Source organism: Bordetella sp., from assembly GCF_057362025.1.
Map to the genome: position 1 here is coordinate 1 of NZ_JBMQQZ010000084.1, position 40,464 is coordinate 40,464.

The window sequence follows — 40,464 nt, forward strand, 5'->3', positions numbered from 1 at the left end:
GCCGCCGCCGGCGGCCTGGCGCTGCTTGCCGGGTTGCCGGCGAGCGAACGCCAGGCCATCCTGGCCGATAACCGTAGCCAGATGGACGCTTACGAAAAACTGTACGGACGCTCGATGGAGGCCGCGGTGGCGGACACGCTGCGGCGCGGGTACGCGTTGATGCCTACCAACGTGCTGCCCTATGTCAGCGGTGTGGCGGTCACGGTGCCGACGCGCACCGGCACCCCGCATACCGCATTGGCCGTATCCGCGCTGGCCAACCGCATCATGGACGATGAGCGCTACGCGCGTATCGCCGCGATCCTCCAGGACGAGGCGGCGGCGGTCGCCGCGATGCTTTGATTCCGCCCGTCGGCCCGGCACGACGCGGGACGGGCGAACGATTTCGCTGCCCTGATTCGATGCCGCGGCGGACGCGTCCGGCGGCGCGGGCGCGCGGCTGCGGTTTTACCGCGCCGCGGCATCGTCGGATAGGTCTCGCGCAAGGCGCATCACCGTGACGCCGGGCTTGAGCTGGCGCAGCGATGGCATGACCAGCGTGCATCGGTCGTAGGGCGTAACGATGGCCTTGCCGTCCGCCCATCCCAGGACCGTGCCGGCGTGCGCCAGGGTTTCCAGTCCTTGCCAGGGTTGGGCGAAACGCACGTCCATGGAAGGGGCGACCACGGCGTCGGTGACCTGGATCACTTTCCGGGTGGCGGGATCCGGCAACAGCCATCCCGGCGGGATGTCCTCGCGGTCGACGATGCCGGAAGCCGCCAGCATGCGCGCGGCCATGTCGCGCGCTACGCGAAGGGAAGACGGATCGCCGTGGAAGCCGCACTCGATCAGCAGAGCGCATGCGTCCTCGCTCGCCGCGTCGCCGAACTGGGCGAAGTCGCGCATGCGCACGCCGTCCTTGTGGCCCGCGTCGACGATGATGTGCGCGGGACTCTGCAGGCTGCGGGCCAGGGCGATGTTGCGTGGCAGAACGCCGGTCAACAGCAGGGGGTCTCCGGGTTCATGCATCGAGTGCAGGTCCAGCAGCCAGTCCGCGCGCTCCACCCAGGGACGCAATTGCGCCGCGCGGCGGGCGTCGGCCGTTGCCGGCTCGTCCAGGCGGGAAGCACTCCATACGCGGTTCATGTCTTCCTGCACGAAGCGCGACGCGTCGCAGCGGGAGGGGTCGAACCTGGCGTAGGCATCCAGGTTGCAGAAGGCCAGGATCAATTGCCCTCGGCGAGGACGCAGCCCCGTGGCGAGCAAATCCTTCAGCGCCCAGCCGCCGCATAGCTCGTTGCCGTGCAGCAGTGCGGAGACCATCAGTGTGCGGCCAGGCAGTCCCGAGTCGAAGTGCCATATGCCGGGCGTACCGGTATTGCCGATGCGTTCGGCTTCGAGGTCGGGCGTGGCAAGCTTGAACTCCATGACGCTATCCATAAGGCTATAGGACTGTGGGTGCGGGGCGGCGCGGGCAAGGACGCGGTTGTTACTGGGCCTCGATACGGGCAGCCTTGACGAGCGCGCCATATTTTCCGGTTTCCGCAACCTGGAAGGCCGCGAGATCCACGCCGGGCTGTGCGACTTCGGCACCGGCGTCCCGCATCTTGGCGCGGAAGTGCTCGGAAGCCAGCGCGTCGTTCAAGGCCGCGCGCAGTTTCTCGACCACCGGCTGGGGCAGCCGGGCGGGGCCGTACAAGGCAAACCAGAGGTTGATGTCCACGGATTCGAATCCGGGCGTGGCAGCCAGCGGTGCCAGTTCGGGCGCGGCGGCGGAAGGGCGGTTTTCGGTAAGGCCCACGCCGACGATCTTCCCCGCGCGTACTTGCGGCAAGGCCGAGGACAACACGAAGATGCCGAAATCCAGCTGTCCGCTTATCAGGTCGGTCACCAGCGGCGCCACGCCGCGGTATGGGACATGGCCGACCTGCGTGTGGGTGGCCTGGTTGATCATTTCACCGGCCAGGTGCAGCGCCGTGCCCACGCCGGAAGACCCGTAGTTGTAGGTCCCGGGGGCGGCGTCGCGCACTTTCTTCAGATAGTCCGCGGCGGTTTTTACACCGGATTGGGGGCTGGCGGCCAGTACCATCGGCTGCGAGGCCACCAGGCCCACGGGGGTGAAGTCCTTCGCGCCGTCGTATTGGACGGCGGTATTGATCATGCGCGCGATCACCATTTCGTTGGTCGAGCCCAGGAGCAGCGTGTAGCCGTCGGGGTCGGCGCGTGCCACGCGCTGCGCGCCGATGGTGCCGCCGGCGCCGCCCAGGTTTTCGATGATGACCGTTTGGCCCAGGCGTTTGCTCAGCTCTTCGCCCAGCAGCCGTGCGGTCAGGTCTACGCTCCCGCCGGCGGGGTAGCCGACGATCAGCGAAATGGTGCGCGCGGGATATTCAGCCGCGGATGCGGCTGTGGGCAGTGCGAGTGCGGAGCTCGCGCATAGGATGGCCAAGGCCTTGTGCAGGCGGTGCGTGACGGATTTCATGAAGGTCTCTCCCTGGGGACTGGATGGACGGCTGGGCCGTCTCTTTGGACTCACGGCTATTGTCCGGCGCCACGCGGCGCGCATCGTGCCGAAACGGCACGCCTGCGTGCTTTTTCAGTTTGCGCGCCGGCGCGGTCAGGGAGTGCGTCGCGTGGTCGCCGCCCAGGCGGCTTCGGCCAGCTCCGTCATGCGGGCACGCGGCCGATACAGGCGGACTTCGAACGCGACTTCGTCGCCGCGTCCACCCAGCGCGGCCAGGACGCCGCGTCGGCAGTCGGCAAACACCATGGACCACGGCAGCCAGGCCACCCCAAGCCCGTTTGCCACCGCGCCATGCGCCACGTCCAGGGAATCGGTACGCAGGAACGGCGTCAGCGCGTGCGGCGTGGTTTCCAGGCGGTCGCCCAGGATGCGCGCCATGGCCAGGCCGCCGGCGTAGGCGATCAAGGGCGTGGGACGGCCGCCTTCCCCCAAGGCGTAGCGCGGATTGCCCCGGGAATCCACCTGGGTGACCGGCACCAGTTTGTCTGTGGCCAGGGTGATGTATCGGAAGCGTTGCGGGCTTAGCGAGACCGACATGGCGGGATGCTCATAGCAGCACAACATGTCGACCTTGTTCTGCTCCAGCCTGACGGACAGTTCCTGCATCACCGCCGTGGATATCTCGACCTGCGCATTGCCCGTCAGGACCTTGGGGGTGCGATGCCGCAAGCGCGCCACCCAGTCGGCGACGAGCGTCCGGGCCAGGCTGCGGCCCGTGGCGATGCGCAGCACCGCATCGCCGCCGGCATGGGAGCCGCGCATGCGGTGGCGGGCCAGCTCCATCTGCTCCACCACTTGTATCGCGGTCTGCAACAAGGCCTCGCCTTTCGGTGTCAGTGTCGCCGGCTGTTGGCCTCGGTGTACCAGCGGCGCGCCCGCCCATGCCTCCAGGGCGCGGATGCGGCGGGCGAAGGCGGGATGCGTCACGTGGCGCAGTTCCGCGGCGCGGACGAAGCTGCCGGTCCTCGCCAGCGCGATCAGGTCTTCGAGGAGCTTCAGGTCGGCCATGGGCTTCGTCCGGCGTGCAAAGCCCAGATTCAACCACAGGTGGCCCGAAATGCGCTGCTCCCGGATACGTACCCGGGGGCAGCTCTGCAAGCCGGCTCAGCGGCCGGACGCCACGGCGGTTGCGGCGATGGGCGCACCGCCTTCGTTGCGTGCCCCCGTGGCCCGCAGGCGCAGGATCAGCGCGGCGGCGGCCGCGATCGTCGCGATGGCGATGACGCCGATCCAGCCGAAGTTGGCCAGGGCGAGGCTGCCCAGGGCGCCGCCCATCGCCATGCCGACGAACACGCCCACCATCAACACCGCGTTGAGCCGGCTGCGCGCTGCCGGGTCCAGGGCATACACGATGGTCTGATGCGAGATCAGCGCGATCTGGATGCCCAGGTCGAAACCCACGGTGCTGACACCCAGCAGCCACAGCGCGCCGTGGGGCGACAACGTCGGCATCAGCGCCATCGCGGCGAAAGAGGCGGTTACCAGGGCCGCACCGATACGGCTGACCATGGCGGGACCGCGACGGTCCGCCATGCGGCCCGCCAGCGGGGCGGCCAGAGCGCCGGCCGCCCCGGCGATACCGAAGGCGCCCGCCGCGCCGGCACCCAGGTTGAACGGGGCGGCATGCAGCATGACCGCCAGCGTGGACCAGAAGGCGCTGAAGGCGAGCGACAGCAGACCCTGGGAAAGGGCCGCCAGCCGCAGCCCGGGATGGGCCCGCCACAATTGCGTGATGGAACCCAGCAGCGCCGCGTAGGGCAGGCGCGTGGTCGGCGCGAACGCCGGCAGGCCGCGCCACAGCATCAGGCCCAGGATAACGACGGCCACGGCCGCGGCATGAAACATCGCGCGCCATCCGAAATGGTCCGCGACGAAACCGCTGACGACGCGCGACATCAGGATACCCAGCAGCAGGCCGGTCATGACGGTGCCCACGGTTTTGCCGCGCCGGTCGGGGGACGCCAGGGTGGCGGCCGCCGGCACGATGTCCTGGGCCAGGGTGGCCGACAGTCCGATCGCGAAGCTGGCGGCCAGCAGCGCGCCTATCGATGGCGCGATGCCGCTCAGCACCAGCGCGACCGCCAGCAGGGCGGTCTTGACCAGGATGATGCGTTTTCTGTCATAGCGATCGCCCAGCGGCGCCAGGAACAGGATGCCGGCGGCATACCCGAGCTGGGTCAGGGTCGGCAGCCAGCCGACCGTCCGGGCTCCGGCATGGATATCGGGGCCCAGGATGCCGAGCATGGGCTGGCTGTAGTAGAGGGAGGCAACGCTCAGGCCGGCGGCAACCGCCAGCAGCAGAAGGAGGGCGGTGGACAACGGGGCCGGGGCGGCCGGGCCGTCATGCGTGGGACGAATATTTGACATGATGAAATCCGGGTAAGTGGGCAGTGTCGCTATTCTGGGCACCGCAGCGTCGTAACGGTAGACGACGCACACGCACATCGGTTATACGTATCGCGTATGAACGAGCTGATTTCCGGGCAGGGCGGAGCGGACCGCCTGACGCTGATCGATACCTTCGTCCGCATCGTCAACGCCGGCAGCCTCAGCGCCGCGGCCGAGCAATTGGGGGCCACGCAGCCCACGGTAAGCCGCCGGCTGCAGGCCCTGGAACGCGCCGTCGGCGTGCGGCTGATCCAGCGATCCACGCACGGCATGCAGTTGACGGAGGACGGCCGGCGCTGCTACGACCGCGCGGAGGAATTGATTGCGTCCTGGCAGGCTTTCGACAGCGAAGTGCGCGGTGCCGGCCAGCAACCGGTCGGCACCCTGCGCGTCGTCGTGCCGCACGCCTTCGGGCAGCAGCAGTTCGTCGGTCCCCTGGCGGTCTACCTGGAGCGCTATCCCGGAATGCGGGTGGAATGGCTGCTCAACGATCGCATGCCGGACTTCGTGGCCGACGGCGTGGATTGCGCGATCCGTGTCGGCGAAGTGCGCGATGAGTCCGTGGTGGCGCTGAAGCTGGGCGATGTGCCCCGCATCATCGTGGGCGCTCCCGCGTTGCTGGAACGCGGACGCGTGCCGGCGCATCCCGCCGATCTGGGACGATTGCCCTGGCTGGCGCTGCGTACCTTCTATCGCGACGAGATTGCCCTTAGCCATATCGGCACCGGCGAATCGGTCCGGCTGTCCATCCAGCCGCGCATGTCCACCGATAGTTTGTACGCCCTGCGTACGGCCGCCATGCTGGGGCTGGGCGTCTGCGTTGCGTCCGGATGGGTGTTCGAGGACGACCTGCGGGCGGGCCGCCTGCGGCAACTGGCGCCGCAATGGCAGGCGCCCGCGCTGCCGCTGTACCTCGTCTATCCCGCCAGCAGGCTGCAACCGCGGCGGCTGCGCTGTTTCATCGATACGATGCGGGCGGAACTCGCACCCGGGCTTTACGCCCCCGGTGACGCGGGTTGATCCCGCAGGATCGGTGCGCGGTCTCCGGAGCGGATCGCCGGCGGCCGCGGCCCCGCGTCGGCCCGCGGTCGCCTACCAGTCCCGCACCGAACCATCCGGCCCGATGGGCGCATACGGCGTCAGGTCCTTTTTGGGCTGCGCGGCCAGCACTGCATCGTTCAATTCGATGCCCAGGCCTGGCGCCTCCGGCACGATCAGATAACCCCGCTCCAGCCGCAGCGGCTGGTTGACCATGTCGCGCTTTGGGGGCTGGTCTTCGCCCACGTATTCCTGCAAGGCGAAGTTCGGAATGCAGGCATCCAGTTGCACGCATGCGGCCGTCGACACCGGCGAGAGCGGATTGTGCGGAATGACTTTCACGTGGTGCGCCTCGGCCAGTGCGGCGGCCTTCTTGCTGCCGGTCAGTCCCAGGCATACGCAAATGTCGGGGCGGATATAGTCGCAGCCGTTGTGCGCCAGCAGATCCTGGAACTGGTAAATGGACGTGAAGCGTTCGCCGGTGGCGATAGGCAGCCCGCACCGGGCCTGGACCACGCCCATGCGGGCGGGGCTGTCCGAACGCATGGGATCTTCGTAGAAGAACGGCTTGAAGGCTTGCAGCCGCTGGGCCAGCGCGATCGATTCGGCCGGGTCCATCTGCCGGTGCAGTTCGATGCACAGGTCCGCATCCTTGCCCACGGCCTCGTGCAGCGCGCCGACGCGCTCCACGGCGTCGCTTGCCCAGGATTCGAAGGACGGATGCAGGTGAAAATCGTCGCGGAATGGCGAAAAGCGCAGGGCGGTAAACCCTTGGGACTGCTTGGCGCGGGCGTCCGCGATCAGGTCTTCCACGCTGCTGCCATGTACGTGTACATAGCAGCGCACGCGGTCGCGCGTCTTGCCGCCCATCAAGTCGTAGATCGGCACGCCATGTCGCTTGCCCTTGATGTCCCATAAGGCGATGTCGATCGCCGAGATCGCCGCCGACAGGACCGCGCCGGTGAAGTGCATGCTGCGTTGCAGGTATTGGGCGTGATGCTCGATCAGGTTGGCATCCTTGCCGATCAGATAGCTGCCCATGTGCTCGATCATGGACGCCGTCGGACCGGGCCAGGCGTGCACGCCCGCTTCGCCGATTCCCGTGGTCCCGTCTTCGCAGGTAATCCGCAGCAGGCACCAGCGATCGACAAGGAAGGTTTCCAGGGCGGCTATCGGGTTGCGCTTCACGGTACTCAATTTGCTTCGACTCCACTGGCCTTGATCACGTCGCTCCACCGGGCCATTTCCGATTTCTGGAATGACGCCAGTTCGGCCGGCGTCTTGAACGCGACGTCGTCCATCGCCACGGATGCGATCTGGTTCGACACCGCGGGGGTGGCGCGGGCCGCCTGCCATTGATCATTGAGCGAGGCGACGATATCGGCGGGCGTTCCCTTGGGGGCATAGATGGCGACCCAGGCCAGCGATTCGACGCCCTTGACGCCCGCTTCGGCCACCGTCGGAATGTCCGGCGCGGAGGCCATGCGTTTGCCGCTGGCGACGCCCAGGGCGCGCACGCGCCCGGCCTTGATCTGCGGGCCCAGCACATTCATGGTCGAGAACATCATGGCGACCTGGCCGCTCATGACGTCGATGGCGCCTTGTCCGTCGCCCTTGTACGGGACATGCACCAGCTTGATACCGGCTGCCTTCGCGAACAGCTCTCCGGTCAGGTGGGCGGCAGTGCCCGTGCCGCCGGACGCATAGGCGATCTGGTTGGGTTTGGCGCGCGCCAGGGCGACGAGGTCGGCGACGCTGTGCACCGGCAGGCTGGCGTTGACGACGAGCACCATCGGTCCCGCGCCCAGCAGGCAGACCGGGATGAAGTCCTTGGCCGGATTGAAACTGAGCGAGTGATACATGTGCGGCGCCACGATCATGACCGTGGGCGTGGTGGCCAGCAGCGTATAGCCATCGCCGGGCGAACGCGCTACCTCGGCCGCCGCCAATGTGCCGCTGGCACCGCCGTGATTCTGCACGACAAAGCTTTGCGATGTGCGCTGCGACAGGCACTGCGCGAACAGGCGGCCCATATAGTCGGTGATGCCGCCCGGCGCCGTGCCGACATATACCTGGACGGCGTGGGTGGGATATTGGGCGGCCTGGGCCAGGCCGGTGCGCATGGCGCAGGCCGCGGCTCCCCAGGCGCCCAGGTTTTTGAGGGCAGTGCGTCGGTTCATCGGCTGTCTCCGTTTATTTGTCGAGTGCCGCGTATTCTGCGCAAGGGGGCGATAAATAACTAATAGAATATGGGCGCTACCTATAGAGAATTTCGATATCATGACCATCGCCACCTCGGTCCTTGCGTCCCGCCTGATGGTGCATGCCCGTTTGCGCCACATCGAAGCCCTCGTCAAGGTCCGGGAGTTGGGCAGCGTCAAGCGCGCCGCGCAGGCGCTGGGGCTGACCCAGCCTTCCACGACGCACATCCTGCACGACCTGGAGCGGCTGCTCGATTGCCAGTTGTTCACCCGGCACGCGCGCGGCATGACGCCCACGCCAATCGCGCTGGCCTTGCTGCCGTACGCGCGGCGCATCTTGGAGTCCGTGCATGCCTGCGCGGAAGTCACATCCGCCATGACCACCACGGCGGATTCGGTGGTGCGTATCGCGGCGATCACCAGCGCGGTCTCCGGCTTGTTGACGCATGCGCTGCAGCCTTTCAGCCAGCGTCATCCATCCATCTGGCTGAACGTGCTGGAAACGGATGTGCGCGAGATCGGCGAGCTGATCGCGCAGGATGGGATCGACCTGGCGCTGTGCCGCGAACCGGCCATCGTGCCGGAAGGCTGGACCTTCGTTCCGCTGATCGAAGACGCCTATGTCATCGCCGCCGGGCCTTTGCACCCCTTGGCCGGGCGGCGCAATCTGGCGCTGAAGACCTTGTTCAAGGAAACGTGGATCCTTGTGCCTTCGCCGGCGTCGCCGCGCTATGCCTTCGATCAATTGATCGAAGGCGCGGATGCCAACCCCGCGATCAAGACGGTGGCCACGCGTTCCCAGACGATCCTGCAGGCTTTCCTGCAGCAGGAACGCCTGATTACTGTCCTGCCCAAAAGCATGATCCAGCATGCGCTGGATCGCGGGCAACTGGTGCAGCTGGACATCGCGCTGCCGCTCTACTGCGAGCCCCTGGGCATGCTCACGCCTGTCGAGGGCGCCGGCGCCGCCGCGATCGCCTTTTCGCGTTTTCTTGTCGAACGCCTGCCTGGGCTGCTGGGGCGCGGGACGGGCTGAAACCCGCCGCCGCGCCAGGTCCGACCGCCCCGGTACTGGGCCGGGAGCTTCGTGCGCGATGGGAAATCAGTGTGCGCCGTCCTGCAAGCGTTCAAGGTCGGCGAGCAAGCCTGGGCCGTTGGGCTGCCATCCCAATGCCGCGCGCGTCAGCGCGCTGGAGGCCGGGACGTCGTGCTGCGCGAACATCGCCAGCCAGCCGAAATACGCGGCGGCCTCGGTGGGATCGAGGGATTGGACCGGCAGTCCCAGCCGCCGTCCCAGGGTATGGGCAATGTCGCGCAACGGGACGCCCTCTTCCGCGACCGCGTGGTATTTCGCGCCGGGGGCCGCGCGTTCCACCGCCAGCCGGTAAAGCCGGGCGACATCGGTGACGTGCGCCGCCGGCCAGCGGTTGCCGCCTTCCCCGATGTAGGCCAGGACGCCTTTTTCCCGCGCCAGTGCGACCAGGTACGTAATAAGCCCCTGGCGGGCCGTGTCGTGCACCTGTGGAAGCCGGACCACCGACACGTTCGTTCCATTCGCGAGGGCATCCGCGGCGGCTTCTTCCGAAGCGGCGCGTGGAATCGTGGCGGAGGTAATCACCGGACCGTCCTCCGTGGCGAGCTGGCCCGGCCCCGGACTGGCCAGTCCGGTCCCCGACGTGACGATCAAGGGCTTGTCCGTCCCGGCAAGCGCCGAAGCGAGAACCTGGATGATGCGCCTGTCGTCTTCGCAGTTCTGCTTGAACCTGGAAAAGTCGTGATTGAACGCCAGGTGGATGACGCCATCGGCGCGGGCCGTGCCTTGCGCGAGGCTATCCGGATCTTCCAGCGACCCGCGATGGACGGTCGCGCCGGCGGCGGCGAGCAAGCCGGCTTTTTCCTCCGAGCGGCACAGGCCCGCTACCTGGTGGCCGCAAGCGATCAGTTCGCGCACAACCGCCGTCCCGATGAAGCCTGTAGCGCCGGTGATGAAGATACGCATGAAAAGAGTCTCCGAAATGGGGAGGAGACAATCTGCGCCTATCCTTTATCCTGGTAAATTAGTTTCCTTATCAGGGTATAAGTTTTAACAGCATGGCTGTCATCGACACGGACGTCAACCGACTCGGCAACTATCTGCGGCACCGGCGCGAAAAGCTGGATCCGGCGGCGTTCGGCTTTTCCGGCGGCCGGCGCCGCACGCCGGGCCTGCGTCGCGAAGAGGTCGCCCATCGGGCCCATATCAGCCCCACGTGGTACACGTGGCTGGAACAAGGGCGGGGCGGCGCGCCATCCGCGGAGGTGCTCGACCGCATTGCCGGCGCCTTGATGCTGACGGACGTCGAGCGCGAGCATCTTTTCCTGCTGGGGCTGGGGCATCCGCCTGACGTGCGCTATCGCAAGGAAGCGGGCGTCAGCCCGCGGCTGCAACGCGTGCTCGATGCCCTGGACCCGGTCCCCGCGCTGGTCAGGACGGCCACCTGGGATGTCGTCGCGTGGAATCGCGCGGCGACCGTCATGCTGACCGATTACGGCGCGCTACCGCCGCGCCAGCGCAACATCCTGAGAATCGTCTTCCTGGACCCGCGCGCACGCGCGTTGCAGTACGACTGGGAAAGCGTGGCACGCTTCGTGGTGGGGGCTTTCAGGGTGGATGCCGCCCGGGCGGGCGCGGCGGCGGAAGTGGAGCCCCTGGTCAATGAACTCTGCCTGCTCAGCCCGGAGTTCAAGGCAATGTGGGACGCCAACGACGTTCAAGGCGCGCATGGCGAGGCGGTCAAGCATATCCGTCATCCCGTGCTGGGGCCGTTGAGTTTCGAGTATTCGGCCTTTGCCGTGGATGGCAGGCCCGACCTTGGCATGGTCGTCTACAACCCCGCGACGCCGGAGGACGCCCGGCGTATCGAATCGCTGATAACCCCGGGGCCGAAAGGCGTATAGAGGGGCCGGGGCCATCGGCAAACCGACCGGTGCCGATCGCGCGAAGACCCGTCAGGTTCGCTTGCCGGCGAGGCCTTTGCCGTCGCCGTTCTCCCCGTCCCGATCTTCCATCTCCGAGGCCACCGCGGCGTGATTGATCATCGCCACCAGCGATACCCCGCCGATGATGTTGCCCAGCAGCGTAGGGGCGAAGAAGCGGATAAGGAAGTCGCCTGCCGTCGCCTGGTGCGTGAATACCGCATAGGCCGCCTCTACCGATCCGGCGATGATGTGCGACAGATGGCTGACCCCCACGATGTAGCTGATGAACAGGATGGTGAGCAGGCGTGCCGCGCGGGCGCTCGGCAGTAGCCATACCATCAATGCGATCAGCCAGCCGGCGAATACGGCCCGCAGCACGGTGGGCCAGAATGCATCCGGCATGGCCTGCATGGCCAGCGTTCCCAGGCTGTGCACCACTTCCGCTTGAAACACGCCCGGCACGAGCAGCAGCGCGGCAAACGCGATCGTCCCCGCGACGTTCACCGCCAGCACGACCGCCCATAGACGCAGGGCGGCGAGCAGGGTGCGCGCATCGCGGTGCATCAGTACCGGCAGGACCACCGTCAGGGTGCTTTCGGTGAAGAGCTGCTGCCGCCCCAGGATGACGATCACGAAGCCGGTGCAGTAGCCCAGGCCGGCGACCAGATGCCGCCACGATGTGTCCGGCATGCCGGCCGCGAGAACGGCCTGGACCAGGAATGAGAAGCCCATGGACAGGCCGGCGGCCAGGGCCGACCAGGCCAGTGCGCCGACCGGGCGCTGCAGCGCGGCTTCGCCTTCCTCGCGGACGACCTCATGGATGACCAGGGCCGGCGGCGTGGAATGCCGGACCGCCTGCCCTTGTTCGTCCGTCGACAGGTGGGGCGAGTGGCCCCCGGCATCTCGGTGATCGGGCATAGTGATCCTTCGCGGACGCCTGCACCGCGTGGGAGGTAGGGGGGCGCATGCACGGCGGCATGCGGGTGACTGCGGGTCGGGAAAACCCTATGCCGACGGGCGCGTGTTGCGCCGCATGGCGTCCTCGGGATCCGCCGGGTTGCTATCGCCGAAGCCGGCAGTTTCGCCGCTTTCTCCAGGCGCGTACAGCGTCCCCTGGTGCGGATGAGAGGGCGCGTTGCGCTGCTGCCGTCCCATCTGCTTTTTCGCCATCCTGTCCGCCAGGCCGGGCAACAGCTTGAACATGGTGGTATTGATCACCGATAGCGCGCCGACCTTCACTTCGCGATCGGGATCGGCCGCGGCTTCGAGGATGGCCGCGGCCACTTTTTCCGCGGGGATCATCGGCGACGGCAGCTTGGCGGCCTGGTCCATATAGTTGGCCGCATGTTCGGGAAACGGCGTATCGACCGCCGTGGGCTGGATCAGCGTGACGGATACCGGCGCCTTGTCGGCTTCCAGCTCGATACGCAATGCATCAGTAAAACCTTTCACGGCGTGCTTGCTCGCGGAATACATGCCCTGCAGCGGCACGGAGGCATCCGAGACCTCGCTTCCCACATTGATGAGCGCGCCGCCATGGGCCTTGAGCAGGGGCAGGGCGGCGAGCGATCCATGCACCACACCCCAGAAATTGACCTGGAAAAGCCGCTGGGCATCTTCTTCCGGGGTCTCGTCGAGGCGTCCGAAGATGGAGAGCCCCGCATTATTGACCCAGGTATCCACGTGGCCGTACCGCTCCATGGCCACGCGGGCCACCCGGTCCATATCGTCCCGTACCGATACGTCCGCCTCTACGGCGACGGCATCGAAACCATCGCGGACGAGTTCGGCGGCGACGTGTTCCAGCGTACTGCGGCTGCGCGCGGCCATCACGACGCGAGCGCCTTGATGGGCGGCCAGCATGGCGGTCGCCAGCCCGATGCCGCTGGAGGCCCCCGTTATGACGATGACTTGTTCGGCGACGGGCTTGAGTTTAAGGGCCATGGCGGTTCTCCGGTGGGGGACGCGGAGCGCACTGCAATCGCCATGCCGGATGGTCGTCGAAGCGTCGCCAGGTGCGTGTCACGCACCCGTCAGCCCGCCGAAGAAACGCGTCGCGTTCGATTCCAGCCCTTCGATGTAATACCCGCCTTCCTGCACGACCAGCGTCGGCAGCTTCAGCGCCCCGACTTCCTGCCCCAGGCGCTCGAAGCCGCGCTGGCTGACGGCGACCTTCGCTTGCGGGTCTTTTTCGAAGATGTCGAAGCCCAGCGCCAGTACCAGCGCGTCGGGTTGGAAGAGGGTAATCGCGCGCAGGGCCTGCGCGAGGCGGTCGAAGAATACCCCTTCGGGCGATCCGTGCGGCATGGGCAGGTTGATGTTGTAGCCGTAGCCTTCGCCTTCGCCGCGTTCGTCCTCGAAGCCCGCGACGGCGGGATAGAAGTTGTGCGGATCGCCGTGGATGGATACATAGAGCACGTCGCTGCGGGTGTAGAAGATTTCCTGGATGCCCTGTCCGTGGTGCATGTCGGTATCCAGGATCGCCACCTTGGGGTACTTCGCGGTCAGCTGTTGGGCGGCGATGGCGGCATTGTTCAGGTAGCAGAAGCCGCCCGCGCCGTCGCGCCGCGCATGGTGGCCGGGCGGCCGGCAAATGGCGTAGGCGTGCCGATCCCCCGCGATCAAGGCCTGCGCCCCGGCAATGGCGCCTTGCGCGGACCAATAGGCGGAATGCCAGGTGTGTTCGCCCACCGGGCAGCTACCGTCGGCCAGGTAGCGACCGGCCTGGGCGAGCACGCCGCGCAGCGGATTGCGCTCGCGCACGAAAATGGTCGACATGACTTCCTCGCCCCAGTCCTCCGGCATGCGCTTCCATTGCTCGTGCGCGGATTGCAGGAAGCGCAGGTAGTCCAGCGAGTGGACGGCGGCAATGGCGCCGGCCCCATGGTCGGCCGGCGCCAGCACATCGAAGCCCAGCTTGCGGGAGGCCTGCACCAAGCCGTCCAGACGCGAAGGAATTTCCTGCGGATCGCGCATCTTGCCGCGCGAAAAATACGTGCGTGGGTGATGGAGTTTCTGGTCTTCGTGGAAAAAGGCTTTCATGTCCGTGCGTCCTTATGCCGCGGCGCTACGCCGCTGTCCTCGTGACGGCGGCGGAGCAGGCTGGCGGCTGCCCTCCGACGCCATGCTTTTCCTGGTAAAGCGCGCGCACGTGCAGCCGCGCGTCCTCCAGATGCAGGCGCATCCCCGCCGATGCCGCGGCCACATCGCGCCTGCGCAGGCAGTCAACGATGGGCTGGTGCGTTTCGGCGACGCGCTGCGGGTCCTGGTAGGCCAGCTCGATCAGCGCCATGATCATGCGCAGCTCCGTGCGCATATTCATGAACAGGCGCAGCAGGTAGCCGTTGCCCGAGAGCTCGCAGATCAAGGTATGGAACTCCAGGTCGCGCATCACGCGCTGTGTCTGGGGTGTCGTGGCGGCTCCGGCCACCATGCGCGCCAGTGCCGCCTGCAAGCGCTGCATGCCCGCATCGTCGGCGTTCCTGCAGGCGAGCTCGACCGCTTGCAGTTCCATGTGCAGGCGTACCTGGTACAGGTCGTCGATCTCGCCGGCAGTGATGGTCCGCACCGTGAAGCCGTGGCGCGGGCGGGCGACCACGATACCCTGGCGCTCCAGGCGGCGCGCGGCTTCCCGCACGGGTGCGCGGCTGATGCCCATGCGGCGCGCCAGGTCGGCCTCGACGATGCGGCCGCCCGGAGGAAGACGGCCTTCGGCGATCGCATGTATCAACTGGGCCTCGACCTCTGCCACCAGATCGGTGCTCGAAATGGAGGCGAAGCCCCCAACGTCGTCCTGCGTCGTGGTCGTGTTCATCATGGGGCCGTGGACTTGCCGCCGTGGGGTACGCCGGGGGGCGGATCGTGACGGGCGGCTGCTTGTTCGCATATTGCCATGCCGCGGACCTCGCCGTTGGCTTCACCGTCGGCCGAAGGCCGCGTCCGGGGCAGCGCGAGCCATGCGCCGCTGCCTATGATGAGCGCGATGCCGGCCATTGCGACGGCGTCGGGCGGCCTGTCGAACCAGAAGGCGCTGATCAGGACGGCCAGCATCAGCTGGATATAGTTCAAGGGCGCCAGGACGGACGCCTGCACGCGGCGGAAGGCGGCCAGCAGTAGCAGCTGGGCCAGGCCGCTGCACGCGCCGCCGGCGAGCAGCAGCAGAAGCTGCGGCCATTCGGGCCATGGAGAGGGCAGGACAAAGAAGGCGGGCGTGCCGGTGATGACCAGGCAGGCCAGGGCCATGTAGGCGTATTGCACCGGCGCGGCGACCAGGCCCGAGAGCCGGCGCGTCAACAGCTGGAAGAACGCGTAGCACACCGCGGCGATGGCCATCAGCACGGTCCCCGCCCACGGCAGGTCGCCGCCAGGCCGGACGATCAGCAGCATGCCCGCGAAGCCGGCGATGACGGCGCTCCATTGCATGGGGCCGACCCGCTCGCCCAGCAGCCAGGGCGAGAGCGCCACCATGATCAGGGGCGAGGTGAAATAGATCGCCGTCGCCTCGGCCAGTGGCATGATGGTCAGGGCCGTCATGAAGGCAGTCGCCACGCAGGCCAGCGCCACGCTGCGCGCCAGCAGCAATCGGCGATGCGGCGCGCGCCACACGCGCCATGGCAGGCCACGGCGCGTGTCCCGCGCCAGCCAGAGCAGGGCGATTGTGCTGACCGCGATGTAGCGCGTCAGATTCATGAAGGGCGACGAATACGTCGCCAGCATCTGCTTGCAAAACGCATCGTAGGTGGCGAAGGCGCACAAGGCGGCGAGAAACAGCGCGATCCCGTTGCGCACGGATGCGGTGGGTCCATCGGCAGCGGTAGCGGCGGCCGCGGGGGCTTTCATTTCAGTAACCCCGGGCCGGATCGACGGCCACCATGGCGGCATTGCCCTGCAGGACCCGCGCCAGGTTGATTCTGGTCTGGCGGGCGATCGCACGCGCGGGCGTGCGCGAGGCGATGTGCGGCGTGACCAATACCCGGGGATGCGTCCAGTAGGGATGGTTCGCCGGCAGCGGTTCCTCCGTGAAGGTGTCCAGCGTGGCGTAGCCCAGTTGACCGTCGTCCAGGGCGCGCAGCAGGTCGCCTTCCACCACATGGGCGCCGCGGCCCACGTTGATCAGGTGGGCGCCCCGGGGCAAGCGCGCGAAGCATTCCGCGCCCAGGATGCCGTGGGTTTCCGGCGTGTAAGGCAACAGGCAGACCAGGGTGTCGCAGCCGGCCAGGAAGGCCGTGCGCTGTGACTCGCCGTGAAATCGCGCGATGTCGCCAGGCAGCCCGGACTTGGCGGTGCGGCTCCAGCCGCTGACGCGGTAGCCGATGGCATGCAAGGCAAGCGCGCAGCGTGTCCCCAGGGCGCCCAGGCCGGCGATGCCCACGCGGTGGGCGCCGGGCGGTTCCACGGGCTGCTCCTGCCATACGTGCGCCGCGGCCGAGGCCACATAGTCCTGCATGTGGCGTTGCCGGTGCGTCACCGCCCAGCACACATAGGCGGCCATGCTCGCCGCCAGGTCGGTATCGACCATGCGGCACAAGGGCACCGCGGGCAGTGCGGGGTCGCCGGTGATGTGATCGATGCCGGCGGCGATGGACTGTATCAGCTTCAGCCCGGGCATGCGGGCCAGCAAGCCGCGCGGCGGCATCCAGCACACCGCCGCGTCGATCGTCCGCAGGTCGCCCAGCGCAGCCTGCACGCATACCTCGGCCTCGGGAAACAGTTCGGCGAAGGCCGGCAGCAGGTATGCCATATCGAGCTGTGTGCTGAGCAAGGCAACGCGCGGGCGCCGGCCCTGGAATGCGGCGGAGGGCGCCGCGTCGCCCAAGGCTGCCCTGTCCGCGGCGTTCATCGGGATATCGGTCATCGTCGTTCCGTCTTTTCTTACGCCATCCGGGCCTGCGCATCTTCGATGCGCGCCAGCCTGGGCACGGCATCGATCAACGTGCGCGTATACGCGTGTTGCGGGGCGCGCAGCACTTCGGCGGTGGCGCCGTATTCGACGATACGCCCGCGCTGCATGACGGCGATGTGATCGCACATTTCCCCGGCCACGCGCAGATCGTGGGTGATGAACACCATGGCCAGCTTGAACTGCTCGCGCACGCGGGCGAACAGTTCCAGGACCTGCGCCTGGACCGAAACGTCCAGTGCGGAAACCGGTTCGTCGGCGACCAGCAGTTCCGGCTCCATCGCCAGGGCGCGCGCGATGCCGATGCGCTGGCGCTGCCCGCCGGAGAATTCATGCGGATAGCGGCCGGCGGCCTCCGGCCCCAGGCCGACCAGGCGCAGCAATTCGATCGCCTTTGCCATGGCCTGCTTTTTCGGGGTGCCTTGGGCGATGGGCCCGGCTGCGATGGCCGCGCCGATGCGATGGCGAGGGTTCAAGGACGCATAGGGATCCTGGAAGACCATCTGGATGCGGCCCTGGGATTGTTCCTGGAAACGCGGACCGGAAAGCAGGTTCTGGCCTTTGAACAGGATGCGCCCGCCATCGAACGGCTGCAGGCCGACGATGCAGCGTCCTACCGTGGATTTGCCTGAGCCGGACTCTCCCACCAGTCCCAGGGTCTGCCCACGGCGCAGGGTGAAGCTGACGTCGCTGGCGGCCTGTACCTCCCGGCCGCGGCGAAACAGGCTGCCCGCCGTCGCATAGGTTTTGCATAGCCCTTGTACCTGAAGGACATGCAGCGAATCCGGCGCCTCGGCGGGGCGCGGCCTGCCGTGCGGGATGGCGGCGATCAGCTGCCGCGTGTACGGCTGGCGGGGCTGCGATAGCACTTGGGCCGCGGGGCCGGATTCCACCACGTTGCCGGTCTGCATGACCACGACGTGGTCGGCGATCTCCGCGACCACCCCGAAATCGTGGGTGATGAAAAGCAGGGCGGTGCCCCGGCGCCGCTGCAACTCCCGCATCAACGCCAGGATCTGCGCCTGCGTGGTCACGTCCAGCGCCGTGGTCGGCTCGTCGGCGATCAGCAGCCGTGGCTCCAGCGCCAGGGCGCAGGCGATCATGACGCGTTGCCGTTGTCCGCCGGACAGCCGGAAGGGATAGGCGTCCATCAACAGTTCCGGATCGGGCAGCCCCACATCGGCCAGGGCGGCAACGATGCGGCGGCGCTTTTCCGCGGTGGGCAGCCTGACGTGCGCGTCGAAGACTTCGGCGATCTGCTCGCCGATGCGCATGACGGGATTCAGCGCGGACATCGGTTCCTGGAAGACCATACCCATGCGGCAGCCCCGCAGCGCGCGCAGCCGGCCTTCATCCAGGGCCAGCAGATCCTGCCCTTCGAACAGGATGCGGCCGGCAACGGGTTGCACGGCGGGCCGCGGCAGCAGGCCCATGACGGCATTGGCGATCATCGATTTGCCCGAGCCGGATTCGCCGACGACACACAGCGTCTGGCCGGGCAGGATGGAAAACGAAGCCTCGCGTACCGCCAGCTCGCGATCGCCGCCCTTGGGCAGCCGAATGCTCAGGCCCTGTACCTCCAGCACCGGCGCCGTATCGCCGCCCGCGCCAGGCGCGTTGGCCACGCTCATCGGTTTCTCCCGTCCAGCCGGGCGTTCAGGCCGTCGTTCAGCCCCTCGCCCACCAGGTTCAGCGCCAGGACGGTCAGGAGGATGGCCAGGCCGGGGAATACCGCCATCCACCACGCCTGCTGCAGCACGCTGCGCGCGGAGCCGACCATGTAGCCCCAGCTCATCTCGTTGGGGTCGCCCAGGCCCAGGAAGCTCAGGCTGGATTCCAGCAGGATGCTGGTGGCCACCATCAGCGAGGCCATCACCACGATGGGCGACGCCGCGTTGGGCAGGATTTGCGTCAGGATGATGCGTGGGGTCGATTGCCCCGCCAGACGCGCAGCGGCGACGAAATCGCGCTGCCTCAGGGTAAGGAATTCCCCGCGCACCAGGCGGGCTACCGGAGGCCAGGACACCACGCCTATCGCCGCCACGATGGATCGCACGGAGGGCTGGAAGATGGCAACCAGCACGATGGCCAGCGCGAAACTGGGTACGCACTGGAAAAGTTCGGTGAAGCGCATCAGCGCCGCGTCGATCCAACGGCCGAAGTAGCCGGCCACGGCGCCGATGCTCACGCCGATCAGTACCGACACCGCGGTGGACACCACGCCGATCAACAGCGAGACCCGGGCGCCATAAATGACGCCGGACAGGATGTCGCGGCCCAGGGTGTCCGTGCCCATCAGGACGCCCGGCTCGGCACCCGGCGCCAGGAAGGGCATCTGCGTCATGTCCCAGGGGTTGCCGGGGGCGAACATGGGGCCGAAGATGGCCGCCCCCGCGGCCGCGATCAGCACCAGCAGGCCGATCACCGCGCCCTTGTTGCGGCAGAAGCGCCGCCAGAATGCACTGCTCATGGGTTTTCCCCTTTGTTCCGCCCAGGCATGGTGGGCAGCCTCTAGTTCAACTCGATGCGCGGATCGACCAAGGTGTAGACGAAGTCGGTGATCAGGTTGAAGACCACCGCCATGGCTGCGGCCACCAGGAAGCACCCCAGCAGCAGGTTGTAGTCGCGCTGCATCAACGCATCGAACATCAGCCGGCCGATACCCGGCCAGGCGAATACGGTTTCCGTCAGGACCGCGCCGCCTATCAGGCTGCCGGCCTGGATGCCCGCCAGCGTCACCACGGGCAGCAAGGCATTGCGCAGGATGTGGGCGCGCTGTATCCGGCCGGGCCGCAGGCCCTTGGCGCGTGCGGTCTTGACGAAATCCATCTGCGCCACTTCCAGCATCGAGGCGCGCGTCATGCGTGCATAGACGGCCATATAGAACAGCGCCAGCGTCAGCGCCGGCAGGACCAGATGCTTGGCGATATCCCATGCCAGGGCCATGCCGTGCAGGTCCGCGCCCACGGTGAAGTAGCCGAAGCCGGGCAGGACGCCGAGTTTGACGGTGAACAGCAGCACCGCCATCATCGCCAGCCAATAGAGCGGAGTCGCATAGAACACCAGCGAGACCACGGTGACCAGGCTGTCCACCCAACTGCCGGCGCGGCGGCTGGCCAGCGCGCCCGCCATCACCCCAAGGACCAGCGATAGCACGAAAGCGCTGCCGGTCAGCAGCAGCGTCGCCGGCAGGCGGTCCGCGATCAGATCGATCACGGGCTGCTGCTGGCGGTACGAATATCCCAGGTCCAGGTGGACGACGTGCTTCAGGTATGTGAACAGCTGGGTGCCCAGGGGTTGGTCCAGGCCGAACTGCCGGCGCAACTGCGACACGAACTGCGCGTCGGAAGCGCCGGCCTCGCCCGCCATGACCGCCACCGGATCGCCCGGGGCGGCGCGTATCAGCAGGAAATTGACGGTGGCGATCAGCATCAGGGCCGCGAGGCCCTGTGCCAGCCGGGTCAGCATGAATTGCAGGCGTCTCATTGCTCGCGGGTCAACCGAGCCAGGCGCGGCTGAGGCTGTCGTTCAATCCGATGGCGGAACTGACCGGGTCATGCACCTTGGTGCGGTACAGGGTGGGAAACTCGATCTCGTGCAGCCAGGCCACCGGCACTTCCTGCAGCAGGATCTTCTGCACCTGCAGATAGAGTTCGGCCCGTTGCTTCGGATCGACCGCCCGCGCCGCGCTGGCGAACAGTTCGTCCACCTTGGGGTTGCGATAGCCCTCGACGTTGTTGAACGGCGAACCCTTGGCAATGGTGCTGCTGGTGTAGTTGCGCGCGACCCCCAGCGCCGGGTCGCCGTACTGGTACACATAGGTGAACGCGATGTCGTAATCCCATTCGTTCAGCCGCTGGTTCCAGCCCGCGACATCCGTGGGCGTGATGTCGATCTTGACCCCCGCCTGCATCAGGTTCTGCCGCACGATCTCTGCCTGGCGCTGCCACGTCTCGCCATAGGGCAGGGGCAGCAGGCGCAGCGGTTCGCCCTTGTAGCCGGATTCCGCCAGCAACTGTTTGGCCTTGTTCAAGTCGTGTGGATACTTGGCTACATCGTCGCTGTAGTACTTGATGTGGCTGTTGAAGGGGCCGGTGGCGACCTTGGCATAACCCTGGTAGGCGATCTTGACCATGGCGTCGCGGTTGATCGCGTACATGACGGCCTGCCGGAACTTGATGTTGTCCATCGGCGCCTTGCGGTTGTTGAGCCACAGCCAGGATTGCGGGGCGAAGAACTCCCAGCCCTTGGTCGTGACGGCCGCGCCGGGCAGCTTGGCCAGCCGCGCGACGTCGAAGAACTCCACCGCCCCGCCCGGCACGATGTCGACCTTGCCCGATTCGAAGGCCGCCGCGCGCGAGGCAGCATCGGGGATCACATGGAAGTAGACATTGTCGACCAGGGGCAGGTCCTTGATGTGGTACTTGTCGTTGGCCACCAGGTGGATGTACGAACCTTTCACCCACTCCTTGAACTTGAAGGGCCCCGTCCCGATGGGCGTGTTGTTGGCCGGGTTGGCGAGGAAGTCCGTGCCTTCGTAGATATGCTTCGGCACCATGGGCATGGAGCCGTTTTCGAACAGGCCCATGAACGGCCCGAAGGGATACTTCAGCTTGAACTCGACAGTGAGCGGATCCAGGGCCTTGATGGTGTCCACGGCGTCCAGATTGCCGCGCAGCCGCGCGTGCGTCTTGCGCAGGAAAACGTCGACGGAGAACACGACGTCGTCGGCGGTGAAGGGCTTGCCGTCGTGCCAGCTGACGTCCGGCTTGAGCTTGAAGGTATAGGTCAGGCCGTCGCCGCTCATGGTCCACGATGTGGCCAGTTGCGGGTGCGGTTGCAGTTTCTCGTCGTAGCGCAGCAGGCCTTCGTAGATATTGCCGGCCACCATCTGGGCGGGGCCGTTCTGGATGATGCCCAGCATCAGTCCGGGCGGTTCCGGTTGCACGATCACGTTCAGGGTGCCGCCCTTCCTGGCTTGCGCCAGCGCTGACAAGGGGACCCCTGCGATGGAAATGCCCAGGCCGGCGGCGCCCAGCTTCATTAGCTCACGACGATTCATGACTGGCGGATCCTTCTGGATAAGCGAAATGGATGTGGGGCGCCGCGCGTCCGGGCGCCGGCGGGGGGACGTCAGTCCCGGTAGGAGGCGCTGGTGGGCGGCTCCAGGCGCTGGAGCATCGCGCGCCATTCGCGCGCATGCGGGTCGCCGTGTCCCGGCAGGCGGTTGGTGTCGCCGCTTTCGTACTGGCGCGCAGTGCGCTCGGCGACTTCACCGGTCACGGGCTGGATGGGCTGGCCGCTGGCCTGGATCGCCATCTGCACACGGCAGGCGCGCTCCAGGTTCACATGCAGGATGAAAGCCTCGGCCACGGTGCGCCCCAACGTAAGCAGGCCATGGTTGCGCAGGATCATGGCGCGCGCGTGGGGGCCAAGGTCCTCGATCAGGCGCCGTCGCTCCTCGTGATCCAGGGCGATGCCTTCGTACTCGTGGTAGACGACGCGGTTGTAGAACTGCAGTGCCCATTGGTTGCACGGCTGAAGGCCGCACGCCAGCGAAGATACCGCCACGCCCGCGACGGTATGGGTGTGCAGGACGCAGGCAGCGTCATGTCGCGCCATATGCACGGCGCTATGGATGGTGAAGCCGGCGGGATTCACGTCATGGCCGTTGGGTTCGACGATGCGGCCTTCCAGGTCGATCTTGACCAGGGAGGATGCGGTGATGTCGCGAAACAGCATGCCGAAGGGGTTGATCAGGAACTGGTCTTCCGTGCCCGGCACGCGCGCGGAGATGTGGGTATAGATGCTGTCGTCCATACCGTAATGGGCGACCAGCCGATAGGCGGCCGCGAGGTCGACGCGCATCTGGCGCTCTTCCTCGGACATGACGCTGGGGCGTTGCTGCAGGGTTTGCACTGCCATGGACTCACCTTCGTCGCGTTGATGGCCCGGCCTCGTCGGCGGCCGGGGTGGGGGCGCTGCACAACTGTCGTCTGTCGACAGCTTGCGGCGCTTCCACCTCGCACGGAAGAGGGATTACCCGCAGGGCTAGGGTTATTGCTGAGCTTGCCGGTATGCGCGGCGCGGCCGTGCCGACGGGCGGGGTACATGGCGCCGCGGCGCCCGGCGCGATGTCAGGGCCGTTCGGCTTTTTCGCGATGACGGGACTTCGCGCGCGACCGCCTTTCCCGTTCGCTGCGCGCCTTTTCCAGGCCGGCCTGGTACGACTTGGCGGCCGCCTCGCATCGGGCGTGCAGCACCTCCAGCTCTTTGTCAGTGAGCTTTTCTATCCCCATGAACTCGTCTTCGGCGTTCGATGTCCGGATGAGTTCATCCAGCTTCGTCTGCAAGGCGTGCCCGTCGCGATTCTGGGTGTTCTGAATCAGGAAGACCATCAGAAAGGTGATGATGGTCGTGCCCGTGTTGATGATCAGTTGCCAGGTTTCGGAGTAGTGGAAGATGGGGCCGGTGGCGGCCCAGACCAGGACCAGCAGGACGCAGAAAATGAATGCGTATGGACTGCCGGCCGCGCGTGCCGTTGCGTTGGCGAATTTGGCGAATAGGCGATCCATCGTTGTCTCCCAGTCCCACACGGGCCTGATGGTAGAGCAAACGATGTGCCTTGCGGCGCACCGGCATGGCGCGGGCGTGCCGCCTTGCCGTGCCCGCTTATTTCCTTTTTCGCGGCGCTGTCAGTTCGGCCTTGATCTGCCCCAACTCCTGGACGCAGGGCTCCGCCGCCAGGTCGCTCTGGAATTTTTCCCAGACGTGATCCAGGCAATTGGCGGGTTTCGGGAACCTGTCGCGCAGTTGCTCCGCGCGCAGCAGCATCGCGCGCAGGCGCTTGATTTCATGAAGGAGGGCGATGATGTCGCGCCAGACGATATCGTCCTGGTAAGCACAGGGAGCGCGATCCGGCGTCACCTCGTAGCGGGCGCGGATACGCGCGAGATCGTGATGGGTGAGGGGTGGCCGCAGCGGCATGGTAGAGGAACATATACTATATGGATAAACAGTATATCGCCGGGCGCACGCATGAGCATATGCCGCCGGGCAACCGCAGCGATCCGTGCCGACGTCCGCCGCCCCGGCAAGGCCGGGGCGAGGCGTCTTTCCGCGTCAACGGGGCGCGGGCATTACTTCTTCGGGCGGGTCGCTTTGCCCGCTCCGAGTTCCGCTCCGGTTTCCGGATTGGAATTCGGATCGGACGCGGTGCGCGCGACCAGGCCTTGCAGCGCCTGGGTTTCTTCCGTCGTCAACTTCTTCACACTGGCCGTGCCGTCGCCATCCTGAGGGCCGGCTTCGGCGGCGCTCGCGACGAACTGGAAGTTCTCGTCGCTGTTCCACGGCCCGCGCGTGTCGCCTTCCCCCTCCGACAGGTTGAAGTACGTATTGGCGAAACGCGGATCCGGCGGCAGCTTGCCCGGCGGGAAATTCGGCTGCATGGAGTACAGCGCTTTTTCGAACGACTTCTGGTGCGACACTTCGCGTGTCATCAGGAACGTCAATGCATCCTTGACTCCGGGATCGTCGGTGACATTGATCAGCCGTTCGTAGATGATCTTCGCCCGCGATTCCGCGGCGATGTTGGAACGTAGATCACAGGCAGGATCGCCGATCGAGTCGATGTAGCCCGCGTTCCACAGCTGGCCGCCCGAATTGGTCAGTGCGGGACCGCCGCCGTACAGCACCTGCGTGACGTGCGAATCGTTGCCCGCTCCGTGGATCGCGCGGTAGAGCTCCGCTTCGGAATCCACGGCTTCGGCCAGCTTGCCCTTCGCGCCCTTGTTCAGCATGGCCACCAGCGTCCCGATCACTTCGAGGTGACTCAACTCCTCGGTCGCGATATCGATCAGCATGTCCTTGCGGCCCGCGTCTTCCTCGGCGACGTACTGGGTGAAATAGCGCATCGCAGCCGCGAGTTCGCCCTGCGGCCCGCCGAACTGCTCCAGAAGCAGGTTGGCCAATCCAGGATTCGTTTCCTGGACGCGCACCGTGTACTGCAATCGCTTGTTGTGAGCGAACATAAGTCCTCCGTTGGGGATATGTGCCGCGAGCCCGCTGCTCGCGATCGACCTACCCCCTACGCAACCGGTATTCCCGGTCGGCGAGAGCGCGGACCTGCGCGGCAATGGCGACCCGTGCCGCGCCGTCGGCGGTGCGCTTTCCGCGTCGTCGGCCGCCGCTTCGCCATGGGCGATGACGGGCATGTCGCTTGCATCGATGGGCCGCGAACCAGGCATAACGCACTGCGTTCGCCACACAAATCATCCGCTGCATACCATCCAGTACAGGAGCACATACATGGCTGCGAAAACCCTTCAGGATCTCTTTCTGCATGAGCTGTCCGATATCTATAGCGCGGAAAAGCAACTTACCAAAGCCTTGCCCAAGATGGCCCGCGCGGCCACCAATCCCGACTTGAAAGCGGCCTTCGAATCGCATTTGCAGGAGACGCAAGGACAGATCGAGCGCATCGACCAGATCGTGGAGAAGTCCGAGCTGCGACTCAAGCGCGTGAAGTGCATGGCCATGGAAGGCCTGGTCGAGGAAGGCAAGGAAATCATCGATGAAATCGAGAAGGGCGCGGTGCTCGACGTGGCCCTGATCGGGGCCGCGCAAAAGGTGGAGCACTACGAGATCGCCAGCTATGGCACGCTGGCCGCGCTTGCCAAGCAACTGGATCAGCAGGACGCGCTGAAGCTCTTGCTGGAGACGCTGCAGGAAGAGAAATCGACCGACGAGAAGCTGACCGGCCTGGCCGGCAAAGTCAATCAGAGCGCCAAGGGCTGACGCCGGGTTGGCGTGCGGTGCCGCCGGCCCCCTCGCCGGCGCCCGCGCCGGGCGGCCATTCCCCGATGGGAGGCACCGCGCGGCGCGGGCATTTCGATGTCTACCAGCGCAGTAGCCGCGGGCCGAGCAAAGCGCCCACCGACGCAGGCAGCAGCATGCCGGCGACATACCATATCGCCCAGAACGCCACGCCCATTTCCGGACAGTGCAGGCAATAGGCGATGGTCGCTATGGCGCCTGCCAGCAGCCCCGAGACAGCGCCGGCCACGCGCAGGCGCGTGGGCGCGAGCCCCTTCATCGCCCAGAACGTGCCGATGAAACCCGGCACCGACAGCAGCGCGATATTGAAAGGGCAGGTGCGCCAGGTGGCCCCGAGCAACATGGGAAGGCGGTCCGGCGCGGCGGCGGCAGCCAGGGTGGCGGCTGCGGCGATCCAAAGGACCGCCGGCGGGATGGCCAGCCATTGCCAGGCCCGGCCGATCGGCATGCCCGGCCGCGACAAGCGCACGGCGAGCAGCAGCGCGGCCGCCGCCACGGCAGTCGGGAAGGCGATCTTGGCCCAGAACAAGGGCGTAACCAGCATGAGGCGGATGTCGGGCCGTATGCCGAATTTTTCTGCCATCAGCAGGACGGCCCCAAGCGCGCCCAGCAGGATGCCCCAGCGATAGCGCCGCGCCACGACGCCGCGGTCCACCGGGGCGACGTTGGATGCCAGCAATGAAATCATGTCGTCGGTTTTCATAGCGTGCCTCGTATTTTTGCCGCCAGCGCCTTGAGCCCGCGGTGCACGCCCACTTTCACCGCGGATTCCGAAAGGCCCGTGATCTGGGCGGTCTCCGCGACCGAAAGCCCCTGAAGCTTGACGTGCAGGATGGGCAGGCGGTGCCTGTCCGGCAGTTGCGCCAGCAGTTTGTCGACATCGCGCCGGGCCTGCGCCGCTTCCTCGTCGGATTCCGCGAAGATTTCCTGCTGGTCGTCCAGGGGCTCGTGCAGCGCATCCTGGCGCGAGCGATGACGCAGATAGTCGGCCACCTTGTAGCGGGCGATGGCGTGGGTCCAGGCGGTCAAGGGCTGTTCGGGCAGATAGGTGTGGCGTCCGTTATGTACGGCGATCAGGATTTCCTGGACGAGATCCTCGATATCGTCGGGCATGCGGTACAGCCGTCTGCGCAAAAATGCACGCAGATGCGCACCCAACGCTTGCAGGAAGGCGTGATAGGCGCACGCGTCGCCATCCAGTCCGGCCATCAGTAGCGTACGCAGCCTGTGCTCGGCGGACGCTGGCGATCCATTTTGCGGTGCTCGGTTCATGACGGCTTCGGTGGCTGGGGGTCCCGAGAATTTTTTCGTGATTCTACGCCCAGGCCGGGATGGCGTACGGGCGCAACGGAAAGGGCTACCACCGCAGGCAGGTGGGGGCGAGCGCGGCGCCGATTCCGGCGGTAACCACGATCGCCAGCACGTGTCCCACGCTCCAGAATGCCAGCGGCATTTCCGGGCAATAGAGGGAATAGACGAGTAGCCCTTGCGCGCCGGCCAGCAGGCCGGCACCCGCGCCGGCCGGTATCAGGCGCGTGGGGGCCAGCCGTCTCATCGCCTGCATGGCCGTGACCAGCGACGGCAGCGATAGCAAGACCACCCCCGCCGTCGTGGCGCGCCAGGTGTCCCCGGCTACCAATTGAAGCCGATAATCGGATGGCGTCGCGAGCTGGAAGCCGGCGGCGACCAGCAGTGTGGTCGCGATGGGGACCGTGGCGGTGAACCAGGCCCATGCCAGCGGCGCGCCGGGACGGGCCAGGCGTTCGGTCAGCTTCAAGGCCGCCGCGATGATCGCCAGGGGAAACGCGAGCCGGATCCAGAACATGGCCGTCAGCAGTTGCTCCGGCATGTCGTCCGCCACGCCGTGCAGGGCCACCAGCAGGGCGGTACTGCCCGCCAATCCGCTCATCAGTGCGCGGTTCAGCGTGCGCGGCACCACACCGCGGTCGATGGGCGCCAGATCGCCGGCCAGCCTGGAAACCAGATCCTGGGTTCTCATTCCGGCAATCCACTCAGGATCGGGGGGAACGGTCGCCGAGCAGCCAGTCGATCGACACGCGTCCGGGGCCCCACGCCGCGATGCCCATCGCCATCGCCGCCCAGGTCAGGTGCACGGGCCAGCCGTCCGGCACCGTCAGTTCGATGACGCAAGTCATCAGCAACACGCCGATGGCGGCGAAGCGTGTTCCCAGGCCCAGCACCAGCAACACCGGGAATGTGACTTCACCGCAGCCGGACAGGAAGGCAAAGACGGCGGGCGCGGGGAACGGATACGGTCCGCCGGGCAGATGTAGTTGGAACTCATCCGTGAACAGCGTGATTGCCGTGTCGTTCAGTTGCAGGAAGCCTTGCCATTTCAGAATGCCGGATTTCCAGAACGGTACGGCCAGCGCAATGCGCAGCAGCAGCTGCACGAACCACGGCTGGCTTATCCGTTCGACCGCGCGCCGGGCCGCCGCGGCTAGCCTGGCGGGACCGCGCGAAGCGGGTTGTCGTCTGTCTGGTACGGCTGACATGATGGTCGGTCTCCGTGAAGAATGCGGGTGAATACGCCGGCTTCGATCATCCCGGCCAGGTTGGCGTGCAGGTCGAAGCCGGCGGCCTGGTTGAATGCGTCCGCGGCCGCCACGGCCAGCGGAGCGCCTTCCAGCAGGCGGATCAGGAAGATCGCCCCGCCCGGCGGCAGGCGCGACACGATGACGTCATGCGCGGGGCGTGTCAGCAGCGCGTCCTCCGCCTCGCTCGAGCACAGCGGCGTCACCGGGCCTTCTGTCCGGTTCATGCTGAATATCGAAACGGCGGGGTAGATGGATCGCACCACCGCGGTGGCGGGGTGCGGCACGAAGCGCACATCCGGCAGGTTTTCCGGGGGGACGGCCGCGAGCGCTTCGGCGGCGAGCGCATCGGCATCGGCGGCATGATAGGCATCCAGCCAGGCGCGTTCGATGCGCGCGGTGTCGGCGAGCCAGGGCATATCCCGCGCGTACTCGTAGGTCTCGATAAAAGCCGGGAAGTCCCTTCCGTACTCGAACAGCAGCGGCGATGCGGGCGGCGTGGCACGGATATGGAAGCGGGCCATCGCGCGAAAGAACTCCACGCCCGTGATGCGCTGGACGGCCGGATAGACGGCGGCCAGGGCGTCGATCAGGCTGACGATGACGTTGTTGCGATAGACGTTGTAGCGCTTGACCACGCCCTTGCCATGCGTGGCGATGACATCCCCCGGCGCCGCGCGGCCGGGGTCCATCAGGCCCGGCGCGAAACAGGCCGCATGGTCGCGCGCCTCGTCGTGTGCGGGATCGGACTCAGGCCGCATGACCGGTCTCCCCGGCCGGCGTGCCCTGGTACGCGGACATGATCCGGTAGGCCGTCCGCGCCTGGGCCCGCAGCACGGGCCAGTCGGGCAGGTTGCTGTCCCATTCGACCAGCGTCGGCCTGGCGCCGATGTGCTCGAGGACACGCTCGTACAGATTCCAGACGGCATCGGCAACGGCACGATCGTGGCTGTCTATCAGCAGCGGCTCGTCTTCATCGTCGCGCTGTTCGTCATGACCGGCCAAGTGGATCTCGCCGACGTGTTCGAGCGGAAATTCGTCCAGATACGCGGTGGCCGGATAGCCGTGATTGGTCGCCGATACGAAGACGTTGTTGACGTCGAGCAGCAGTCCGCAGCCGGTGCGGCGAGCCACCGCGCGGATGAACTCCGTTTCGCTCATCGTCGACGAGGCGAAGGCGATGTAGGTCGATGGATTCTCCAGCAGCAACGGGCGCCGGATGGCCTCCTGGACCTGATCGATGTGCGCGCACACGCGTGCCAGCGTATCCGCGGTGTAGGGCAAGGGCAGGAGGTCGTTGTAGAACGTTCCGCCATGGGTAGACCAGGCGAGGTGTTCCGATACCAGAACCGGTTCGTATCGCAGCACCAGATCGCGGAAACGCGCCAGGTGTTGCGCGTTCAGTGCTTCCGGTCCGCCGATCGACATGCAAACGCCATGCAGGGATAGCGGATAGTCCCGCCGAATGGCGGCCAGGACCCGATGCGGCGGGCCGCCCGCGCCCATATAGTTTTCGGCATGGATCTCGAAGAACGAACCTTCCGGGTCGTCCGCCAGGATGGCGGGGAGGTGTTCATGCTTGAGACTGGTGCCAGCGAGCAGCGGCTCGGCTGGCATGGCGCGATGGGGACAGCCAGGCGCGCGCGGTGCCGCGGATCCGGTCCAGGCGTTCATGACCATCCCCTTCCCGTCGTTCGCCGATCAGGACTTGATCGGGGTGAGCGAGCCGTGGCCGCCGCCCGGAACCTGAATGCTGGTGCAAGTGCCGCCTTGCACGAACTTCCAGGAGTTGCCCTGGAAGTCCTTGGTGGACGTGCCTTGGCAGGTGGTGCCGGGGCCGGCGGCGCAATCGTTTTGGCCTTTCAGGGCAACCCCGTAGCACTTTTCCTTGTGCGCGGCCAGGGCGGCGTTGGCTTCCGCCTTGGTCAGGGGGGCGGCATGGGCGACGGACGCGAAAATGCTGGCGACGGCACTGGCCAGCAGGGCGGAAGTCACGGTGGTTTTTGCGGACATGGGTCTCTCCTGTAAGTGGCTTGGAAGGTATCCGTGACGGATACACAAGCTAATTCGGAGGAGCCGCGCCGCGGGTTACAGGGGACGAGAAATTTATTTTTCGATCCGGATCAGGCGCACCGTGCAAAACAGGTATCCAACCCGATGCCGTACGTCCTGGAGAACTCCTGTGCCGGGACGGGCGGGCTGAACAGATACCCCTGGCCTTCGGCGCAATCGGTGGCCAGCGCATCGCGCTGCGCATGGGTTTCCACCCCTTCGGCGATGGCCTCGACCTTGAAGGCCCGTGCCATGTCCAGTACCGCGCGTACCACGGACGCGTCGCGCTCGGATTCGAGCATGCCCTGGACGAAGGTGCGGTCGATCTTCAGACGGTTCAAGGGATAACGCTTGAGCACGGCTAGCGATGCGTAGCCGGTGCCGAAATCGTCGAAGGCAATGGACACCCCCAACTCGTGCAGCCGGCGCAGCATGCGCAGGACGACTTCATCGTGATCGAGTGCGATGTTCTCGGTGATCTCAAGTTCCAGCGCAGTCGGCGGCAATCCATGCCGCTCCAGGGCTTGCATGACGTCCGCGGCGAGGTCGCCGACATGGAACTGCGCCCTGAACAGGTTGATACCCATGCGGAATTCGCGCGCGCCGGTGTGGCGCCACATCGCGGCCTGCGCGCAGGCTTCGTCCAGCACCCACGCCCCCACGGACGCCGCCAGCGGGCCGTCTTCCAGCGCGGGCAGGAAAGCCGCCGGAGACAGCAGGCCGCGCCGTGGGTGACGCCAGCGGATCAGCGCTTCCGCGCCGACCAGCGCGCCGTCGGACAGCCGCACCTGCGGCTGGTAGAAGAGCACGAATTCCCCATCCGCCACGGCCCGGTGCAGTTCCATGCAGTGCAACCGCCGCGACGTGGCTTCCATCCGCAGCGCCGGCATGAAGGCAAAGGCGTGACCTCTGCCGACCGATTTCGCGCGCGCCAGCGCCAGGTCCGCATCGGCGATCAGCTGCAGCGCTTCCTGTCCCAGAACCGGCGCGACCGCCACGCCGCAGCTTGCCGCGATGTGTACGTCCTGCCCGTCGGTAACGAACGGCGTGGACAAGGCGGCGACGGCCCGCCGCGCGACGTCCATTGCGGGACCGAGCGCGTCGATGCCTGGCAGCAGCGCAGCGAACTCGTCGCCGCCTATGCGGGCCACCGTGGCTTCCGGCCCCGCCAGGGGCAGCAGGCGGCGGCCTACTTCATGCAGCAGACGGTCGCCGACCGAATGGCCGAGCGTGTCGTTGACGTCCTTGAAGTTGTCCAGATCCAGCATCAGGACCGCGGCTGGCTGCGGTTGGGCGAGCGTGGCTTCCACCTGCCGGTAGAAATGATTGCGATTGGCCAGGCCGGTCAGGGGATCGGTACGTGCGAGATGCCGCGCCGCCGCTTCCTCATGGTACCGGGCCGTTACGTCCTGCAGATGGGCATGGAAAGTCATGCATCCGCTTTCGCGCCAGCTGAACAGCGACAGGCCCAGCATGAATCCGCTGCCGTCGCGGCGCCGTCCGTGCAGCGCGGCCGGCATCGCCACGTCCTCTACCGTACCGGCCGCGACGGCGCGCCGCACCAGGTCCTGGAAGTCGACAACGCTATCCCCGGCCAGCAGGGTGTCGAAACTGCGGCCGGCACCCGTGTCTATGTCATAGCCGAGAAGCGCGGCCGCGGCGCTGTTCCATGCGACGACGTCGCGCCGTTGATCGAACCAGACGACCGCGGTGGGCGAATCCTTCGCATAGTCGTCGAAGGGGCGGCGGGCGGATTCGGTGGACACCTCGATGCGGCGAAGCTCCAGCCTGTCCGCGGCGACCTGCGCCAGTTCGCGCAGGCGCTGGCGGTCCTCCGGAGAGAAGTCATGGTGCGGCTTGTCGTCGATGATGCAAAGCGCGCCCAGAGCCAGCCCGTCCGGCGAGCGCAAGGGTACGCCGGCATAAAAGCGCAGTCCTGTCTTGCCGGTCACCAGCGGGTTGTCGTGAAAGCGTTCGTCCAGCGTGGCGTCCGCGACGACCATGACGCCGGCTTCGTTGATGGCATGGGCGCAAAAGGAGGCGTCGCGTGTCTTGTCGACGTCGTCGGGAATGCCGGTCTGAGCGGCCAGGAATACGTGATCGCTGCCGATGATATTGACCGCCGCCACGGGCATGTCGAACATGCGGGCGGCGATTCGCACGACGGGGTCAAGGCTGGGCAGCGGACGGTCGCTACCCAGGCCGTATTGGGATAATGCCTTGAGTCTCGCGGTCTCTGTCGCAGGTATCTCGGGGCACTTCATCGAACCCTCCATTGGCGCTTTGCCAAGCTTCGATGGAAACGGTACCGCCAGGCGGGTTGCCGCCCAGCACAGTATGGTCGACTTATAACATCAAGTAACAGTATTGTGTAGCACATGGTAATAGTTCCGGGCCGGTTTATCGTGCCCGGCCCCCCGTGGTGCAATGGGGCGCCGCTCCGCGGCGCGCCTGCCTTCGGTCATGGACATGCCCCGCTCGCCCCGGGCGCCCGCGCCAGCTCAGCGTGCGTTCAGCTCGACATGAGACCCTATGGGGGGTATCAACGGCAGCTCTCTCATGGCCACTCAGCAAACTCCTGCTTCTTCCCCCTTGCCGCCCCTGCAGGGTGGCCAACTCGTCCTGGCTACCGTCGCGGTCGCGCTCGCGACGTTCATGAACGTGCTCGATACGTCGATCGCCAATGTGGCCATTCCCACGATATCCGGCAATCTGGGCGTGTCCGTTGACGAGGGCACCTGGGTCATTACGGTATTCGCCGCGTCGAATGCGGTTTCCATTCCGTTGACGGGCTGGCTGACGCAACGGGTGGGGCAGATCCGGCTGTTCGTCGGTGCGATCGCGCTGTTCACCCTGGCCTCTTGGTTGTGCGGTATCGCCCCCAGCCTGCCGGTGCTGTTGTTCGCGCGGGTGGTGCAGGGCGCCGTCGCCGGGCCGCTGATCCCGATGTCGCAGTCCATCCTGCTGGGCTCCTATCCCAAGGAGAAAAGCTCCATGGCCCTTGCCTTATGGGCCATGACCGCGACCGTGGGGCCGATTGCGGGACCCTCGCTGGGCGGTTGGATCACCGACAGCTACAGCTGGTCCTGGATTTTCTATATCAATATCCCTGTCGGGATATTCGCCGCCTTGGTGACCTGGGCCATATACCGTCGCCGCGAAACACCGACGCGCAAGCTGCCCATCGACCTGGTCGGCCTGGTGCTGCTGGTGACCTGGGTGGCCGCGCTGCAGATCATGCTGGACAAGGGCCGCGACCTGGACTGGTTCAATTCGTCGGTGATCGTCGGACTGGCGGTCATCGCGTTTGTCAGTTTCACGTTTTTCATGATCTGGGAGCTGACCGAGGAACATCCCATCGTCGACCTGCGCCTGTTCGCGCAACGCAATTTCAGCGGCGGCACGATTGCGATTTCCATTTCCTACGGCGTGTTCTTCGGCAACCTGGTGCTGCTGCCCCAGTGGATGCAGGAATACCTGAACTACCGGTCCATCGATGCCGGCCTGGCCATCGCCCCGCTGGGCATCTTCGCGCTGCTGCTGTCACCGCTGGTGGGAAAGCTGTTGCCGAAATCGGATGCCCGCATCATCGCCACGATCGCATTCATCTGCTTTGCCGTGGTGTTCTATATGCGTTCGAACTATGTCACGCAAATCGATACGTGGCATCTGGTATGGCCGACGCTGTTGCAAGGCATCCCGATGGCGCTGTTCTTCGTGCCGCTGACGGCGATCATCCTGTCGGGCCAGCCCCCGCAGCGGATACCGGCCGCGGCGGGCCTGTCGAACTTCGTGCGGGTATTCTGCGGCGCGGTGGGCACGTCCATCGCCGGAACGGTATGGAACAACCGCACCATCCTGCATCATGAGCGGCTGACCGAAGTCGCCACCGCCACCAATCCGCTGTTCAGCCAGCAGATCGAATCGATGCGGTCCCTGCTGCATCTGAATACCGGCGCGGCGGATGCCCTGTTCGATACTGTCCTGAATGCACAGGCGGCGATGATGGGGCTGAACGACATTTTTTACGTCTCGGCCGCCATCTTCCTGCTGATCATCCCCCTGATCTGGATCACCCGTCCTGCCAAGGGGGGAGGTGGCGCCGACGCGTCGGCCGCCCATTGAGCATCACGCCGCCCGGTTGTCCGGTCAGATCCAGGCAACCGCCTTGCCGATCTGCTCGCGCGCTTCGATGCGCGCATGGCCATGGGGAATTTGGTCGAACGCATAGCGGTCGGCGATTTCGATGACCAGGCTGCGGTCCAGGATGGCGCCGAAGATGTCATCGGCGCGCCGCTGCACGGTGGCCGCGTCGGCCATATGGTCAGCCAGCCTGGGGCGCGTCAGGAACAGCGATCCCGCTTCACCCAGCTCGTAGGGATCCAGGTCGGTGATCGACCCGGATACGTTGCCGTAGTTGACGATCAGGCCGCGTGGGCGGGTGGCTCGCATGCTGTCGCGCAGCGTGGCCTTGCCCAGCGAATCGAATACCACGTCCACGCCCCGCCCGCCGCGCAGCGCGCGCACCCGGTCGGCGAAACCGCCGTCCGCGTAGGGAAGGGCGGCGTCGGCCCCGCGTCGCAGGGCGACGGAACGCTTGTCGTCGGTGCTGGCGGTGGCGTAGACGGATGCGCCGATACGCTTGGCCATCTGGATCAGGATCTGGCCGATGCTGCCCGACGCCGCATGGACCAGGCAGCTGTCGCCCGGCCGGAGGCGCGCGACGTCGTGGACCAGGTAATGCGCGGTGCACCCCTGGAACATCGCCGCTGCCGCGGTATCGAAGCCGATCGCGTCCGGAATGGCGGCGGCCAGCCGGGCGGGAATGGCGGCGTATTCCGCGAAGCTTCCCCAGGCGATGCACCAGGCCACCCGCTGGCCGACCGCGGGCCGCGTCACGCCGGGACCGGTCGCCACGACGATGCCTGCGCCTTCCATTCCCAGGGTGCAGGGAATGCGGACGGGATAGGTGCGCGATTCGGCGTACTTGCCCTGGCGCGTATGAATGTCCATGAAGTTGACGCCGGCGCACACGACCTTGACCAGGACTTCGCCCGGCCCGGCGACCGGGACAGGCGCGTCGTCGCGCAGGCGGACCACTTCCGGTCCGCCGTAGGCGTCGATGGTGATGGCGCGCATGGAAGTCGCGGAGGGTGATGTCATCGCGTGGCTCGGTTCGGGTTCATAGCAGCGCGGCCAGCGCGTCGGCGGACGCGAGGGTGTCCAGCCGGTGGACCAGGTGGGCGATGCGTCGCGCGGTATCGTCGGCGACGCGCCCTGCCACGCTGGAGAAAAACTTGGCTTCCACTTCGTGGCGGGCGACCGGGTTTTCCGGGCTGCCGCGGCGGTTCCAGACGTCGTGGGACAGGCGGGCTCCCGAACGCGTCACGATGCGCATCGTCGCGGCATGGCGGAAGGCGGCGCCTCGGCTTTCGATGCGTTCGTCTTCGAAGGGGTGGATGCGCCGCATGAAGTCCAATACCGTGGGGTCGCCGATATGATCGTCGTCATAGTCGTCGACCGTCAAGCGCCCGTGCAGAGCGAGAACGGAAAGCCCATAGAACAGATTCATTTGCGCGGCGGTGACGCTGACAGGGCGATAGGGCCATGCGACATGCACATAGGTCATGTGGCCGCAACCGACCTCGATGCGCTCGATGTCGTCCGGACCCAGGCCATGGGTCGACCTGAGGTGGTCGAATGCGTCGAGCGCGGCATGCATGCTGGTGACGTTGGGGTACATCTTGAAGCCGACCTCGCCGGCTTCCCACTGCGTGCCCAAGCCCTCTGTCAGTCGTTCCATGCGGGGGGCGCGCGCATAGCTGCTGAGAAAGCCGCCGTAATCGGCCTCCAGGACGTTCTCGATGCCGGTGAAGCCGCGACGGGCCAGGTAGGCGGCATAGACGCCGCTCTGGGCCGCGCGACCGGCATGCAGGCGCTTGACCATGGCGCCTTCCTGCGCCGCCATCAATCCCGATCCCATCGAGCCGGCAATGCCAAGCGCGTGCGTCATCGCATTGGCGTCGAGCCCCAGCATGCGCCCCGCCGTCGCCGCCGCGACGAAGGTGCCGGTGACGCCTTGAGGATGGAAGCCGTTCAGGAACAGGGCCGTGGTGGCGGCATTGCCGGCGCGTGTGCCGACTTCGTAGCCCGCCACGATGGCGGTCAGCACGTCGCGGCCGGTGGCGTCCGGCAGGGTTTGCGCCAGGGCCAGGGCCACGGGCACCGCCAGCGAATTGGGGTGCAGGATCGATTCCTTGTGGATATCGTCCATTTCGAAGGCGTGCCCGGCCGTGGCGTTGACCAGGACGGCCTGCGACACCGACGTCATGGCTTTGTCCGCGCCGCCGTGGCCCCACAGCGAGGCCGCGGGGTTGCCGCCTTCGGCCAGCACCATCTCGGCGATGCGGCGTGTCCAGGGCAGGGAGGCACCGTGCAGGCACACGCCGATGCCGTCCAGGACGTGCAGGCGGATCTGTTCGACCAGGGGTGGCGGGATGTCCTCGAACCGCAGCCCGGCCGCGAAGGCCGCGAGCTGCCGCGTGGGCGGGCTGGCGGCGTCGTGCGCCAACGAAGGCGCAACGGTGGGGGATGTGGAAGTGTGCATCGGGTTCTGCATGGTTCACTCAGGTTTAATGCCCGCGGCGGCCACGGCCTGGTGCCAGCGGGCGGTTTCGGTTGCGATGAAGCTGCCCAGGTCGGCGGTGCGCACCGGCAAAAGGTCGTGCGCGGCGGCGGCCAGCGAGGACGCTACCGGTTGGGAAGTTCCGGCCTGGGCGAAGGCGTCGCCGAGCTTTTTCACGACCGGTGCCGGGGTGCCGCGGGGAGCCAGTACGGCGTTCCAGGCATATACCTGGAAGCCGGGCACGCCTTGTTCGGCGACGGTAGGCACATCCGGCAGACCAGGGTCCCGATCCAGCGTGGACACCGCGATGGCCCGCATTTTGCCGGCCTTGACCAGCGGCAAGAGCGATCCGCCCGAATCGAACAGGGTCTGTACTTCGCCGCCGATCAGTCCATTGAGCGCGGCGGGCGAGCCCTTGTAGGGGATGTGGCGGGCATCCAGCCCCGTGGCGGACTTGAGCATTTCCATCGCCAGGTGCGAGGTGATGCCGATGCCGCCGGAGCCGTAGCTCAGCTGGCCCGGGTGCGCCTTCGCATAGGCGAGCAGGTCCGATAGCGTGCGCACCGGCAGGTCGTTGTTCACCACCAGGAACAGCCGGCCGCGGGCGATCGGCGCCACGGGAACGAAGTCCTTGGTCGTGTCGTAGCTTAGCCGCGCATAGAGCGACGGGTTGATGACCATCTGGCCGGAGGTGCCGAACAGCAGGGTATGGCCGTCCGGTTCCGCGGCCTTGACGAACTGTGCTGCCACGATGCCGTTCGCGCCTGCCTTGTTGTCGACGATGATCGGCGTTCCCAGCGTGCCTTGCAGGACGGCCGCATAGGCGCGCGCGATGACGTCGGTGGTCTGTCCCGGCGGAAAGCCGACGACGAAGCGGATGGGCCGCGAAGGCCAGCTTTCGGCAGCGGTGGCGGTGCGCGCCAGCAGCGCATGCGCGGGCAGCGCCAACGCGGCCGCGGCCGTTTGCAGGAATGTTCGCCGCGGCACGCCTGCGTGCCTCGGCGCGGGCGCGCAGGCTGTCGTATCGGTCTGCTGTTTTTTCATTCGATGTCTCCTCACTGGACCGGATGGCAGTCTAGACACCGATTTTTTGCCTGTCTAATATATTGTCAGACCATTCCCAATACAAAAATTGTATGGAGCTGCGCCCATGGACTTGCGCCACCTTCGCTACTTCGTCGTCACCGCGGAGGAACTGCACTTCACCCGGGCGGCGCAGCGTATCGGCATCGCGCAACCGCCGCTGACCTATCAGATAAAAATGCTGGAGCGCGAACTGGGGGTGCGCCTGTTCGACCGGCAGCCGGGCAATGTGCGCTTGACCGAAGCGGGCAGCGTGCTGCTGGAAGACGCGCGCGAGATCCTGGACCGCGTCGGCAAGGCCGCTACGCGCTGCAAGCAAAGCGCGCAAGGACTGGTGGGCCGCATTGGCGTCGGTTTCACGGAATCGGCGTCCTTCTGTACGGAAGTCACGACGGCGCTGCATCGCTATCGGGACCGTTATCCGCGCGTGGAGATGACGCTGGAAGAAAACCGGTCGGTGCAGTTGATGCAGTCATTGCGGCAAGGCCGCATCGATATCGCCTTCGTGCGCCTGCCGATCGGCATGGACGACGCGGTGCATTTTCGGCTGATCTCTACGGAGCCCATGGTGGCCGCGCTGCCGCGCAAGCATCGGCTTGCGCGCCGCAAGGCGCTGGGCCTGGAGGAATTGAAGGACGAGCCTTTCCTGCTTTATCCGCGCGCCACGCGTTTCGGCTTGTCGGACATGATCGTCACCGCGTGCGAAGCGCTGGGTTTCAGCCCGAGGATCGTCCAGCACGCGCCGCAGATTTCTTCCACCATCAACCTGGTCGCCAGTTCGCTGGGAGTGACCATCGTGCCCACGTGCATGCGCCACGCCCGTATCGACGATGTGCGCTATGTGCCGCTGAAGGATACCGATTTGCGCGCCACGCTGGGCATCGCTTACCGGTCCGGCCCGCTGGCGCCTGCGGTGGCCAATCTGCTGGCGATGGTAACCACCCGCCCGTACAGCGAGGCCGACCGCGAAACGGCGCCTAAACCACGGGAGAAGCGCCGCCGTCCACGTTGATGGCGGTGCCGGTGATATAGGATGCCCAGTCCGATGCCAGGAAGCATGCCGCGGATGCGAATTCGTCTGCGCGGCCCACGCGCCCGAGCGGAATGCCGGCGGCCATTTCCCGCAGGACGGTGTCGACCGGCACACCCCGCGCGTCGGCGCGGCGCACCCATTGATCGCTTTCGATCCTGCCGACCAGCAGGGCGTTGACCAGGATATTGTCGGGCGCGCCTTCGGCCGATAACGCCTTGGTCAGCGCCATGCCGGCCGCGCGCGATACGGACGTCGGCACCGATCTGGCGCCCGGCGCTTTTGCGCCGATGTTCAGGACGTTCACGATCCGGCCCCACTGGCGCGCCTTCATCTGCGGCCAGACCAGCCGGGCCAGGCGGATCGCGGCGAAAAGCTTCAGGTTCAGGTCTTCCTGCCAATCCTGGTCCGTGACGTCGTTGAAGGGGCGCGCGGCGGAGGTGCCGGCGTTGTTGACGACGATGTCGAGATGGCCGAAGGCGGCCATCGCATCGTCGTACAAGCCCTGCACGCCATCGGCCGTGGAGACGTCGCAGGCGTGGGCGTGGACTTTGCCGGGCCCGCGCTGGGCCAGCATTTCGCGGGCGGCCTGCAGCGGGGCCGCGGTGCGGGCGGCGATGACGACGTTTGCGCCGCATTGCACAAAGCGATCGGCAATGGCGTGGCCGAGTCCTTTGCTGGCGCCGGTGACGATGGCGGTACGTCCTGCCAGACTGATTTCCATGGGTCTTCCGTGGTCCGATTGAATGGGTTGGCGGCAAGAAGCCAGTTTATGGCAAAGCGGTATTCTCGATGCGGCGCCGCATGCCCGGGGTTGGCACGCCATGATTTTTTGTCATGCGCTCCGTGCGTTTATTTGGCTTGCGAAGCCGCGTCCGCATACCGGAAGCATGCGGCTCGCAAGACCACAATAACGATCAGGAGACAGAGCACATGGATACGCACGCTCCCGCGGGAGGGTACCGGCGGGCGCGTTGCCGGCCACGGCGCGCGTCGAATCGAAGGGACATTTCGTCGAGTTGCTGCGTCCGCCGCATCGCAAGCGCCTGATCGTGATGTCGCTCTTCAATCTGCTGGCCGTGATCGGCTTCTACGGGTTCAGCGCCTGGGTGCCCACGTTGCTGATCGCCAAGGGCGTCGATATCACGAAGAGCCTGCAGTACGCCTTCATCATCGCCATCGCCAACCCGTTCGGGCCGCTGCTGGGCCTGCTGGTCGCCGACCGGATGGAACCGAAGTGGCAAATCGTGTGCGCGGGCATCGGTATCGGCGGCTTTATGGTGCTGTTCGCCATGCA

General features: G+C 66.5%; 40 protein-coding genes and 1 pseudogene. 8 read left to right on the plus strand and 33 right to left on the minus strand.

The genetic code is table 11. From position 1 onward, the window contains the following. Nucleotides 1–342, plus strand: a 342-nt coding sequence (locus tag ACO1P8_RS18685) for an IclR family transcriptional regulator domain-containing protein (RefSeq protein ID WP_486297391.1), incomplete at its 5' end; no start/stop codon positions are given. Nucleotides 343–447: 105 nt separating this feature from the next. On the opposite strand, the gene ACO1P8_RS18690 is transcribed toward ACO1P8_RS18685, so the two are convergent. From ACO1P8_RS18690 to ACO1P8_RS18705, 4 genes are all read right to left on the minus strand, one after another. Further along, a complete protein-coding gene (locus ACO1P8_RS18690) occupies nt 448–1,407 on the minus strand; it encodes a M14 family metallopeptidase (RefSeq protein WP_486297392.1) in 960 nt (319 codons plus the stop codon). A gap of 61 nt (nt 1,408–1,468) precedes the next feature. Beyond that, nucleotides 1,469–2,461 carry a Bug family tripartite tricarboxylate transporter substrate binding protein gene (locus ACO1P8_RS18695; RefSeq protein WP_486297393.1) on the minus strand — a complete coding sequence of 331 codons (993 nt, stop codon included), beginning with the start codon at nt 2,459–2,461 and terminating at the stop codon, nt 1,469–1,471. A 135-nt stretch (nt 2,462–2,596) separates the two neighbouring features. Next, entirely contained in the window at nt 2,597–3,511 is a 915-nt protein-coding gene (locus ACO1P8_RS18700; protein ID WP_486297394.1) for a LysR family transcriptional regulator, read from the minus strand. Nucleotides 3,512–3,607: 96 nt separating this feature from the next. Then, complete coding sequence (locus ACO1P8_RS18705; RefSeq protein WP_486297395.1) at nt 3,608–4,870, minus strand: MFS transporter; 1,263 nt, start codon at nt 4,868–4,870, stop codon at nt 3,608–3,610. Between the two features lie 96 nt (nt 4,871–4,966). Between ACO1P8_RS18705 and ACO1P8_RS18710 the strand changes: the two genes are divergently transcribed. Further along, nucleotides 4,967–5,911, plus strand: a complete 945-nt coding sequence (locus tag ACO1P8_RS18710) for a LysR family transcriptional regulator (protein ID WP_486297396.1) — start codon at nt 4,967–4,969, stop codon at nt 5,909–5,911. Between the two features lie 72 nt (nt 5,912–5,983). Here ACO1P8_RS18710 and ACO1P8_RS18715 read toward each other — a convergent pair whose 3' ends face one another. Together ACO1P8_RS18715 and ACO1P8_RS18720 are read right to left on the minus strand one after the other, a co-directional pair. Then, nucleotides 5,984–7,117 carry a mandelate racemase/muconate lactonizing enzyme family protein gene (locus ACO1P8_RS18715; protein ID WP_486297428.1) on the minus strand — a complete coding sequence of 378 codons (1,134 nt, stop codon included), beginning with the start codon at nt 7,115–7,117 and terminating at the stop codon, nt 5,984–5,986. Between the two features lie 5 nt (nt 7,118–7,122). Then, nucleotides 7,123–8,109, minus strand: coding sequence for a Bug family tripartite tricarboxylate transporter substrate binding protein (locus tag ACO1P8_RS18720; RefSeq protein ID WP_486297397.1), 987 nt, complete (start codon nt 8,107–8,109; stop codon nt 7,123–7,125). A gap of 100 nt (nt 8,110–8,209) precedes the next feature. Between ACO1P8_RS18720 and ACO1P8_RS18725 the strand changes: the two genes are divergently transcribed. After that, entirely contained in the window at nt 8,210–9,166 is a 957-nt protein-coding gene (locus ACO1P8_RS18725; protein ID WP_486297398.1) for a LysR family transcriptional regulator, read from the plus strand. Between the two features lie 66 nt (nt 9,167–9,232). Here ACO1P8_RS18725 and ACO1P8_RS18730 read toward each other — a convergent pair whose 3' ends face one another. Next, nucleotides 9,233–10,129: an SDR family oxidoreductase gene (locus ACO1P8_RS18730; RefSeq protein WP_486297399.1), complete on the minus strand. Its 897-nt coding sequence runs from the start codon at nt 10,127–10,129 to the stop codon at nt 9,233–9,235. A gap of 92 nt (nt 10,130–10,221) precedes the next feature. On the opposite strand from ACO1P8_RS18730, the gene ACO1P8_RS18735 reads away from it, so the two are divergent. Next, nucleotides 10,222–11,067, plus strand: a complete 846-nt coding sequence (locus ACO1P8_RS18735; protein WP_486297400.1) for a helix-turn-helix transcriptional regulator — start codon at nt 10,222–10,224, stop codon at nt 11,065–11,067. Nucleotides 11,068–11,118: 51 nt separating this feature from the next. Here ACO1P8_RS18735 and ACO1P8_RS18740 read toward each other — a convergent pair whose 3' ends face one another. From ACO1P8_RS18740 to ACO1P8_RS18805, 14 genes are all read right to left on the minus strand, one after another. Then, on the minus strand, nt 11,119–12,006 hold the full coding sequence (locus ACO1P8_RS18740) for a formate/nitrite transporter family protein (protein WP_486297401.1): 888 nt from the start codon (nt 12,004–12,006) through the stop codon (nt 11,119–11,121). A gap of 87 nt (nt 12,007–12,093) precedes the next feature. After that, nucleotides 12,094–13,032, minus strand: a complete 939-nt coding sequence (locus tag ACO1P8_RS18745; protein ID WP_486297402.1) for an SDR family oxidoreductase — start codon at nt 13,030–13,032, stop codon at nt 12,094–12,096. A gap of 78 nt (nt 13,033–13,110) precedes the next feature. Further along, nucleotides 13,111–14,130, minus strand: a complete 1,020-nt coding sequence (locus ACO1P8_RS18750) for a histone deacetylase family protein (RefSeq protein ID WP_486297403.1) — start codon at nt 14,128–14,130, stop codon at nt 13,111–13,113. A gap of 25 nt (nt 14,131–14,155) precedes the next feature. Further along, the gene (locus tag ACO1P8_RS18755; protein ID WP_486297404.1) at nt 14,156–14,905 is read right to left on the minus strand and encodes a GntR family transcriptional regulator; all 750 of its coding nucleotides are present in this window, start codon (nt 14,903–14,905) and stop codon (nt 14,156–14,158) included. Next, complete coding sequence (locus tag ACO1P8_RS18760) at nt 14,902–15,927, minus strand: DMT family transporter (RefSeq protein ID WP_486297405.1); 1,026 nt, start codon at nt 15,925–15,927, stop codon at nt 14,902–14,904. The genes ACO1P8_RS18755 and ACO1P8_RS18760 overlap by 4 nt, the downstream gene beginning before the upstream one ends. A 1-nt stretch (nt 15,928) precedes the next feature. After that, on the minus strand, nt 15,929–16,942 hold the full coding sequence (locus ACO1P8_RS18765) for a 2-hydroxyacid dehydrogenase (RefSeq protein WP_486297406.1): 1,014 nt from the start codon (nt 16,940–16,942) through the stop codon (nt 15,929–15,931). Nucleotides 16,943–16,959: 17 nt separating this feature from the next. Further along, entirely contained in the window at nt 16,960–18,618 is a 1,659-nt protein-coding gene (locus ACO1P8_RS18770) for an ABC transporter ATP-binding protein (protein ID WP_486297407.1), read from the minus strand. Then, nucleotides 18,615–19,457: an ABC transporter permease gene (locus ACO1P8_RS18775; protein ID WP_486297408.1), complete on the minus strand. Its 843-nt coding sequence runs from the start codon at nt 19,455–19,457 to the stop codon at nt 18,615–18,617. Before ACO1P8_RS18775 ends, ACO1P8_RS18770 begins: the two co-directional genes overlap by 4 nt. 41 nt (nt 19,458–19,498) lie before the next feature. Further along, nucleotides 19,499–20,473, minus strand: coding sequence for an ABC transporter permease (locus tag ACO1P8_RS18780; protein WP_486297409.1), 975 nt, complete (start codon nt 20,471–20,473; stop codon nt 19,499–19,501). A 10-nt stretch (nt 20,474–20,483) separates the two neighbouring features. Further along, nucleotides 20,484–22,049, minus strand: a complete 1,566-nt coding sequence (locus ACO1P8_RS18785; protein WP_486297410.1) for an ABC transporter substrate-binding protein — start codon at nt 22,047–22,049, stop codon at nt 20,484–20,486. Between the two features lie 71 nt (nt 22,050–22,120). Continuing rightward, nucleotides 22,121–22,912 carry a class II aldolase/adducin family protein gene (locus ACO1P8_RS18790; protein WP_486297411.1) on the minus strand — a complete coding sequence of 264 codons (792 nt, stop codon included), beginning with the start codon at nt 22,910–22,912 and terminating at the stop codon, nt 22,121–22,123. Between the two features lie 212 nt (nt 22,913–23,124). Then, nucleotides 23,125–23,562 carry a low affinity iron permease family protein gene (locus ACO1P8_RS18795; RefSeq protein ID WP_486297412.1) on the minus strand — a complete coding sequence of 146 codons (438 nt, stop codon included), beginning with the start codon at nt 23,560–23,562 and terminating at the stop codon, nt 23,125–23,127. Nucleotides 23,563–23,659: 97 nt separating this feature from the next. Further along, nucleotides 23,660–23,974: a hypothetical protein gene (locus ACO1P8_RS18800; RefSeq protein ID WP_094843147.1), complete on the minus strand. Its 315-nt coding sequence runs from the start codon at nt 23,972–23,974 to the stop codon at nt 23,660–23,662. Between the two features lie 152 nt (nt 23,975–24,126). After that, a complete protein-coding gene (locus tag ACO1P8_RS18805) occupies nt 24,127–25,017 on the minus strand; it encodes a manganese catalase family protein (protein ID WP_486297413.1) in 891 nt (296 codons plus the stop codon). A gap of 277 nt (nt 25,018–25,294) precedes the next feature. Here ACO1P8_RS18805 and ACO1P8_RS18810 point away from each other — a divergent pair, with 277 nt between their 5' ends. Next, nucleotides 25,295–25,783 carry a YciE/YciF ferroxidase family protein gene (locus ACO1P8_RS18810; RefSeq protein ID WP_486297414.1) on the plus strand — a complete coding sequence of 163 codons (489 nt, stop codon included), beginning with the start codon at nt 25,295–25,297 and terminating at the stop codon, nt 25,781–25,783. A gap of 100 nt (nt 25,784–25,883) precedes the next feature. Here the strand turns inward: ACO1P8_RS18810 and ACO1P8_RS18815 are convergent, their stop codons facing one another. The 8 genes from ACO1P8_RS18815 to ACO1P8_RS18850 all read right to left on the minus strand — a co-directional run bounded on the left by ACO1P8_RS18815 (nt 25,884) and on the right by ACO1P8_RS18850 (nt 32,591). After that, nucleotides 25,884–26,525, minus strand: a complete 642-nt coding sequence (locus ACO1P8_RS18815; protein ID WP_486297415.1) for a DUF1109 domain-containing protein — start codon at nt 26,523–26,525, stop codon at nt 25,884–25,886. Further along, the gene (locus ACO1P8_RS18820) at nt 26,522–27,094 is read right to left on the minus strand and encodes a sigma-70 family RNA polymerase sigma factor (protein WP_486297416.1); all 573 of its coding nucleotides are present in this window, start codon (nt 27,092–27,094) and stop codon (nt 26,522–26,524) included. Before ACO1P8_RS18820 ends, ACO1P8_RS18815 begins: the two co-directional genes overlap by 4 nt. 85 nt (nt 27,095–27,179) lie before the next feature. Then, nucleotides 27,180–27,821, minus strand: coding sequence for a DUF1109 domain-containing protein (locus tag ACO1P8_RS18825; protein ID WP_486297417.1), 642 nt, complete (start codon nt 27,819–27,821; stop codon nt 27,180–27,182). Nucleotides 27,822–27,834: 13 nt separating this feature from the next. Then, nucleotides 27,835–28,338 carry a DoxX family protein gene (locus tag ACO1P8_RS18830; RefSeq protein ID WP_486297418.1) on the minus strand — a complete coding sequence of 168 codons (504 nt, stop codon included), beginning with the start codon at nt 28,336–28,338 and terminating at the stop codon, nt 27,835–27,837. Beyond that, complete coding sequence (locus ACO1P8_RS18835) at nt 28,284–29,138, minus strand: HvfC/BufC family peptide modification chaperone (RefSeq protein ID WP_486297419.1); 855 nt, start codon at nt 29,136–29,138, stop codon at nt 28,284–28,286. The genes ACO1P8_RS18830 and ACO1P8_RS18835 overlap by 55 nt, the downstream gene beginning before the upstream one ends. Then, nucleotides 29,128–30,051, minus strand: coding sequence for an MNIO family bufferin maturase (bufB, locus tag ACO1P8_RS18840; RefSeq protein ID WP_486297420.1), 924 nt, complete (start codon nt 30,049–30,051; stop codon nt 29,128–29,130). Before bufB ends, ACO1P8_RS18835 begins: the two co-directional genes overlap by 11 nt. A gap of 27 nt (nt 30,052–30,078) precedes the next feature. Next, nucleotides 30,079–30,390 (minus strand): BufA1 family periplasmic bufferin-type metallophore, encoded by a 312-nt coding sequence (locus tag ACO1P8_RS18845; RefSeq protein ID WP_486297421.1) that lies wholly within the window; start codon nt 30,388–30,390, stop codon nt 30,079–30,081. Nucleotides 30,391–30,500: 110 nt separating this feature from the next. Continuing rightward, on the minus strand, nt 30,501–32,591 hold the full coding sequence (locus ACO1P8_RS18850) for a putative bifunctional diguanylate cyclase/phosphodiesterase (RefSeq protein ID WP_486297422.1): 2,091 nt from the start codon (nt 32,589–32,591) through the stop codon (nt 30,501–30,503). 397 nt (nt 32,592–32,988) lie between these two features. On the opposite strand from ACO1P8_RS18850, the gene ACO1P8_RS18855 reads away from it, so the two are divergent. Then, nucleotides 32,989–34,554, plus strand: coding sequence for a DHA2 family efflux MFS transporter permease subunit (locus ACO1P8_RS18855; RefSeq protein ID WP_486297423.1), 1,566 nt, complete (start codon nt 32,989–32,991; stop codon nt 34,552–34,554). 24 nt (nt 34,555–34,578) lie between these two features. Here the strand turns inward: ACO1P8_RS18855 and ACO1P8_RS18860 are convergent, their stop codons facing one another. From ACO1P8_RS18860 to ACO1P8_RS18870, 3 genes are read right to left on the minus strand one after another with little or no spacing between them, the layout of a single operon-like run. Continuing rightward, nucleotides 34,579–35,568, minus strand: coding sequence for a quinone oxidoreductase family protein (locus tag ACO1P8_RS18860; protein WP_486297429.1), 990 nt, complete (start codon nt 35,566–35,568; stop codon nt 34,579–34,581). Nucleotides 35,569–35,611: 43 nt separating this feature from the next. After that, nucleotides 35,612–37,036, minus strand: coding sequence for an MmgE/PrpD family protein (locus tag ACO1P8_RS18865; RefSeq protein ID WP_486297424.1), 1,425 nt, complete (start codon nt 37,034–37,036; stop codon nt 35,612–35,614). Nucleotides 37,037–37,051: 15 nt separating this feature from the next. Then, complete coding sequence (locus tag ACO1P8_RS18870; protein ID WP_486297425.1) at nt 37,052–38,098, minus strand: Bug family tripartite tricarboxylate transporter substrate binding protein; 1,047 nt, start codon at nt 38,096–38,098, stop codon at nt 37,052–37,054. 106 nt (nt 38,099–38,204) lie between these two features. Here ACO1P8_RS18870 and ACO1P8_RS18875 point away from each other — a divergent pair, with 106 nt between their 5' ends. Continuing rightward, a complete protein-coding gene (locus tag ACO1P8_RS18875; RefSeq protein WP_486297426.1) occupies nt 38,205–39,149 on the plus strand; it encodes a LysR family transcriptional regulator in 945 nt (314 codons plus the stop codon). Here ACO1P8_RS18875 and ACO1P8_RS18880 read toward each other — a convergent pair. Further along, nucleotides 39,115–39,891 (minus strand): SDR family oxidoreductase, encoded by a 777-nt coding sequence (locus ACO1P8_RS18880; protein WP_486297427.1) that lies wholly within the window; start codon nt 39,889–39,891, stop codon nt 39,115–39,117. The two genes, ACO1P8_RS18875 and ACO1P8_RS18880, sit on opposite strands and share 35 nt — an antisense overlap. A 250-nt stretch (nt 39,892–40,141) precedes the next feature. Here ACO1P8_RS18880 and ACO1P8_RS18885 point away from each other — a divergent pair. After that, nucleotides 40,142–40,464, plus strand: a pseudogene (locus tag ACO1P8_RS18885) (MFS transporter); the annotation flags it as partial.

Bases quoted from the DNA above. Each gene is read 5' to 3' on its own strand.
- ACO1P8_RS18755 (WP_486297404.1), bottom strand. From the start codon at position 14,905: ATGATGAACACGACCACGACGCAGGACGACGTTGGGGGCTTCGCCTCC.
- ACO1P8_RS18795 (WP_486297412.1), bottom strand. From the start codon at position 23,562: ATGGATCGCCTATTCGCCAAATTCGCCAACGCAACGGCACGCGCGGCC.
- ACO1P8_RS18695 (WP_486297393.1), bottom strand. From the start codon at position 2,461: ATGAAATCCGTCACGCACCGCCTGCACAAGGCCTTGGCCATCCTATGC.
- ACO1P8_RS18805 (WP_486297413.1), bottom strand. From the start codon at position 25,017: ATGTTCGCTCACAACAAGCGATTGCAGTACACGGTGCGCGTCCAGGAA.
- ACO1P8_RS18820 (WP_486297416.1), bottom strand. From the start codon at position 27,094: ATGAACCGAGCACCGCAAAATGGATCGCCAGCGTCCGCCGAGCACAGG.
- ACO1P8_RS18765 (WP_486297406.1), bottom strand. From the start codon at position 16,942: ATGACCGATATCCCGATGAACGCCGCGGACAGGGCAGCCTTGGGCGAC.
- ACO1P8_RS18740 (WP_486297401.1), bottom strand. From the start codon at position 12,006: ATGCCCGATCACCGAGATGCCGGGGGCCACTCGCCCCACCTGTCGACG.
- ACO1P8_RS18815 (WP_486297415.1), bottom strand. From the start codon at position 26,525: ATGAAAACCGACGACATGATTTCATTGCTGGCATCCAACGTCGCCCCG.
- ACO1P8_RS18870 (WP_486297425.1), bottom strand. From the start codon at position 38,098: ATGAAAAAACAGCAGACCGATACGACAGCCTGCGCGCCCGCGCCGAGG.
- ACO1P8_RS18825 (WP_486297417.1), bottom strand. From the start codon at position 27,821: ATGAGAACCCAGGATCTGGTTTCCAGGCTGGCCGGCGATCTGGCGCCC.
- ACO1P8_RS18875 (WP_486297426.1), top strand. From the start codon at position 38,205: ATGGACTTGCGCCACCTTCGCTACTTCGTCGTCACCGCGGAGGAACTG.
- ACO1P8_RS18770 (WP_486297407.1), bottom strand. From the start codon at position 18,618: ATGAGCGTGGCCAACGCGCCTGGCGCGGGCGGCGATACGGCGCCGGTG.
- ACO1P8_RS18710 (WP_486297396.1), top strand. From the start codon at position 4,967: ATGAACGAGCTGATTTCCGGGCAGGGCGGAGCGGACCGCCTGACGCTG.
- ACO1P8_RS18750 (WP_486297403.1), bottom strand. From the start codon at position 14,130: ATGAAAGCCTTTTTCCACGAAGACCAGAAACTCCATCACCCACGCACG.
- ACO1P8_RS18785 (WP_486297410.1), bottom strand. From the start codon at position 22,049: ATGAATCGTCGTGAGCTAATGAAGCTGGGCGCCGCCGGCCTGGGCATT.
- ACO1P8_RS18800 (WP_094843147.1), bottom strand. From the start codon at position 23,974: ATGCCGCTGCGGCCACCCCTCACCCATCACGATCTCGCGCGTATCCGC.
- ACO1P8_RS18690 (WP_486297392.1), bottom strand. From the start codon at position 1,407: ATGGAGTTCAAGCTTGCCACGCCCGACCTCGAAGCCGAACGCATCGGC.
- ACO1P8_RS18700 (WP_486297394.1), bottom strand. From the start codon at position 3,511: ATGGCCGACCTGAAGCTCCTCGAAGACCTGATCGCGCTGGCGAGGACC.
- ACO1P8_RS18845 (WP_486297421.1), bottom strand. From the start codon at position 30,390: ATGTCCGCAAAAACCACCGTGACTTCCGCCCTGCTGGCCAGTGCCGTC.
- ACO1P8_RS18835 (WP_486297419.1), bottom strand. From the start codon at position 29,138: ATGCGGCCTGAGTCCGATCCCGCACACGACGAGGCGCGCGACCATGCG.
- ACO1P8_RS18720 (WP_486297397.1), bottom strand. From the start codon at position 8,109: ATGAACCGACGCACTGCCCTCAAAAACCTGGGCGCCTGGGGAGCCGCG.
- ACO1P8_RS18705 (WP_486297395.1), bottom strand. From the start codon at position 4,870: ATGTCAAATATTCGTCCCACGCATGACGGCCCGGCCGCCCCGGCCCCG.
- ACO1P8_RS18780 (WP_486297409.1), bottom strand. From the start codon at position 20,473: ATGAGACGCCTGCAATTCATGCTGACCCGGCTGGCACAGGGCCTCGCG.
- ACO1P8_RS18725 (WP_486297398.1), top strand. From the start codon at position 8,210: ATGACCATCGCCACCTCGGTCCTTGCGTCCCGCCTGATGGTGCATGCC.
- ACO1P8_RS18790 (WP_486297411.1), bottom strand. From the start codon at position 22,912: ATGGCAGTGCAAACCCTGCAGCAACGCCCCAGCGTCATGTCCGAGGAA.
- ACO1P8_RS18865 (WP_486297424.1), bottom strand. From the start codon at position 37,036: ATGCACACTTCCACATCCCCCACCGTTGCGCCTTCGTTGGCGCACGAC.
- ACO1P8_RS18860 (WP_486297429.1), bottom strand. From the start codon at position 35,568: ATGCGCGCCATCACCATCGACGCCTACGGCGGACCGGAAGTGGTCCGC.
- bufB (WP_486297420.1), bottom strand. From the start codon at position 30,051: ATGAACGCCTGGACCGGATCCGCGGCACCGCGCGCGCCTGGCTGTCCC.
- ACO1P8_RS18760 (WP_486297405.1), bottom strand. From the start codon at position 15,927: ATGAAAGCCCCCGCGGCCGCCGCTACCGCTGCCGATGGACCCACCGCA.
- ACO1P8_RS18810 (WP_486297414.1), top strand. From the start codon at position 25,295: ATGGCTGCGAAAACCCTTCAGGATCTCTTTCTGCATGAGCTGTCCGAT.
- ACO1P8_RS18775 (WP_486297408.1), bottom strand. From the start codon at position 19,457: ATGAGCAGTGCATTCTGGCGGCGCTTCTGCCGCAACAAGGGCGCGGTG.
- ACO1P8_RS18830 (WP_486297418.1), bottom strand. From the start codon at position 28,338: ATGTCAGCCGTACCAGACAGACGACAACCCGCTTCGCGCGGTCCCGCC.
- ACO1P8_RS18745 (WP_486297402.1), bottom strand. From the start codon at position 13,032: ATGGCCCTTAAACTCAAGCCCGTCGCCGAACAAGTCATCGTCATAACG.
- ACO1P8_RS18880 (WP_486297427.1), bottom strand. From the start codon at position 39,891: ATGGAAATCAGTCTGGCAGGACGTACCGCCATCGTCACCGGCGCCAGC.
- ACO1P8_RS18735 (WP_486297400.1), top strand. From the start codon at position 10,222: ATGGCTGTCATCGACACGGACGTCAACCGACTCGGCAACTATCTGCGG.
- ACO1P8_RS18730 (WP_486297399.1), bottom strand. From the start codon at position 10,129: ATGCGTATCTTCATCACCGGCGCTACAGGCTTCATCGGGACGGCGGTT.
- ACO1P8_RS18855 (WP_486297423.1), top strand. From the start codon at position 32,989: ATGGCCACTCAGCAAACTCCTGCTTCTTCCCCCTTGCCGCCCCTGCAG.